The sequence below is a fragment of the Pedococcus sp. NPDC057267 genome (assembly GCF_042668795.1).
Classification (GTDB): Bacteria; Actinomycetota; Actinomycetes; order Actinomycetales; family Dermatophilaceae; genus Pedococcus.
This window is the reverse complement of the sequence record NZ_JBHUYG010000002.1, coordinates 57,187-113,222: the sequence shown is the minus strand read 5'-3', so window position 1 is coordinate 113,222 and position 56,036 is coordinate 57,187. Positions and strand designations below refer to the sequence as shown.

Below are 56,036 nucleotides of genomic sequence, written 5' to 3'. Positions count from 1 at the left end.
TCGCAACTTCGACGAGATCCTGCGCGCGCTCGACGCCCTGCAGGTCAACGACGCCGGCCCGTTCTCCACGCCGGTCGACTGGCGGCAGGGCGAGCGGGTCATCGTCGCGCCCACCGTGTCGACCGAGGACGCCCGGGCGCGGTTCGAGGACGTCGAGGAGGTCAAGCCCTACCTGCGCTACGCCGCGGCGCCCACCGCCTGAGGCGGTTCGCCCGGCGGACCGGCCCGGCGCGGCATACGTTGTCCGGCATGAGCCAGAACGACGCGACCACGCTGACCGTCCCCGTCACGGGCGGGGACCTGCCGGCCGACCTCCACCTCCCGCCGAGCGGCCAGGGCCCGGGAATCGTGCTCCTGCAGGAGATCTTCGGCGTCACCGAGTACATCAGCGGACGCGCCCGCGACCTCGCCTCGCAGGGGTACGTCGTCCTCGTGCCGCACATCTACTGGCGGCTGGGCGACCAGGTCGTCTCCGAGGCGCAGGACGGCCTGCCCGAGGCCATGGGGCTGCTGCAGCGGCTGGACTGGGACGCCGCCGTCGGCGACGCCGCGGCGGCCGTCGCCGCCCTGCGCGAGCGGGAGGAGGTGCAGGGCCCGGTCGGTGTGCTCGGCTTCTGCTTCGGGGGTGGGCTGGCCTTCGCAGTCGCGGCTGCCACCGCCGACGAGGGTGCGCAGGACGGCGCTCGGCCCGACGCGCTGGTCAGCTACTACGGCTCGGCGCTGCCCGACCTGCTCGGCCAGGCGTCCAGGGTCACCCTCCCGAGCCTGCACCACTTCGGCCTGGCCGACGACTACATCCCGCAGGCGAAGGTCCGCGAGATCGAGGACGCCGTCACCGGCGGTGGGCGGGACACGACGTTCCTGACGTATGCCGGCGCGGGGCACGCGTTCGACAACCCCTCGCCGCTGTTCCACCACGCGGAGGCGTCGAAGCAGGCCTGGGTCGCCACGGAGCAGTGGCTGGCCGAGCACCTGCCCGTCTGAGGCGTCAGGCGTCGTCCGCCGGCCGCTGGGTCTGCGGGTTGGTCGACTCGTCGCGCACGGTGCCCTCACCCGTGAGGGTGTCGTGCCGCCCCGGCGTGCGGTCGTCCTCCGACGGCGCGTCGTGGGTCGGGTCCTCGGTGCTGAGCAGCGCCTCGAGGAGCGCGCCGCCGATCCGCCGGAAGGTCCGGCGGGGACGCTCGCGGTCGAGCACGGCCACCTCGAGCTGGGCCGCCGTGAGGGTGCGGTCCGCGCCGCCGGACGGGTCCTTGCCGAGCTCGCCGACGGCCAGCGTGAGCGCCTCGCCCAGGCTCATGCCCGGGCGCCAGCGGTCCTTCAGGCCGGTCTCGATCGAGTCGGCAGCCCCGCCCATCGCGACGAACCCGTGCTCGTCGGCGACGGAGCCGTCGTAGGTCAGCCGGTAGATCTGGTCGTCCGCGTCGCTCTCGCCGACCTCGGCCACGACGATCTCCACCTCGTAGGGCTTGGACTCCTGGGTGAAGACCGTGCCGAGGGTCTGCGCGTAGGCGTTGGCCAGGCCGCGGGCGGTGACGTCGGTGCGGTCGTAGGAGTAGCCCCGCAGGTCGGCGTACCGGACTCCGGCCACGCGCAGGTTCTCGAACTCGTTGTACTTGCCGACCGCCGCGAACGCGATCCGGTCGTAGATCTCGGACACCTTGTGCAGCGCCCGGGACGGGTTCTCCGCGACGAACGCGATCCCCTTGTCGTAGCCGAGGACGACGACCGACCGGCCGCGGGCGATGCCCTTGCGCGCGTAGTCGGCCCGGTCCTTCATCAGCTGCTCGGGCGAGACGTAGAACGGCATGCTGCTCATCGCGCACCTCCCGGGTTGCCCTGGCGTCCGGCGATCACGGACTCGACCACCTCGCGCAGCGACTCGTCGGCGGCGAACCGCACGCCCTCGAGGTCGACCACGGCCACGGTGGGCCAGATGCGCCGCCCGACGTCCGGGCCACCGGTCGCGGAGTCGTCGTCGGCGGCGTCGTAGAGCGCCTCGACGACCACCCGCACCGCGTCGTCGGCCGACAGGCCCGGGCGCCACAGCTTCTTGAGCGACCCGCGGGCGAAGAGCGAGCCGGAGCCCACGCTGTGGTGGTCGTGCTCCTCGTAGCAGCCGCCGGTCACGTCGTAGGAGAAGATCCGGCCGAGGTTCCGGTCGAGGTCGTACCCGGCGAACATCGGGACCACCGCGAGGCCCTGCATGGCCATGGCGAGGTTGGCGCGGATCATGGAGGCCAGCCGGTTGGCCTTGCCCTCGAGCGAGAGCAGCGTGCCCTCGATCTTCTCGTAGTGCTCCAGCTCGACCTGGAAGAGCTTGACCAGCTCGATGGCGAGCCCCGCCGTGCCGGCGATGCCGACCGCGGAGTACTCGTCGGCGGCGAAGACCTTCTCCATGTCGCGGTTGGCGATGAGGTTGCCCATGGTGGCGCGGCGGTCGCCGGCCATGACGACCCCGCCGTCGAAGGTCGCGGTGACGATGGTCGTGCCGTGCGGCGCCTCGAGCGAGCTGCCCGGGGGCAGCGCCCGGCGCGACGGGAGCAGGTGGGGCGCGTGGGCCCCGACGAACTCGGTGAAGGAGGACGAGCCCGTGGACAGGTATGCCGCGGGCAGGCGCCCCGCGCCGGCGTCCGTGGTCACTGGCCACCCTTCTGGACGAACCCGCGGACGAACTCCTCGGCGTTGGACTCGAGCACGCCGTCGATCTCGTCGAGGACGCTGTCGATGTCGGAGTCGAGGTTCTCCTTGCGGGCGCTCGCCTCGGGCGAGGCCGGGGTGGGCTCCGGCGCCTCGTCGGGCGCGTCGTCCCGGCGCTGTGGTCGGCTCTGCTCCTGGCTCGGCATCTCCGTGACCTCCCGCTCGTGCTGCTCCGTCGACGCTGCTGCGCCGCGTGCGTCCAACCTAGTGCGACCCTAACCCGATGCCGAGGCCAACTCGCGCAGGAGGGTGGCGGCGTCCGGACTGCGGTCGAGCAGGGCGCCGACACCGGCCTTGGTGCCGCGCAGCGGCTCGAGCATCGGCACCCGCTGCAGCGAGCTCTGGCCGGGGATGTCGAAGATGACCGAGTCCCACGACGCGGCCGCGATCTGGTCGGCGTACTTCTCCAGGCACTTGCCGCGGAAGTAGGCGCGGGTGTCGGTCGGCGGCTCGTGCACGGCGTGCAGGACCTCCTCGTCCCCCACCAGCTCCTCGAACCGGCCCGCAGCCCGCAGCTTGTGGAAGATGCCCTTGTCCGGGCGCACGTCCGACCACTGGATGTCGACGGCGCGCAGCCGGGGGTCGGACCACTCGAGGCCGTCGCGGTCGATGTACCCCTGCAGCACCTGCAGCTTGCCGACCCAGTCGACCTCCCGAGCGGCCTCGCGCGGGTCGCGCTCGAGCTTGTCGAGCACGACCGCCCACCAGCGCATGACCTCCGCGGTGTCCTCGTCCAGCTCCCCGGCATACCGGCGCTCCAGCCAGCGCTCGGCGAGCTCGTGGTAGCGCCACAGGAGCTGCACCGCGGTCAGCTTCGTGCCGTCCCGCAGCTCGACGAGCTCACGGCAGCTGGGGTCGTGGCTGACCCGCTGGAGCGTCGAGACCGGCCGGGCGACGGTGAGGTCGACGTCGATCGCGCGGTCCTCGATCATCGCCAGCACCAGTGAGGTGGTGCCCAGCTTGAGCAGGTTGGCGACGTCGCAGTGGTTCGCGTCGCCGATGATCACGTGCAGCCGGCGGTACAGGTCGGCCACGGCGTGCGGCTCGTCGCGGGTGTTGATGATCGGCCGCTTGAGCGTCGTCTCCAGCCCCACCTCGACCTCGAAGAAGTCGCTGCGCTGGCTGAGCTGGAACCCGGGGTTGCGGGAGTCGACGCCGATCCCGACCCGCCCGGAGCCGGTGAAGACCTGGCGGGCGACGAAGAACGGGACGAGGTGGCGGACGATGTCGGTGAAGGGCGTCTCGCGCCGCATGAGGTAGTTCTCGTGCGTGCCGTAGGACTGGCCCTTGCCGTCGGTGTTGTTCTTGTAGAGGTTCACCCCGGGCGGGACCGCCGACAGCCGGCGGACCGCCTCGGCCATGATGAGCTCGCCCGCCCGGTCGAAGGCCACCGCGGCGCGGGGCGAGGTGACCTCGGGCGAGGAGTACTCGGGGTGGGCGTGGTCGACGTAGAGGCGGGCGCCGTTGGTGAGGACGACGTTCGCGATGGTCGGGTCCTCCTCGTCGGTCAGCTGGCTGGCGTCGGCCAGCGCCCGGGCCATGTCGAACCCGCGCGCGTCGCGCAGGGGCGCCTCGTCGGCGTAGTCCCAGGAGGCGTGGGCGGCGCGGATGCCCTGCATCGACGCGTACGCGTTGACCACCTGGCCGGAGAGGATCATCGGGTTGGCGGTGGGGTCGCCCGGCACGGAGATGCCGTACTCGGTCTCGATCCCCATCACGCGGCGCACGCTCACGGTCCCACCCTAGGTGAGAGACTTCCGCTCCATGCGCCACTCCCCTGCCGCGATGCCGGTGCGGCTCGCGGCACTGACGGCCCTGCTCGACCACGTGCTGATGCCACCGGTCGAGCGACTGACACGGGAGGGGATCGCCCGCCGGCGCGGGCGCACCTACCCGGCCCGGCCCCCGTTCACGTGGGTGACCGGCCCGGTGGACCGGTCCGTGGGCATCACCTACGGCACCGCGCCGTCCCGCGACGGCTACGACATCCCGCTGCGCATCTACCGTCCCCGCTCCGTGCGGGACACCGACACCGACGTCCCGGTCGTGGTCTTCTTCCACGGCGGCGGGTTCGTCGAGGGCAACGTGGTCTCCTACGACCCGCTGTGCACGCACCTCGCCGCGCAGGTGCGGGCCGTCGTCGTCAGCGTCGACTACCGGCTCGCCCCGGAGCACCGGGCGCCCACCGCCGCCCTCGACGCCTACGACGCCACGTCGTGGGTCTCCCTCCAGGGGGCGGTCCTGCGGGCCGACACCTCGCGGATGTCGGTCGTCGGGGACAGCGCCGGCGGGGCGCTGGCCGCGGTGACGGCGCAGCTGCTGCGCGACCTCGGCGGCTCGCCCCTGCGCCACCAGGCCCTCATCTACCCCTCGACCGACATGACCATGGGGTCGCCGTCGATCTCCGAGCACGCCCACGCCCCGATGCTGACCCGCGAGAGCATCCTGGCCTTCCGCGCGCACTACGCCCCGCGGGAGGCCGACTGGCGCGAGCCGCTGGTGTCGCCGCTCTTCGGACGGCTCGACGGGCTCCCACCGGCACTGGTGCAGACGGCCGACCTCGACCCCATCCGGGACGACGGCGTGCGGTATGCCGCGGCGCTGCGGGCCGCAGGCGTTCCCGTCCGGCACACCAACTACCTGCGGGTGCCGCACGGCTTCGCCTCGATGCCCGGTGCGACCCCGGCCGGGCGCCGCCACCGGGCCGAGCTCGTGGCGGAGCTGCGCGCCCACCTGTGCACCGGGACGGTCCCGGATCACGGCGGCGCGGGCTAGGCTCGACCCGATCCGCCACGGACCGATCCCCCACGGACCCACCGGGAGACGCATTGCGCGACATCGTGATCTTCAGCGGAAGCGCCCACCGCGCCCTGGCCCACCGCATCTGCGGGGCGCTCGGCGTCGACCTCTCCCCGGTGGAGATCAAGCGGTTCAGCAACGACTGCCTGCAGGCGCAGCTGCTGGCCAACTGCCGCCAGCGCGACGTCTACATCGTCCAGCCCCTGGTGCCCCCGACGCAGGAGCACCTCATGGAGCTGCTCCTCATGGTCGACGCCGCACGCGGTGCCTCCGCGGCGCAGATCACCGCCGTCATCCCGCACTACGCCTACGCCCGCTCGGACAAGAAGGACGCGTCGCGCATCTCCCTCGGCGGCCGCCTCGTCGCCGACATGCTCGTGGCCGCGGGCGTCCACCGGGTCCTGACCATGACGCTGCACGCGCCCCAGGTCCACGGCTTCTTCTCGGTGCCGGTCGACCACCTCACCGCGATCGGGGTGCTCGCGGACCACTTCCGCGGGACCGACCTCACCGACTCGGTCGTCGTCTCCCCCGACCTCGGCAACGCCAAGACCGCCACCCAGTTCGCCCGGCTGCTCGGCCTGCCCGTCGCGGCCGGGAGCAAGCAGCGGCTGGCCGACGACCGGGTCGTCATCGACTCGATCGTGGGCGACGTCTCGGGTCGCAGGGCGATCGTCCTCGACGACGAGATCGCGACCGGCGGCTCGATCGTGGAGCTGCTCGAGCGGCTCAAGGACCTCGGGTGCACCCGGGCGGACGTCGCGTGCACCCACGGCCTGTTCGCCGGGCGCGCGGTGGAGCGGCTGCGGGAGCACCCGATGGTGGGCGAGGTCGTCACCACCGACACCGTGCCCGCCCCCTCGGGCTGGCCGGAGCTGCGGGTGCGGACCGTGGCCCAGCTGTTCGCGGAGGCCATCAGCCGCATCCACGCCGGCGAGTCCGTCAGCATCCTGTTCGACGGCGTCGACCCGACGCACGCGCCCCCGCAGGCCACCCTGTTCGACCGGGTGCACGCATGACGACGGCCTGCTCGTGTCCGCAGCGGCGTCTGGGGTGGTCCGCCTGAGGGCCAGGGTCGCGGCGTTCCTCGTGGACGCCGCCTTCGTGCTGCTGTTCGCCACCGTCGGCCGGGCCAGCCACCGCGAGGGCCTCTCCGTCGCGGGGGTGCTCGAGGTGGCCTGGCCGTTCCTCGTCGCGCTGGTCGTCGGCTGGGCCGCAGCCACGCGGCTGCGAGGCTGGCCGGTCGGCGTGCCCGGCGCCGAGGTGGTGTGGCTGGTCACGGTCGTGCTCGGCCTCGGGCTGCGGGTGCTGTCCGGGGGCGGCTTCGCGTGGTCGTTCGGCGTCGTCACCCTGCTGGTGCTCGGCCTGTTCCTCGTGGGCTGGCGCTGCGCCGTGGCTGTCCTGCGGTTCGGCGGCGAGGGCGTCGCCCGGTGGTCGGCCAGGGTGACCGACCGCCGCTGACCCGCCTCCCGGCGTCGGCCAGCACGCCGGCGGGCGCTCCGCAGGCCGCGGCCGGGACCCGCCACACCCCGGTTTGAGTTTGGTAAGGCTTACCTAATAACGTGCGCTGCGTGAGCCCGCTCCCCACGCCAACGCACGAGGCCACCCGGCCCTGGCCCGCGACCCGGCCGACGACCCGGTTCGCCACCTCGCTCGCCGGGCACGGGGACCGCTGCGCCGTGTGGACGCCCGAGGGCCCGGTGACGTATGCCGACCTGGCCGCGCGCGTCGAGGACGCCGGGTCCGCGCTCGGGACCAGCCGACGCCTGGTCCTGCTGGCGGCGGAGAACTCGCTCGACTTCCTCGTCACCTACCTCGGCGCCCTGGCAGCCGGGCACGTCCCGCTGGTCGTGCCGGGTGACCGTCCCCAGCACCACAAGTCCCTCGTCGAGCGGTACTCCCCCGACGTCGTGGCCTCGCGCGACGGCGACCGCTGGCGGGTGTCCTCCCTCACCGCCGAGCCGGGCCACGCGCTGCACCCCGACCTCGCGCTGCTCCTGCCGACCTCCGGCTCCACCGGCTCCCCCAAGCTGGTCCGGCTGTCCCACGAGAACCTCGACAGCAACGCCCTGGCCATCGCCGAGGCCCTGCGCACCCGCCCCGACGACCGGGCGGCCACCACCCTGCCGCTGCACTACTGCTACGGCCTGTCCGTCGCGCACAGCCACCTCGCGGTCGGCGCCTCGCTCGTCCTGACCGACCTCTCCGTCGTCGCCCCGTGCTTCTGGCAGCTCGTCGACGAGGCCGGCGTCACGACCATCGCCGGGGTGCCGCACACCTTCGACCTGCTCGACCGCAGCGGATTCGCCGAGCGCGACCACCCCAGCCTGCGCGTCGTGACCCAGGCCGGCGGCCGGCTCGCGCCCGAGGCCGTGCGCCGGTATGCCGCGCTCGGCCGATCGCGCGGTTGGGACCTGTTCGTCATGTACGGCCAGACCGAGGCGACCGCGCGGATGGCAGTCCTGCCGCCGGAGCTGGTCGACTCCCACGCCGGCACCGTCGGGCACCCGGTCCCGGGTGGCCGGTTCCGGCTCGACCCGCTGTCCGAGCTCGAGTGCGGCCTCGGCGAGCTCGTCTACTCCGGCCCCAACGTCATGCTCGGGTACGCGGAGCACCCCGAAGACCTCGCGCGCGGCCGCGACCTCGCCGAGCTCCGCACGGGCGACCTCGGGCACCTTCGCCCCGACGGGACGGTCGAGGTGGTCGGGCGGCGCAGCCGCTTCGCCAAGGTCGTCGGCCTGCGGATCGACCTCGACCGCGCCGAGCGCGACCTGGCCGACGCCGGGGTCCGCGCGCACTGCGTCGACCTCGGCGACGCGGTCGGGGTCCTGGCCGCCGAGCCGGGCTCCGGCGAGGCGGTGACGGCCACGCTCACCGGCCGGCACGGCATACCCGCCAGCGGCGTGGTCGTGCTCGAGGGAACGGACGTGCTCGTGCTGCCCACCGGCAAGCCCGACTACCCCGGCATGGCCGCCCTCGTCGAGGCGCACCGCGCCCGCTCCCGCGCGCGGGAGGAGAAGGCGGCCGGGGACGAGGCCGCGGACGGGCCCTCGCCGCAGGCGGTGGCGGAGCTCTACCGCGACCTGCTCGACGCGCCCACCGCCGACGAGCACACGAGCTTCGTCGACCTCGGCGGCGACTCGCTCTCCTACGTCGAGGTGTCGCTGCGGCTGGAACGGCTCCTCGGCGCGCTCCCGGCGGGGTGGCACCTGCTCCCACCCGCCGAGCTGGCCGCAGCGGCCCAGCGGTCCCGCCCCGGTGCGGCCACGGCGGCCCGGGGTGGCCGCACGGTCCCCCGGTGGCGACGCGGTTGGCACGCGGTGGAGACGAGCGTCGTCGTGCGGGCGGTGGCGGTCCTGCTCATCCTGGCCAACCACACCCACCTGTCGTTCGTGCCCGGCGGCGCGCACACCCTGCTGGCGCTGGCGGGCTTCAACCTCGCCCGGTTCCAGCTCACCGCGCGACCTCGGGCCGAGCGCGCGAAGGGGATCGTGCGGAGTGCCCTGCGGATCTGGGCACCCAGCGCCGTGTGGATCGCGGCCGTCGCGCTGACCGTCGGGACCTACGACTGGCGCAACGTCCTGCTCCTCAACCAGGTCCTCGGGGACTGGGCCCGCTGGTCGCCGCACTGGCACTACTGGTTCGTCGAGGCGCTGGTCGCCCTGCTGCTGGGCGCCGCCGCGCTGCTGTCGCTGCCCGCCGTGGACCGGTGGGAGCGGCGGTTCCCGTTCGCCTTCCCCATGACGCTCGTCGGCCTCGGCCTGCTGACCCGGTACGACGTGGTGGTGCCCGACGCCGGGCCCTACCGCGGCGCCAACGCCTACGTGCTCATCTGGCTGTTCGCCACCGGCTGGGCGGCGGCCAGGGCCCGCACCGTGCCCCAGCGGCTGCTGGTGTCGGCGGTGCCGCTGCTCACGCTGCCCGGTTTCTGGCCGACCATGCCGATGCGCGGCCCGACCATCATGCTCGGGGTGCTCGCGCTGGTCTGGCTGCCGTCCGTGCGCCTGCCGGGGTGGCTGGCCCGTGGCGCCTCGACCGTCGCCGCAGCCTCGCTGTTCGTCTACCTGACGCACTTCGTCGTCTACCCGCACCTCATGGCCTACAGCTCGGTGCTGGCCATGGCCGCCTCGATCGCCGTCGGCATCGCCTACCACCGCGGCTGGACCCGGCTCGAGGCCGGCGGCCGAGCCGTCCTGCCCCGGGTGCGGACGCGGGTCGCCCGGGCCCGCGGAGTGCGGACCCGGGCGGGCGCCAGCGGCTAGAGGTACTGGCCGGTGTTGGCGACGTTGTCGATGGACCGACCCGGCTCCGTGCCGCTCTTGCCGGTGACGAGGGTGCGGATGTAGACGATCCGCTCGCCCTTCTTGCCGGAGATGCGGGCCCAGTCGTCGGGGTTGGTCGTGTTGGGCAGGTCCTCGTTCTCCTTGAACTCGTCGACGCAGCTGGCGAGCAGGTGGTCGACCCGGATGCCCTTGGCCCCGACGGTGAGGAAGTCCTTGATGGCCATCTTCTTCGCCCGGTCGACGATGTTCTGGATCATCGCGCCGCTGTTGAAGTCCTTGAAGTACAGGACCTCCTTGTCGCCGTTGGCGTAGGTCACCTCGAGGAACCGGTTGTCCTCGATCTCGGAGTACATGCGCTCGACGGTGGCGGTGATCATGGCGTCGACCGTCGCCTGCGGGGAGCCGCCGTGCTCGGCCAGGTCGTGCTCGTGCAGCGGCAGGTCCGCGGTGAGGTACTTGGTGAAGATGTCGCGGGCGCTCTCGGCGTCGGGCCGCTCGATCTTGATCTTCACGTCGAGCCGTCCCGGCCGCAGGATCGCCGGGTCGATCATGTCCTCGCGGTTGGAGGCGCCGATGACGATGACGTTCTCGAGCCGCTCGACACCGTCGATCTCCGACAGCAGCTGCGGGACGATCGTCGTCTCCACGTCCGAGGAGACGCCCGAGCCGCGGGTGCGGAACAGGCTGTCCATCTCGTCGAAGAACACCACGACCGGCGTGCCGCCGGAGGCCTTCTCCCGGGCCCGCTGGAAGATCAGCCGGATGTGCCGCTCGGTCTCGCCGACGTACTTGTTGAGCAGCTCGGGGCCCTTGATGTTGAGGAAGAAGGACTTCCCGACCGGCTTGCCCTCGCGCTCGGCGACCTTCTTGGCCAGGCTGGACGCGACCGCCTTGGCGATCAGCGTCTTGCCGCAGCCGGGCGGGCCGTAGAGCAGGACGCCCTTCGGGGGCTTGAGCTGGTGCTCGGTGAACAGGTCGGGGTGCAGGTAGGGCAGCTCGACGGCGTCGCGGATGGCCTCGATCTGGCCGGCCAGGCCCCCGATGTCCTCGTAGTCGATGTCGGGCACCTCCTCGAGCACCAGCTCGGCGACCTCGGCCTTGGGGATGCGCTCGTAGACGAACCCGGACCGCGGTTCGAGCATGAGGGCGTCGCCGACACGGATCGGCTCCCCCTCGAGGGAGTCGGCGATCCGGCAGACGCGCTCCTCGTCGGCGTGCGCGACGACCAGGACCCGGCCGTCGCCGAGCATCTCCTTGATCATCACGACCTCGCCGGTGCGCTCGTACCCGCACGTGGCGACGACGTTCATCGCCTCGTTGAGGCGCACCTCGCGCCCGGCGGACAGCTCCGCCGGGTCGACGGCCGGGCTGACGGCCACGTGCATCTTGCGGCCGCCGGTGAGGATGTCCACCGTCGCGTCGTCGTAGGACTCCAGGACGACGCCGTATGCCGCGGGCGGCTGCGCGAGCCGGTCCACCTCGGACTTGAGGGTCACGATCTGCTCGCGCGCCTCCTTGAGCGTGCGGACGAGCCGCTCGTTCTGAGAGGAGATGGTCGCGAGGTTCGACTGCAGCTGCAGGACCTTGGTCTCGAGCTCGCGGGACCGGGCCGGCGCGTCGGCGAGGCGCTGGCGCAGGGCAGCGACCTCCTCGGCGAGGAGCTCGGCCTGACGGCGCTCGTCGGACGGGTCGTGGCGGTGCTGGTCGGTCATGTCGGCTCCCTCGGTGGCGATCGACGTACCCACCGGCCGCAACAGTGCGACCGATGACCCAACCTAACGCGCTACTGCTCGGTCGTCGTGGAGGTTTGCGTCACAGAACGGCGAAGCCGCCGGATCTTCTTGTCTGATGGGACGCGTTCGCCCAGCTGTTCGGCCGAGAACTCCGCCTCCTGGCCGAAGGCCGTGGTGTCGCCCGGCGTGGCGCCGGCGTCGCCGTCCTCGCCGTAGGCGCCCTTGGCTGGCCGCCGCTTGCGCATCGGCGGCGTGACGCCGGGGGCGAGCCGGCGGGTCGTGATGAGGAATCCGGTGTGGCCGTGCATGCGGTGCTGCGGCCGCACGGCGAGCCCCTCGAGGTGCCAGCCGCGGACGAGGGACTCCCAGGCCTCGGGCTCGGTGTACCCACCGTGGTCGCGGATCGCCTCGGCGACCCGGGACAGCTGGGTGGCGGTCGCGACGTAGCAGATGAGGACCCCGCCGGGCAGCAGCGCCTGCGAGACGACCTCCAGGCACTCCCACGGCGCGAGCATGTCCAGGACGACGCGGTCCACGGTCCCCGGTGCGACGGTGCGGGGCAGCTCCTCTACCAGGTCGCCCACGGTGACGGTCCAGGCGGGGTGGTCCACCCCGAAGAACGCCCGGGCGTTGCCCTTCGCGATGTCCGCGAAGTCCTCGCGCCGCTCGAAGGAGTGCAGGGTGCCGTGCTCGCCGACGGCGCGCAGCAGGGACATCGACAGCGCGCCGGAGCCGACGCCCGCCTCGACGACGTGGGCACCCGGGAAGACGTCGGCCATCGTCACGATCTGGCCCGCGTCCTTGGGGTAGACGACGGCGGCCCCGCGCGGCATCGACATCACGTAGTCGGACAGCAGCGGGCGCAGCGCGAGGTACTCGACACCCGCGGTGTTGCGCACCACGGAGCCGTCAGGGGCCCCGATGAGGTCGTCGTGGGCCAGCCGCCCACGGTGGGTGTGGAACTCGCGGCCGGGCTCGAGGGTGATCGTGTGCAGCCGGCCCTTGGGGTCGGTCAGCTGGACCCGCTCCCCCACGCCGAACGGCCCGCGGCGCAGGTCGGCACCGACGGCCGCTGAGGTGGAGGTGGTGGTGTCCTGCGGCCCAGTGGTCATGGGCCGGGAGTCTAGTTGCGCTCCGCGGCCGCGTTGATCCGGTCGACGCTCGTGACGCCCCACGCCCGCCCGCCGCTGGTGAGGACGACCGTGCCCGACCCCGTCTGCTGCATCGCGGCGACCACCACGTCGACGCCGTCCTGCGGGCCGGCATCCACGACGTTGGCGTCCGGCACCCGGAAGACGGCGGCGCTGACCGGCGCCTGCCGGTCGACGTCGTGGTGCAGGGCGAGGTCCATGGCGCCGAAGACCAGGCAGGGCACGCCTCGCTCGTCCGTCGTGAGGACGATGTCGGGGTGGTCCAGGGCCATGCCGACGGTGCTGTCGGGGGCGACGACGACGGCGCGCTCGGCGACGTCCTGCACCCGCAGCCGGCCGAGCTTGCCCAACGCGGTGCCGCGCCGGACCGACTCGCTCGCCCCGGCCCACAGCACCGAGGCGATGACCAGCACCCAGATCGAGCCGAACCCGATGCCCTGCCCCAGCGCGACCGGCCGGACGAAGAACCACAGGACGACGAGGACGGTGACGACCCGGCCGCACCAGCCCGCGACCACGGCCCCCTTGTTGCGGTCCCCCGTCGCCTTCCAGACGAGGCACTCCACGACCTGGCCGCCGTCCAGCGGCATGCCCGGGAGCAGGTTGAGCACCGCGAGGCTGCCGTTGATGATGACCATGCCCTCGACGAGCCGGTGGCTGAGGTCGCCCGTCACGAGGGGTGCCACGGCATACGCCAGGACCGCCAGGGCGGCGTTGGCCAGCGGGCCCGCCGCGGCCACGGCCGCCATCCGGCCGGGGGTCGAGCGCACCGCCTCCATGGAGGTGTGGCCGCCCCACACGTTGGCCACGATCCGCAGCACGGGCATGCCGAACGCGCGCGCGGTCACGGCGTGGGCGGCCTCGTGGGCGAGGACGCAGACGAGCAGCAGCAGGGCCTGCAGGATCCCCACCCCGATGCCGAACAGGGGGCGCGTCTGCAGCACCGGGCCGGCCACCACGGCGATGATGACCACCGCGATGAGGAACCAGCTCGGGGCGAGGTAGACGGGGATCCCGGCGACGCGGGCGATCCGCACGCCGTGCCCGGACTCCTCGGCCTCACGGGCGGCGGGGGCGCTCATGCCGGAACCCTACGTGAACACGCCCGACGCCCCGGGCAGGGCATGGGCGATACTTGGCGGGTGCCTGGAACCGTGACACATCGCCCGGACGTGACCGACGAGCTGGGGGCTGCCCTGCGCGAGCGGATCCTCGTGATGGACGGCGCCATGGGCACCATGATCCAGCGGGAGGGGCTCGCCGAGGAGGACTACCGCGGCGAGCGGTTCGCCGACTGGGCCGAGGACCTCAAGGGCAACAACGACCTGCTCTCCCTCACGCAGCCGGGCGTGATCCGCGGCATCCACGACGCCTACCTCGAGGCCGGTGCCGACCTCATCGAGACGAACACGTTCAACGCCCAGCGCATCTCCCTGGCCGACTACGGCATGTCCGACCTCGCCTACGAGCTGAACGTCGCTGCCGCGCGCCTGGCCCGCGAGGCGTGCGACGCCATGACAGCGCGCACCCCGGACCGCCCGCGCTGGGTGCTCGGCGCCCTCGGCCCCACGAACCGCACCGCGTCGATCTCCCCGGACGTCAACGATCCGGGCAAGCGCAACGTCTCCTACGACGAGCTCGTCGAGGCCTACCTTGAGCAGGCCCGCGGGCTGGTCGACGGCGGCTCCGACGTGCTCATCGTCGAGACGATCTTCGACACCCTCAACGCCAAGGCGGCGATCTTCGCCCTCGAGACACTCTTCGAGGAGCACGGCCGCCGCTGGCCGGTCGTCATCTCCGGCACCATCACCGACGCTTCCGGCCGCACCCTCTCGGGTCAGGTGACCGAGGCGTTCTGGCACAGCGTGCGGCACGCGCGGCCCCTCGCGGTCGGGCTCAACTGCGCCCTGGGTGCCGCCGAGATGCGCCCGTATGCCGCGGAGCTGGCCCGCGTCGCCGACACCTTCGTCTCCTGCTACCCCAATGCCGGGCTGCCGAACCACTTCGGCGAGTACGACGAGACGCCGGACGCCATGGCTGCGGTCGTCGGCGAGTTCGCGCAGGCGGGCCTCGTCAACCTCCTCGGTGGCTGCTGCGGCACGACGCCCGACCACATCAAGGCCATCGCCGAGGCCGCCTCCGGCGAGCAGCCGCGGGTGCCCGGGGAGGCGTCGCCCGCCCTGCGGCTGTCGGGGCTGGAGCCGCTGACCGTCACGGACGAGTCGCTGTTCGTCAACGTCGGCGAGCGGACGAACATCACCGGCTCCGCGCGGTTCCGCAAGCTCATCCAGGCCGAGGACTACCCGACCGCGCTCAACGTCGCCCGCCAGCAGGTCGAGGCCGGCGCCCAGGTCATCGACGTCAACATGGACGAGGGGATGATCGACGGCGTCGCCGCGATGGACCGGTTCCTCAAGCTCGTCGCCTCCGAGCCCGACATCTCCCGCGTCCCGCTGATGATCGACTCCTCCAAGTGGGAGGTCATCGAGGCCGGCCTCAAGTGCGTGCAGGGCAAGCCGATCGTCAACTCCATCTCGATGAAGGAGGGCGTCGAGAAGTTCGTCGAGCAGGCCCGCCTCTGCCGCAAGTACGGCGCGGCCGTCGTCGTGATGGCGTTCGACGAGGAGGGCCAGGCCGACAACCTCGAGCGGCGCAAGGTCATCTGCCAGCGGGCCTACGACATCCTCACGCAGGAGGTCGGCCTGCCCGCCGAGGACATCATCTTCGACCCCAACATCTTCGCGGTGGCCACGGGCATCGAGGAGCACGCGGCCTACGGCACCGACTTCATCGAGGCCACGCGGTGGATCAAGGAGAACCTCCCCGGCGCGCTCGTCTCCGGCGGCGTCTCCAACGTCTCGTTCTCGTTCCGCGGCAACAACCCCGTGCGCGAGGCGATCCACGCCGTCTTCCTCTTCCACGCGATCCGCGCGGGCATGGACATGGGCATCGTCAACGCCGGTGCGCTGGTCGTCTACGACGAGATCGACCCCGAGCTGCGCGAGCGGATCGAGGACGTCGTCCTCAACCGGCGGCCGGACTCCACCGAGCGCCTGCTCGAGATCGCCGACCGGTTCAACAGCAGCGGCGAGGCGGCCGAGGAGACCGCCGAGGAGTGGCGCTCGCTGCCGGTCGAGGAGCGGATCACCCACGCCCTCGTCAAGGGCATCGACGACCACGTCGAGACCGACACCGAGGAGCTGCGCGCCCTCATCGAGGAGCGCGGCGGCCGCCCGATCGAGGTGATCGAGGGCCCGCTCATGGACGGCATGAACGTCGTCGGCGACCTGTTCGGCAGCGGCAAGATGTTCCTGCCGCAGGTCGTGAAGTCGGCTCGGGTCATGAAGAAAGCCGTGGCCTACCTCATCCCGTACATCGAGGCCGAGAAGACCGACGCCCCCAAGCGCGCCAAGGGCAAGGTCGTCATGGCCACCGTCAAGGGCGACGTCCACGACATCGGCAAGAACATCGTCGGCGTCGTCCTCCAGTGCAACAACTACGACGTCGTCGACCTCGGCGTCATGGTGCCCGCGCAGAAGATCCTCGACGCCGCCAAGGCCGAGAACGCCGACGTCATCGGCCTCTCCGGCCTCATCACGCCCAGCCTGGACGAGATGGTGAACTTCGCCGCGGAGATGGAGCGCCAGGGGTTCGACCTGCCGCTGCTCATCGGCGGGGCGACCACCTCGCGGGCGCACACGGCCGTCAAGGTCGACCAGAGGTACCACGGGCCCGTGGTGTGGGTGAAGGACGCGTCACGGTCCGTCCCGGTGGTGTCGCAGCTGCTGTCGGACGAGCAGCGCCCGAAGCTCATGGCGCAGGTGGAGGCCGACTACGACTCGCTGCGCGCCCGGCACGCCGCCAAGGCCACCGAACGCCCGCTGGTCTCCATCGAGAAGGCGCGGGCGCACGCCACCCCGATCGACTGGACGGCATACCACCCGCCCGTGCCGCACCTCGTCGCCGCGCAGGAGAAGGAGCTGCTCCGGCGCCAGTCCGGCGCGCGCGGCAAGGTCCCGACCCAGTTCGTGAAGACCTTCCACGACTACCCGCTCGACGAGCTGCGCGAGTACATCGACTGGGGACCGTTCTTCCTCGCCTGGGAGATGAAGGGGCGGTTCCCCGACATCCTCAACAACCCCGCCACCGGGGAGGCGGCGACCCGGCTCTGGCGCGATGCGCAGGAGATGCTGGACCGCATCATCGAGGAGCGCTGGCTGCGCGCCGAGGGCGTCATCGGGCTGTTCCCGGCCAACGCGGTCGGCGACGACATCGAGGTCTACACCGACGAGAGCCGCGAGCACGTCGCGACGACGCTGCACACCCTGCGCCAGCAGGGGAGCCACCGCGAGGGCGTGCCCAACCGGGCCATGTCCGACTTCGTCGCGCCGCGGGAGTCGGGCCTGTCCGACCACGTCGGGGCGTTCGCCGTGACGGCCGGGCTCGGGTCGCAGGAGCGGGTCATGCAGCTCAAGGCCGAGGGCGACGACTACAGCGCGATCATGCTCGAGGCCCTCGCCGACCGGCTGGCCGAGGCGTTCGCCGAGCGCATGCACGAGCGCGTCCGCCACGACTTCTGGGGCTACGCGCCGGACGAGCACCTGACGGGCGACGACCTCATCGCCGAGAGGTACACCGGGATCCGCCCGGCGCCGGGCTACCCCGCCTGCCCCGACCACACCGAGAAGGAGGTCCTCTGGGACCTGCTGGGGGTCAAGGAGCAGACCGGGATGGAGCTCACCGAGTCGATGGCCATGTGGCCGGGGGCCTCGGTGTCCGGCTGGTACTTCTCCCACCCGCAGTCGCAGTACTTCGTCGTGGGACGGCTCGGGCGGGACCAGGTCGAGGACTACGCGGAGCGCAAGGGCTGGAGCCTGGCCGAGGCCGAGCGCTGGCTGTCCCCCAACCTCGGCTACATCCCGGAGGACTGACGCCGACGCGCGCGTTTCCCCCACTTGTTGCCACCTCGTGGTCACCGAGGGACCGTTTCGGGGCTGTCGTGACCACGTGCTGGCAACAAGTGGGAGGGTTTGGAGCTGGTATGGCGCGGGGTGCCGGGTGGTGTCGGGACCGGCACCTAGAGTGCGTGGCATGGTTCCCGCCCTGTCCCCGAGCCGAGCGTCGGACTTCAAGCAGTGCCCGCTGCTCTACCGCTTCCGAGCCGTCGACAAGCTCCCCGCCCCGCCCTCGCCGGCGGCGGCGCGCGGCACGCTCGTCCACGCGGTCCTGGAGCGGCTGTTCGACCTGCCGCCCGAACAGCGCACCCCCTCGGCCGCGGCCGAGCTCGTGGGACCGCAGTGGCAGCAGCTGGTCGAGCAGGAGCCCGAGCTCGCCGAGATGATCGCGGGGGACGAGCAGCGCACCCTCGACTCGTGGTTCGGTGAGGCCAACGCGCTGATCGAGACCTGGTTCACCCTCGAGGACCCGACCCGGCTCGAGCCCGCCGAGCGGGAGCTCTACGTCGAGACCGACGTCGACGGCCTGGTCCTGCGCGGGTACGTCGACCGCCTCGACGTGGCCCCCGACGGCGCCATGCGGGTCGTCGACTACAAGACCGGTCGCTCCCCCAGCGAGCTGTTCGAGGGCAAGGCGCTGTTCCAGATGAAGTTCTACGCGCTCGTGCTCTGGCGGCTGCGCGGTGAGATCCCGCGGCTGCTCCAGCTGGTCTACCTCGGCAACGGCGAGGTGGTGCGGTACTCCCCCGACGAGCACGACCTGCTCGGGCTCGAGCGCAACCTCAAGGCGGTGTGGGGCGCCATCGAGCGCGCAGCCACCACCGGGGACTGGCGGCCCAAGACCTCACGGCTGTGCGACTGGTGCGACTTCCGCCAGTTCTGCCCCGCCTGGGGCGGCACGCCGCCGCCGCTCCCCGAGGATGCGGCGCGGATCGCCCTCGACCCGGGCATCTCGGGCCAGGTCGTCCCGGCAGACGACTAGCCCCGACGCACCCCGTCGAAGAGGGTCCGCAGGTCGCGCGGGCCGAGCCCGCGCAGGCTGGGCGCCTGCACGGCACCGGCGATGACGGGCACCGGCACGACGTGCGGGACCGCGAGCGTCGGCACGCCTGCGCCCACGGCCGACCGGACCCCGGTCGGCGAGTCCTCGATGGCCACGCACTCGCTCGCCTCGACGCCCAGGGCGCGGGCGGCGGCGAGGTACGGCTCCGGGTGGGGCTTGCCGTGCTCGACCTCGTCGCCGGTGATGACGGCGGCGAACGTGCCCTCGGGCAGGGCGCCGACGACCGCGTCGGCGAGCGACCGCCACGACATCGTCACCAACGCGCTCGGCACGGACTCGGCGGCGAGGGCCTCGAGCAGCTCCAGCGCACCGGGGCGCCACGGCACGTGCTCGCGGACCTGGGCGATGACCCGCTCGAGCAGCCGGTCGATGATCTCGAGCGGGTCGAGGTCGACGGGGCTGTTGTCGCGGATGAACTGCGCCGACACCATGAGGTCGTTGCCGACCAGCTCGTGGGCGTACGCGTCGCTCCAGACCCCGCCGGCCTCCTCGACGATCGCGTGCTCGGCCGCGATCCAGTACGGCTCGGTGTCGACGAGGGTGCCGTCCATGTCCCAGAAGACGGCGGCGGGCAGGTCGGTCACGTCGGCCGAGTCTACGTGGGCCTGCGCACCCTCCCGACCACGGGACCGTAGGCTGGGAAGACCGGCACCCCGCCGGTGCGCGAAGGAGGAACGGTGATCGAACTCGAGGACGTGCCGGAGCTGGACAACCCGGTCGTGATCGCCGCCTTCGAGGGGTGGAACGACGCGGGCGAGGCAGCCACCGCGGCCATCGACCACCTCGTCGACGTCTGGGACGCCGAGCCGATCGCCGCCCTGGACCCCGAGGAGTACTACGACTTCCAGGTCAACCGTCCCCGGGTCGTCCTGGACGACGGGCGGCGGCGCATCCACTGGCGCACGACGCGGATCCTCGTGGCCTCGAGCTCGGGGCTGGACCGCGACGTGGTGCTCGTCCAGGGCATCGAGCCGTCGTTCCGGTGGCGCGCCTTCACGATCGAGCTGATGGAGTTCGCCCAGGAGGTCGGAGCCAGCACCGTCATCACGCTCGGCGCGCTCATGGCCGACGTGGCGCACACCCGGCCGATCCCGGTGACGGCGACCTCCGAGGACGAGGACGTCATCCACCGCTTCGACCTCGAGCCGAGCCGGTACGAGGGCCCGACCGGCATCGTGGGCGTGCTCGCCGACGCGGCCACCCAGAGCGGGTTGCAGTCGATCTCGTGCTGGGCCGCCGTGCCGCACTACGCGGGCCACACGCCGTCGCCCAAGGCCACGCTCGCCCTCATCTCGCGGCTCGAGGAGCTGCTCGACGCGCCCATCCCCCACGGCGACCTCCCCGAGGGCGCCCGCGCGTGGGAGCGCGGCGTCAACGAGCTCGCCGAGACCGACGACGAGGTCGCCGAGTACGTCCAGTCGCTCGAGCAGGCCCAGGACACGGCTGACCTGCCCGAGGCCAGCGGTGACGCGATCGCGCGCGAGTTCGAGCGGTACCTGCGCCGGCGCGGCCAGGACGGCGGGCCGCAGCCCGGCCCGGCGGGTCCCGCCTAGACCCGGACGCCGAGGATGGCGTCGACGGCCCGGGCCAGCACGCCGGGTGCCGCCTCGTCGTCACCGCCGACGGTGAGCGTCCGGTGGGCCCAGCGGTCCACCACGGCGAGGGCGCCGGGGGTGTCGAGGTCGTCCGCGACACGGGCCCGCAGCTCCTGCACCGCACCGTCGGACGAGGGCGCGGCGGCCACCGAGAACGCCGCCCGCCACCGGTCGAGCCGCTGCTGGGCCTCGGCCAGGCCGGCGTCGGTCCACGACCACTCGGTGCCGTAGTGGTGGGCGAGCAGCGCCAGGCGGATGGCCATGGGGTCCATGCCGTCGGCGCGCAGCTTCGAGACCAGCACGAGGTTGCCGCGGGACTTGCTCATCTTCTCGCCGTCGAACCCCACCATCGCCTGGTGTGCGTACGTCCGGGCGAAGGGCCGCTCGCCGGTCAGGACGGTGGCCTGCGTCGCGCTCATCTCGTGGTGCGGGAAGACGAGGTCGGTGCCGCCACCCTGGACGTCGAACGCCATGCCGAGGTGGTCCAGCGCGATCGAGGTGCACTCGATGTGCCAGCCCGGTCGCCCGTCGGGCAGCCCCTTGGCCGCCCACGACGGCTCCCCCTGCCGGGCGGCGCGCCACAGGAGCGGGTCCAGCCGGTCGCGCTTGCCGGCGCGGTCGGGGTCGCCGCCCCGCTCGGCGAAGACGGCCAGCATCTGCTCGCGGGACCAGTTGGAGACCGAGCCGAAGCCGGGGTCACGGGTGAGGTCGAGGTAGATGTCGTCCCCGGCCGACGAGTCCGGCGTGTCCACGGCATACCCCGCTCCGGACTCCAGCAGCGCCTGCACTGCCGCGGCGACCGGCACGATGCTCTCCACGACGCCGACGTACTGGTCCGGGGGGATCACCGCCAGCGCCGTCATGTCCTCGCGGAACAGCGCGATCTCGTCGGCCGCGAGCTGCTCCCAGCTGATGCCGTCGCGCTCGGCCCGCTCGAGCAGCGGGTCGTCGACATCGGTGATGTTCTGGACGTACTGGACGCGGTGCCCGGCGTCGCGCAGCGCCCGGCCGAGCACGTCGAAGGTGACGTAGGTGGCGGCGTGACCCATGTGCGTCGCGTCGTAGGGCGTGATCCCGCAGACGTACAGGCGCGCGGTGGGTCCGGGCGTGAGGGCCCGGACGGCCCCGGTCGAGGTGTCGAAGAGCTGGACGGGGCGACCGGTGCCCGGCACGGAGGGGATGGAGGGCGTGGGCCAGGAGATCACGGGCGAAGCCTACGTGGGCTGCTCAGAGCGGCGGCCAGGGGATGGCAGGCCACTGCCCCGACGGCGTGGGGTATGCCGCGGCCGCGAGCAGGGCGCGGCAGCGCGCCTCCAGCGCGGCCACCTCGGCGGGCGTGAGGAGGACGTCGAGCGCACCGCGCAGGTCCGAGGTGCCGTCCGAGACGGCCGACAGCACGCGCTCCACCCGGGCCAGCTCCTCCTCGGCCACGGGCTGGCCGGCGAAGCCCCACAGCACGGTCCGCAGCTTGCGCTCCTCGTGCAGGCTGACCCCGTGGTCGAAGCCGCGCAGCCCGCCCTCGACCCGGACGAGGTGCGAGCCCTTGCGGTCCGCGTTGTTGATCACCGCGTCGAACACCGCGACCGACCGGGCGGCCGGCGTGTCCTCGTGCACGACGACGACCGCCCGCCCGCGCTCGTCCTCGCCCCGCAGGACCGGGAGCCACCCCTGCGGCACGCGACCTGCCGGCACGACGTCGACCGGGTGCTCGGGCACCTCCTCGGGGTCGCCGACCCAGCGCTGCACCGACCCGGGGCCGTGGGGACCCTCCCGGAGCACCGTCGCCGGGACGACGTCCCAGCCGCCCAGGTCGCTGATGAGCCGGGCTGCCACCTCGCGGGCCGCGAGCGAACCGTCCGGGAAGTCCCACAGCGGCCGTTCACCGGAGATCGGCTTGTAGACGGCGAGCGGCCCCTCCTCGGAGCCGAGGCGCACGAGCAGCGCCAGGTTGGACGCGTCGGCGAGGGCGCCCAGCACGACGAGGTCCGCCGTGGTGAGCAGGTCCTCGACGGCGTGAGGGTCGCGCGGCCACCCGCTCAGCGCTTGTAGCCGTTCGCGCGCGGACAGATGTGGCCTTCTGGCTCCAGGGGGCCGCCGCAGAACGGGCACGACGGGCGGCCGGCGGAGACGACGGACTGGGCCCGGCGGGCGAAGGCCCGTGCCGTCGCGGGCGGGAGGACCACGCGGATCTGGCGGGGCTCCTCGGTCAGGACCGACGGGTCGAGGCTGGCCTCCGGGTCGTCGGGGTCGCGGTCGAGGGCCTCGATGACGACGACGCCGCGGGCCTCGTCCCAGGCGAGGCTGAGCGTGTTGACCCGGAACTCGTCCTCGATGGGGGTGTCCAGCGGCGCGTTGTCGACGAGGGCTGCAGCGGCGTGGTCGCCACCCGCTCCCCCGGCGTAGCTGTCCAGCAGGTCGTTGATCCGGTCGGCCAGGACCGACACCTGCTCCTTCTCCAGCGAGACGCTCGTGAGCCGCCGGCCCGAGCTGGCCTGGAGGAAGAAGGTGCGCTGGCCCGGGGGGCCGACGGTGCCGGCCACGAACCGGTCCGGGGGGTCGAACTCGACGAGCGCCATGGAGCGAGCCTAACCGGCGCCCCCGCCCACGGCGGCGTCGGCAGGGGGCGGCTCCTCGGTGTGGAAGCGGGAGAGGTCGGGGGCGACGTCGTTGGCGGCGAGCAGGAAGGTGTGCCGGCCGCCGTAGCGCACCACCGACACCGACGCAGGGTCGGCGGTGTACCGCTGGAACCGGCCGAGGCCGGCCCCGGTCGCGTCGGCGAGCACCGCCTTGACGAGGTCGCCGTGCGTCACCGCAGCCCACACCGCGTTCTCGCCATGGGCCTCGCGCACCTCGGCGTCGTGCCGCTGCACCGCGCGCACGACCCGGTCGGACATCTCGGCGAGGCTCTCCGCGGCATACCGCTCGTCGTCGGGGAAGCGCGCCGAGGCGGGGTCGTCCTGCACGGTGGACCACAGCGGCTCCTTGGCGAGCTCGCTGAGCTTGCGGCCGGTCCACGCGCCGTAGGCGCACTCCTGCAGCTCGTCGTCGACCGCGACGTCGGCACCCACGGCCGCCGCGATGACCTCGGCGGTCTCGCGGCACCGCTCCAGCGGGCTGCTCACGACCCGCGCGAGCTCGGCACCGGAGAACCGCTCGGCCAGCCGCGCCACCTGCTCGCGCCCCCGGTCGCTGAGGTGGATGCCGGGCAGGCGCCCGGCGAGGATGCCGTCACCGTTCGACGTGGAGTGGCCGTGGCGGACGAGGATGACGGTGGGCACGCACGAACCATACGTGTGGGTGCGTGCCCGGACGCCCCCGGCGTGGTGGAGTGTCCCCGTGATCGTGGACCAGGCCATCTACCGGCGAGGGCGTCGTGAGCCGTGCGGCGACCTCAGCGAAGCCCTCGACGCCCTGCGCGCCGACGACGAGAGCACCGACTTCCTCTGGATCGGGCTCAAGGACCCGACGTCAGCGGAGTTCGACCTCGTCAACGAGGAGCTGCAGCTGCACCCGCTCGCCGTCGAGGACGCCGTCAACGGCCACCAGCGGGCCAAGGTCGAGCTGTACGACAACACGATGTTCGTGGTCCTCAAGCCACTGCGCTACATCGAGGAGACGTCGGACATCGAGACCGGCGAGGTCATGATGTTCGTCGGTGACCGGTTCGTCGTCACGGTCCGGTACGGCGAGGCCGGCCCCCTGAGGGCGGTGCGCGCCAAGCTCGAGTCCAACCCCGAGATGCTGTCGCACGGGGCCATCGCGGTGCTGCACGCCGTCACCGACGCGGTCGTCGACAACTACCTGGCCATCGACGCCGAGCTGCAGGACGACCTCGAGGAGATCGAGCAGTCCGTCTTCGCCGGGTCGCAGACCGTGACGTCGGAGACCATCTACCGCCTCAAGCGCGAGGTGCTCGAGTTCCGCAGGGCGGCGACTCCCCTCGCGGCTCCCCTGCGGATGCTGCACGACGGGTCACGCTCACCACTGCCCGACAAGGAGGTCCGGCTCCTGCTGCGTGACGTCGCCGACCACCTGCTGCGGGTCACCGACCACATGGAGTCCTACGACCGCCTGCTGACCGACATCCTCAGCGCGCACCTGGCGCAGATCTCGGTGCAGCAGAACAACGACATGCGCAAGATCTCTGCGTGGGTGGCCATGGCCGCGGTGCCGACGATGATCGCCGGCATCTACGGCATGAACTTCGACCACATCCCCGAGCTGCACCTCTACTACGGCTACTACGGCGCGCTGGGCCTCATGGCGGCGGCCTGCCTCGTGCTGTACCGCATGTTCAAGAGGTCGGGCTGGCTGTAGCGCGGCGGCCTCCCCCGGAACGGCCCTCCCCCGGAACGGTCCTTCCCCGGACCGCCGGGTCCGGGGAAGGCGGGCACCGGTCAGGTGGCCGACATCGCTCCCGTGGCGAGGACCACGGCGAGAACGAGGCCCAGGGCCACGCGGTACCAGACGAAGGCCGTGATCTTGTTGCTCGAGACGAACCGCAGCAGCCAGGCGATCGAGGCGTAGGCGACGACGAAGGCCACCACGATGCCGACGGCCATCTGGGCGCCGCCGAGCAGCTTCAGGTGGTCCTTCTCCTGCACGGCCTCGAACAGGCCGGCCGCGGTGAGGGCCGGGATCGCCATGAAGAAGGACAGGCGCGTCGCCGACACGCGGTCGATGCCGCGGAAGAGCCCGGCCGAGATCGTGGCGCCGGAGCGCGACACCCCGGGGATGAGCGCGAAGCACTGCACCAGGCCGATGACGAGTCCGTCCCTGAGGGTGACGCCACCCTCCGTGCGCTCCACGCCCTCGCGCTCGAGCTTGCCGTGCCGCGACTCGGCGAGCCACATGACCACGCTCCACAGGATGAGCGCGGCCGCGACGACCCACAGGCTGCGCAGCGGCCCGCTGATGAGGTCCTTGGCGAGGAAGCCGACGATCCCCACGGGGATCGAGCCGACGATGACGGCCCAGGCGAGCTGGTAGTCGTGGTGGGTGCGCGCCTCGGCGCTGCCGAGGCCGCGGAACCACGCGACGAGGAGCCGCACGATGTCGCGCCAGAAGAACAGCAGCGTCGCCAGGATCGCGCCGACCTGGATGATCGCCGTGTATGCCGTGATGGCGGGGGCGTCGACCTGCAGCCCCAGCAGCTTCTCGGTGATGGTGAGGTGCCCGGTGGAGGACACCGGCAGGAACTCGGTGAGGCCCTCGACGATGCCGAGGATGATGGCCTGGAGGAAGCTCAGGGTCACTGGTCTGCTTTCGTGGGGGCGGGAACGGCGGAGCCAGTGTCCCGCATGAGCTCGGCCATGGTGCGCACGACCCGCAGGCGGTCCTCGAGGGCACCGGCGAACGGCGCCACGGACAACGTGCCCACGCCGGCATCGGCATACCGCTGGAGCCGGTCGCGGATGCGTTCCGGCGGCCCGATGAGGGTGGTCGCGTCGATGAACTCGAACGGGACGGCGGCCGCCGCGTCGCGGTGCTGCTTGGCCAGGTAGAGGTCCTGCACCTTGGCTGCGGCCTCCTCGAACCCCATGCGGCAGGCGAGCCGGTTGTAGAAGTTCTGCTCGCGCGAGCCCATGCCGCCCACGTACAGCGCGGCGTACGGGCGGATGGCGTCGGCCGCGGCCTCGACGTCGTCGGCGACCACGACCGGTACGGACGGGGCGATGTCGAAGCCGGCCAGCGGGTCGGTGCCGTCGGCGCCGTGGCCGGCGCGACGGCGCCCGGTGCGCACGGACTCGACGAGGTCGCCGGAGTGCTCGGGGCTGAAGAAGATCGCGTGCCAGCCGTCGGCGACCTCCCCCGCCAGCTCGAGGTTCTTCGGCCCGACCGCTGCGAGGTAGAGCGGGATGTGCGGGCGCGGCGGGTGGACCGTGAGCTTGAGCGCCTTGCCTGGTCCGTCGGGCAGCGGCAGCGTGAAGTGCTTCCCCTGGTAGGACACGGTCTCCCGGCGCAGGGCCATCCGCACGATGTCGACGTACTCGCGGGTGCGGCCCAGCGGCGCGTCGAAACGCACGCCGTGCCAGCCCTCGCTCACCTGTGGCCCGCTGACGCCGAGGCCGAGTCGGAAGCGTCCGCCGGAGAGGGTGTCGAGGGTTGCGGCCGTCATCGCCGTCATCGCGGGGGTCCGGCCCGGGATCTGCATCACCGCGGCACCGAGCCCGATCCGCTCGGTCTGCGCGCCGATCCACGCCAGGACGGTGGGGACGTCGGACCCGTACGCCTCGGCCGCCCACGCGACGGCGTAGCCGAGCCGGTCCGCCTCCTTGGCGACCGCGACGTTGTCGCTGTCCACCCCCATGCCGAAGTAGCCGAGGTTCACGCCGAGTTCCATGGGGCGAGGTTAGCGGCGGGCCGTCCCGGCTCCGCAGCCGCGGCCAAGTACGGTACCGAGACATGCGCCACAGACGAATGGGCAGCTCCGGGCTGTCGGTCTCCCGCCTCGCCCTCGGGACGATGACGTGGGGACGGACCACCGACGAGGAGGGCGCGCGCGAGCAGCTGCGCACCTTCCTCGACGCCGGCGGCGACCTCGTCGACACCGCCCACGGGTATGCCGACGGGGCGTCGGAGGAGATCATCGGCCGCCTGATCGAGGACGAGGTGTCCCGCGACGACCTGCTCATCTGCACCAAGTCGGGCATCTCGCGGCGCTCCGGCCAGCGGGTCGTGGACACCTCCCGCCACAGCCTGCTCAGCCAGCTCGACACCTCGCTGGAGCGGCTCGGCACCGACCACGTCGACCTCTGGCTCGTGCACACCTGGTCGGACGAGGTGCCCCTCACCGAGACGCTGTCGGCCCTGGAGTGGGCCGTCGGCACCGGGCGGGCCCGCTACGTGGGGGTGTCCAACTACAGCGGCTGGCAGACCGCGCGGGCACTGTCGCTGCTCGAGCAGGCACGGGTGCCGTTGGTGGCCAACGAGGTCGAGTACTCGCTGGTCAACCGGGCCGCGGAGCCGGACCTGCTGGCCGCCGCGCAGGCGCTGGGCTTCGGGCTCCTGCCCTGGTCACCGCTGGGTCGGGGCGTCCTGACCGGCAAGTACCGCAACGGCATACCCGCGGACTCCCGTGCGGCCTCGCGGGACTTCCCGCGCTTCACGGCGCGGTACCTCGACGACCACAGCGTCCAAGTGGTCGAGGCGCTGGCGATCGCGGCGAAGGGACTCGACGTCTCACTCGCGGAGGTGGCGCTGGCCTGGGTGCGCGACCGCCCGGGAGTCGTCGCGCCGGTCGTCGGCGCGCGGACCACGGCCCAGCTCCGGACGTCCTTGGCCGCCGAGGACCTCGTGCTCCCCGAGGAGCTGGTGGCGGCCCTGGACGAGGTGTCCGCCTGACCGGCCGCGTTCAGCGGCGGCGCTCGTCCTCGTCCTCGTCGACGTCCTCGTAGTCCTCGTCGTCGAGGCCGGAGTAGACGCCGTCACCGTCCTCGTCCGAGTGGTCGTCGAGCTCCTCGTCGTCCTCGTCGTCCTCGTCACCGTCGTAGATGTCGAGCGGCGTCATCTCGCCGTAGGCCTGGAGCAGCGCGTCGTCGTAGGCCGCGAACGCGTCCGCGAGGTCGTCGTAGGCCGCGACCACGGTGGGGTCGTCCTCACCCCGCTTGGCCGCGGAGGCCTCCAGGTGCCGCTCGAACGCGGTGACGAGTGCGGACAGCGCGCCACGCGGGTCAGCGGTCATGTGTCGACCGTATCGGGTTCTGGGTCAGAATGGAGGGCGATGGTCGAGTACGAGTACCGCGTGCTGAGCTTCACGCGCAAGGATTCCCGGTCCGAGATCCGTCGCACCCTCGCGGAGCACGCGGAGTACGGCCACTGGGAGCTGCACCGCACCCGGATCTACCTCGGCGGCACCCAGCGGACATGGCTGCGGCGCAAGATCATCCGGGTCCCGCGACCGCTCTGACGCGCGGCGGGCTGCCGCGGGGTCAGCGCCGGGCCTGCACCGGGACGAGCCTGCGGGTCCGGACGAGCAGGGCGCCCAGCAGGATCAGCCCCACGCCGGTGGCCAGCGTGGGCAGCACGTTGCCGCCGGTGAAGGCGAGCCGCCCCAGTGCCGAGAGGGCCGACACCTGGTCCGCCTCCGTGAGCGAGGAGGTCCCGTGCGGTCCGCTGGCCTGGGACACCGGCGCGTGCGCGGCCGACCCTCCCGGGCACGGCACCACGAGCTGCTGGAGCGGCAGGCCGGACGCGGTGAGCTCGCGGATGACGTCCTGGTCGAGCACGACGAGGGTGGTCTGCACCGGGACGACCTGGCGGGTCACGCGCACGCAGGCACCCAGGAGGCCACGCACCGTCGCGTCCACGGCGGCGACGTGGTCCCCGGCGGGCACCGCGCCCGCCGGGCACGGCGCGAACGCCTGCGGGAAGCGCTCCACGAGGGGTGAGGAGAGGTCCGCGCCGAGGGCCTTGGCCGTCACCTCGAAGGCGGGCGCGGATCCGCTGGAGGCGAAGATGCACAGGGAGGCGGCGGGGGTGTCCGCTGCGGCGGAGGCCGCCGGCTGGGTCGACCCGGAGGCCCGGGCCGGACGCGACTTGTTCGCGGCGGTGCCCGAGCGGGCGCTGCTGGTTCCGCCGCCCGAGGACGTGGCGCTCCCGGAGGATCCTGTGCCCGTGCCCGTCGCAGCCGGGGTGCTGCCCCCGGACCCGGTGGTGCTCGTCCCGGTCGGGAGCGGCAGCGCCGGCAGGGAGGTCGCGGACGGCAGGGGGACCGGGAGCGGCGTGAGGACGCCGGTCAGCGGCTGCGTCACGGGCGCGAGCGGGTCGGTCCGCGTGGCGGCGTGGCTCGGAGCAGCCACCGCGGCGAGGCCGCCGCCGGCGACGAGGAGCGCAGCGCAGGTACGCAGGAAGGTGGCGCGGTGGAGTCGCATCGTCGGGGGTCGCTTTCGGCGCAGGTGGTGACGCCGTGACAACGAGGCCACCCCGCGTTTGGCTACGCGCCGGTAACCGCGACTTTCGCCGGGTGCCGCGCACCCGGCATCCCCGCCCTCAGCAGCTGGCGAGGAAGCGCTGGAGCACCCGGGTCCCGAACTCCAGTGCCGACACCGGGACCCGCTCGTCGACGCCGTGGAACATCGGCGCGAAGTCGAGGTCCGCGGGCAGCTGCAGCGGGGCGAATCCGTAGCCGGTGATGCCCAGCGTGCTCAACGCCTTGTTGTCGGTGCCGCCCGAGAGGCAGTACGGCAGGACCTCGGCGCCCGGGTCCTCAGCCAGCAGGGCGGCCTTCATGGCGTCGACCAGAGGTCCCTCGAACGGGGAGTCCAGGGCGATGTCGCGGTGGACGACCTGCACCTCGACGTGCTCGCCCGCGAGCTGGCGCACCGTCTCGAGCAGGTCGTCGTCGTGACCGGGGAGGAACCGGCAGTCGAGCGAGGCGCTGGCGCTCTGCGGGATGACGTTGTGCTTGTACCCGGCCTCGGTCATCGTGAAGTTGGCGGTGTCCTGCAACGTCCCCCGCACGAAGCCCTGAGCCCCGCCGAGGTGCTCGAGCAGCTCGTCGAGGTCCTCGTCCGACCACGCCGTCCCCGTGATGGAGCTGAGGCCGTCGAGCAGCTCACGCACGGACGCGACGTACTCGCGAGGCCACTTGTGGGCGGCGATCCTGGCGATGGCCTCGGCGAGGCGCACCACGGCGTTCTCGGGGTTGGGCACGGAGCCGTGCCCGGCCCGGCCGGTGGCCACGAGCCGCAGCCAGAGAATGCCCTTCTCGGCGGTCTGGACGAGGTAGGCGCGGGTGTCGCCGCCCTCCTTCGCGGGGACGGTGACGCTGTAGCCGCCGACCTCGCTGACGGCCTCGGACACGCCCTCGAAGAGGTCGGGGCGGGTGTCGACGACGTGGTGGCTGCCCTTGACCCCGCCGGCCTCCTCGTCGGCGAAGAAGGCGACGACGAGGTCGCGCGGCGGCTTGGCGCCGCGACGGGCGAGGTCGCGGACGACGGCCAGGATCATGGCGTCCATGTCCTTCATGTCGACGGCGCCACGCCCCCACACGCAGCCGTCGCGCAGCTCGCCTGAGAAGGGGTCGACCTGCCAGTCGGCGGCGTTCGCCGGCACCACATCGAGGTGGCCGTGGATGCACAGGCCCGGGCGCTCGCGGTCCTCGCCCTCGAGGCGGACCACGACACTGGTGCGGCCGGGGTCGGACTCGACGACCTCGGGCTCGAGGCCGACCTCGCGGAGCAGGCCCACGACGTAGTCGGCCGCCTCCCGCTCCCCCGGCCCGCTGCCGTCCCCGGAGTTGGTCGAGTCGATCCGGATCAGCTCCTGGCAGATCCGGACGACCTCGTCCTCCGGGCGGACGTCCTGGGGGGTCGAGTCGCTCATGTCCCCACCCTAGGGGCGGATTGGGTGACGGATGGGGCTGGGTGCTATCGTTCCGGACCGCGGCAGGCGCTCCCCCAGAGGGCCTGTTCACACCCTGTCCGGGTGGCGGAATGGCAGACGCGCTAGCTTGAGGTGCTAGTGCCCTTTATCGGGCGTGGGGGTTCAAGTCCCCCTCCGGACACCAATGACGAAGGACCCCGGCACGCTTGTCGCCGGGGTCCTTCGTCGGTTCCAGGGGGCGGCAGGCGTGGTGCGGACCGCACCTCGACAAAGAACGAGGCGGCACACGACACCGCCGCCCGGCCAGCTGTCCGAGACTCCCGTGGCGACCAGGTGCACCACCGCCGGCCGGGCCGACCGCTGGACCATCCGCCGCGTGCACGATTCCCCGGTGGGATGACCACCCTTCGTGCCAGCACGCCGACTACGCTGCCGTCACGACGGCGGAGCAGTCCGTACGAGGACGGCACGGAGAGTCCTGGTGCACCAGCAGCCAGGGCAGGCGATACAGGCACGCGGAAGGGGACTCTCGTGCGAACGAGGTGGTCGTGGGGACTGATCTTGGCCGGTCTCGCGGTCGTCATCACGGGACAGTCCGGCGCGGCGGCCCCCGCGCCGGACCGTGGCCCCGCACACCACCCCCGGCACCGGGCCTGTGGGACGCCGCTCCCGCACCATGCGGCGTGCCACGCCGAGATCCGTGACGACGTCGCGGTGCCGACCCTGAGTCCCTCGGCGACTCCCCCGGGCTACGGGCCGGCCGACCTGCAAGCGGCGTACCAGCTCCCTTCACGGACCGCAGGGGTCGCACTGACGGTCGCCGTCGTGGGGGCCTTCAACGCGCCGACCATCGAGGACGACCTCACGGTCTACCGCTCCCAGTTCGGTCTGCCGCCGTGCACCACCGGCAACGGCTGCTTCCACAAGGTGAACCAGGACGGCGCCGACCACCCGTTGCCCGCGGACGACTCCGGGTGGGCCCAGGAGATGTCCCTGGACGTCGAGATGGTCTCCGCGGCCTGCCCCAACTGCCACATCCTGCTGGTCGAGGCGAACAGCGACCGGCTCACCGACCTCGGCACGTCGGTCAACACGGCGGTGAGCATGGGCGCCTCGTTCGTCTCCAACTCCTACGGCGGCCCGACCACGTCCTCCGACGCCTCGGCCACCGCGGACTTCTACGCCCACCCCGGCGTGGTCCTGACCGCATCCAGCGGTGACAGCGGCTACGGCACCGAGTACCCGGCCGCCTCCCCGGCGGTGGTCGCAGTGGGCGGGACGAGCCTGTCCAGGTCACCGACCGCACGCGGGTGGACGGAGACGGCCTGGAGCGGCGCCGGCAGCGGGTGCGCCGGCGACGACGCCAAGCCGGCCTGGCAGAAGGACTCCGGATGCCGCGGGCGCACGATTGCCGACGTCGCCGCGGTCGCCGACCCCGATACCGGCGTGGCCGTCTACGACTCGACCCCGGACAGCTCGGGGCAGTACGGGTGGATGGTCTTCGGGGGGACCAGCGCGGCGGCTCCCCTGATCGCCGCCACGTACGCCCTGGCCGGGACCCCGGCGCCGGGTAGCGCGCCGCAGGCACTGCCGTACCAGAACCCAAACCTCCTGTTCGACGTCTTCTCCGGCAGCACCGGCGCGTGCGGTTCGTACCTGTGCACCGCCACGGCCGGCTACGACGGTCCGACCGGCCTCGGGACCCCTCATGGAGTCTCCGCGTTCAGCGCGCTCTCGGCGCGCGCGCCGATCTCGGCCCACGACTGGAACGGCGACAACCACAACGACGTCCTGGCGCGTGACGCCTCGGGGAACCTGTGGCTGTACCCCGGTGACGGCACCGGGGCTTGGCGCGCGCGGCGGCAGGTCGGCACCGGCTGGAACGGCCTGACCATGGTCGCGCCGGGCGACTTCGACGGCGACGGCCACCCCGACCTCCTGGCCCGCGACAGCAGCGGCGCCCTGTGGCTGTACCCCGGTGACGGCACCGGGGCTTGGCGCGCACGACGGCAGGTCGGCACCGGCTGGAACGGGATGACCATGGTCGCGCCGGGCGACTTCGACGGCGATGCCCACCCCGACCTCCTGGCCCGCGACAGCAGCGGCGCCCTGTGGCTCTACCCCGGTGACGGGGCGGGCGGATGGCGGGACCGCCGGCAGGTCGGCACCGGCTGGAACGGCCTGACCATGGTCGCGCCGGGCGACTTCGACGGCGATGCCCACCCCGACCTCCTGGCCCGCGACACCAGCGGCGCACTCTGGCTCTACCCCGGTGACGGGGCGGGCGGATGGCGCGGCCGCCGGCAGGTCGGCACCGGCTGGAACGGCCTGACCATGGTCGCGCCGGGCGACTTCGACGGCGATGCCCACCCCGACGTCCTGGCCCGTGACGCCTCGGGGAACCTGTGGCTGTACCCGGGCAACGGCGCGGGTGGCTGGCGGGCGCGGCGGCTGGTCGGCACCGGCTGGAACGGCCTGACGGCACTGACCTGAACGCACGGGTCGGCTGGAGACACGACACCCAGCCTTCTTTGGGCGTTCTCTCAAGGTCGCACGGATAGCCTCCGCCCGTGAATCGTCGTGGCCTCCTGGCCGTTCTCGCTGCCGGCGTGACGGCGGGACTCACTGCATGCTCGGAGCCCGGAGCGCAGTCCCGGGCGCTTCCGTCGAGGGCCCTCCCCAGTCCCCAGCAGTCCGTCACCGAGGTGGCCACCCCGTCCACCACCACCGGGGTGGCCGCCCCGCCGTTCACTGCCCCGGTCGCGATCACCAAGGTTCCCGTCCCCTTCGGGACGCTGTACCGGCTTCCCGGTACCACCGACCACGTCGCCCTGACCATCGACGACGGGACGGACGAGGCGGTGCTGGCCGCCTACGCCCGCCTGGCGCGGGACACCGGCCTGCGCCTGACCTTCTTCTGCAACGGGATCAACCCGAGCTGGACGGAGCACGCCGACCTGCTGCGTCCACTCGTCGACGACAACCAGGTGTTCATCGCCAACCACACCTGGTCCCATCCCAACCTGACGACCCTCTCCCAGCACCGGATCGCGGAGGAGGTCCAGCGCAACGAACGCTTCCTGCGCCACACCTACGGGATCTCCGGTCGCCCCTTCCTCCGGCCGCCTTTCGGGTTCCACAACCCGCGTGTCGACGCGCAGCTGGCCGCTCTGGGGTACCCGGCCGTGACCCTGTGGTGGGGCAGCCTGGGCGACGCAACCGTGGAGACGCCCGCCGCGATCATCGCCAACGCCACCGCGTGGCTCCTCCCCGGCCGCATCGTCATCGGGCACGCCAACCACCCCCCGGTGATGAAGGTGTACGGCCAGCTCGTGGAGATCATCCGCTCCCGCCGGCTTCAACCAGTCCACCTCGGGGACGTCTTCGAGGTGTAGCGCGACGCTGCACGGCCTCGGCAGGTGCCGGTGACCGTTCCTGCGGGCTCGCAGGTCTCCCCGGGCAGAGGTTGCGGTTGTGCCCCGTGTTGCTATTGAGGCGTGGCATGCTGTGTGGGGTTTGCCGGCGTCCGCCGTCAGACGAACGCATCACGAGGTCTCGCATGGCTACCTGGAACCGCGCCGTCCACTTCTCCGTCTGCCTCGCTGCGCTTGTCGCACTGGCGCACCCCGGCGTCGCCGCCCCGGGCCAACCCGGTGAGCTCACCGCGCCGGCACCCAGCGTGTCGCCCGTGCTCACGGTGGGCACGGGCGCCGCTGCCGCCCCCTCGGTGCCGAGCACCACCAGCAGGCGCGAGATCGAGTATGCCGGCGTGTCGGTCGAGGTCCCCGCCGGCTGGCCCGTCGTGGACCTGCGGACCGACCCGCACGCGTGCGTCCGACTCGACCACCCCGCGGTCTTCCTGGGCGAGCTGCCCGCACAGCAGGACTGCCCGGCCCACCTCGTGGGGCGCGCCGACACCATCTGGCTCCACGGCCCCACCCGGTTCGACCGGCCTGCGCCCGCGGTGCGGAAGGGCACGATCGGCACACTCCCTGCCGAGGTGGCCAGCGACCCCGTCGGCCACGGCCGGCAGGTTCACTTCACCGGTCGGCCGGTCCAGGCCGATGTCTCATGGGGGACGGACTCGCGCACCGTGGACGCCGTCCTTGCCACGGCTGCCGTCGCGACCGGCCAGTCCGTACCCCGAGCCAGCGGCCCTCCCCCGGCCACGCCGCCGGTCAGCCCCTCCGCGTCGGCGGGGTCCGGAAGACCCGCTGTGGACCTGTCGTCCGCGGTGTCGACGGCCGCCACCACCACGCCCTCGTCGACCTTCACCGGGATGGCCTTCGACACGTGCGCCGCACCGACAGGCGCGACCATGAAGTCCTGGCTCGCCTCGCCGTACCGGACCGTCGGCATCTACATCGGCGGCTCGATGCGGGCCTGTGCTGACGGCAACCTCTCGTCGTCCTGGGTCAGTGCGGTGTCGTCGATGGGCTGGGGGCTCGCCCCGATCTACGTCGGGGCCCAGGCCCCCTGCGTCAACCAGAGCGGCCTGAGCACCTTCAGCTCGAGCACCGCCGCGGCGGAGGGCAAGAGCAGCGCCGACGACGCAGTCAGCAGAGCCGCCTACTTCGGGCTCGCCGCGGGCGCCCCGATCTACTACGACATGGAGGCGTACAACACCACGGTCGCGGGTTGCAGCTCGGCAGTGATGGCCTTCATCTCGGCCTGGAGCAAGGAGCTGCACGCCCTCGGCTACACCGCCGGTGCATACGGCAGCACCGACTCCCTCATGACCGACATGTCCAGGTACGTCGGGACCAGCGGCTTCGTGCCGCCGAAGGACATCTGGTTTGCCGACTGGAACGGGCTGCAGACGACGTCCGACACCAGCTTCTCCAGCGCCTACTGGACCAACCACGAGCGGCTGCACCAGTACAGCGGCGGCGTCAGCCAGACCTGGGGTGGTGTGACGATCAACATCGACGCGGACTGGTCCGACGCCGACGTGGCCGGGGTCGGGGTCCCGGTGGACTACGGGACCGACGTCCTCGGGCCGGGCAGCGCCGGCTTCGTGTTCACCGGCAACATGAGCTACTGGCGCCCGAACCCGCCCCAGGGACTGAAGGGCATGGCCTACTGGACCTACTCCAACGGCGCCACCGAGTACAACGGCGCCACCTGGTCGCCACGGCTCGCACCGGGGCTCTACAAGGTGCAGGCCTACATCCCCGCCACGGCGGCAACCGCCACGGCCCCCTACACCGTGACGTACGCAGGTGGGTCCAGCGTGCAGGTCGTCAACCAACAGGCGATCAGCGGGTACACCACCCTGGGCACCTACCTGGCCAGTTCCACGCGCCCGATCTCCGTCCACGTCGGTGACAACGACGGCACGAGCACCACCTCGCAGCTCGGGATCGATGCGATGGCCTTCCAGCTGGTGGCCACCGCCCCGGGCGCCTCCGTCGGGGTGACGGCGACCGCAGGCGATGCCACCGCCACGGTCTCCTGGGGCGCCGCGCCGTCCAACGGCAGCCCGATCACGTCCTACACGGTCCAGGCCGTGCCCGGTGGCGCCTCCGTGACCGTGCCCGGCACCGCCACCTCGGCCGCCTTCTCGGGTCTCACGAACGGAACCGCGTACACCTTCACCGTGACCGCGACGAACGCAGTCGGGCCTGGGCCTGGTGCGACGTCGAACACCGTGACCCCGCACTCGCCGGTCACCCTGCCCCACGACTGGAACAGCGACACGCACAACGACGTCCTGGCGCGCGACACGTCGGGAAACCTGTGGCTGTACCCCGGTGACGGCTCCGGGGGGTGGCTGGCCCCTCGGCAGGTCGGCACCGGCTGGAGCGGGATGACCATGGTCGCGCCGGGCGACTTCAACGGCGACGGCCACCTCGACCTCCTGGCCCGTGACGGCAGCGGGGTCCTGTGGCTGTACCCGGGCGACGGCTCCGGTGGCTGGTTGGGCCCCCGGCAGGTCGGCACCGGCTGGAGCGGGATGACGATGGTCGCGCCGGGCGACTTCGACGGCGACGGCCACCCCGACGTCCTGGCCCGTGACGCCTCGGGGAACCTGTGGCTGTACCCCGGCGACGGCTCCGGTGGCTGGCTGGCCCGGCGGCAGGTCGGCACCGGCTGGAGCGGGATGACCATGGTCGCGCCGGGCGACTTCGACGGCGACGGCCACCCCGACGTCCTGGCCCGTGACGCCTCGGGGAACCTGTGGCTCTACCCCGGCGACGGCTCCGGGAGCTGGTTGGGCCCCCGGCAGGTCGGCACCGGCTGGAGCGGGATGACGGCTCTGGTCTGACGCACACCGGGCCGCTCCGGGCGCCGACCGGTCACCGTGCCGCGAGGTGCTGGTGCATCGAGGGTCCCATGACGGCCCAGGTGCCGCCGAGGGCCGGCGTCCTCAGTGGCATTGGCGTCTTCAGCGGCGATGTCGTCCACAGGGGCGAAGGTGACCCGTCAGCGGCCCCTGCGTTGTGCGGAGAGCGCAGCCCACTCACGTGCCCAGGCACGCGCTCGTTGGCGGTCGAGGCCGTGGTGGAGCGCCACGCACCCCAGGCCGAGGACCGCGAGTGCTCCCAGCCACCCACCCAGACCCACGAGGGTCCCGGTCGCCGCGGCCCGCAGGGGCGACAGCGGCAGCGGGGCCGGCCAGCCGCTCGCGTCGAGCCAGATCCGCACCCGGGCACCGGCCCGCAGCCCTTGGTCCGCCGGCACCAGGCCGTCGCGCGTCCCCCCACCGGTCAGGTGCCAGCGCGCCGGGGTGCGCGCCGACGCAGCCACGAGCTCCCCGGAGGCGTCGACGGCGACCGGTGGTGAGTCCTGCAGGAGGACGGCGCTCACCGAGTGGCCCGTGGCACGCTGGCGGGCGGCGTCGGCGGCGAGGTTGCGCCCCACGGCGAGCCCGAGCCCCGCCAGGAGCGGGACCAGCAGGACCGCGAGCAGCAGCGACCCGAGCACGGCTCCGGCCTCGAACCGGTCACTGCGGCGCACGAGGCCCGCGGAGGGCGCCCAGAGCGTGCGCCACTGAGTCGCCAGGTGCCGCCAGGGACGCCGGCCGATCTCCCCCGGTCGGGGCGTGCGCTGCCGGTGGGGCGCCGTCGGCGGCTCTGCCGGGGATGCCGGCCGTCCGCCCGATCCGTCGTCGAACGCCACCCGACCCACCTCCGCTCAGGACGGGCTGACGGTCTGGGCCGCCGGCGTGATGAGGCCGTAGTGGCCGTCGTAGCGGTGGTAGAGGACGCACCCGCGCCGCCCCGTGGTCGCGTCGCGGAAGAAGCAGAACGGCATACCCGTCAGGTTGAGCCGCTCCACCGCCTGGGCGACGGGCAGGCGCGGAGCCGTGTGCGGGCTGACCGTCACCCCGAGGTGGGCCGCGACGGCGGTGCCGTGCGGCGGCCGTCGGGCGTAGGCGAGGCGCAGCCCTGTCGGCCCACCCCGGTAGACCACGCAGTCGATGCCGGTGCAGGCCTCCTCGAAGAGGTGGAAGTCGTAGTCGAGCAGCTCCAGCTCGGCCACCGCCTCGTCCACGGTCCGCCGGGCGATGCTGAACGTCTTGTGCCGCACCACATCTCGCTCTGCCTCCGGGCGCGGGTACCAGGTGTGCCGTCGTGCCGGCTCGGCGTCGTGCTGCCACTCGTGCGCCGCGTAGGACGGCTCGTGACCCCGGCGCGCCTCCCAGTGCGTGGCCGCGCGCTGGACCAGGCCGCGGAGCCGCGCGTCGAGCAGGTCGACGGCCTCGTGCGCGGTCTCGGCCTCGACCTGTGCCCGCACCAGGCGGCCGTCGAGGTCGAGGTTGGCCTGCGCGACCACCGGGCGGCTCACGGCCGGGTCGCCGTGCCGGGACAGCCGCACCCAGGCAGACGTGACCGGGACGTGGGTGTGCCTGCCGATGCGCGCGACCTTCGTGCGCAGCAGCTCGGCGAGGTCCGGCTCGTCGACGCCGCTGATCGTCACGCGCACGTCCTGCGGGGTCAGGGTCTGGGTCACCTGCACGGTGTCACCTCCGTGGTCGTGGATCGACTCAACCCCGTTCGTACGCTCCGCCGTCCGCCGCGCGCAGGGTCGAACGTCCCTGCCGCGCGCAGACGGGGCGACGGAGCCTGACGGCATGAGCACGTTCCGCCCGTCCGTCGACCTCTTCCGGGACCGGGCCGACGCCGGCCGGCGGCTCGCTGCGCTGGTCACGGACCTGCGCGGCGCGGACCCGGTGGTGCTCGGCCTGCCGCGCGGCGGCGTCCCGGTTGCCGCCGAGGTCGCGAAGGCGCTCGGGGCCACGCTCGACGTGGTGGTCGCCCACAAGCTCGGGGCGCCCTTCCAGCCCGAGCTCGCCATGGGCGCCGTCGGCGAGGGTGGGGTCCTCGTCGTCGACGACCTGACGGTTCGCGCCTGCCGGGTGACGCAGGACGAGCTGGCGGCTGCCGAGACGCACGAGGAGCGGGAGGTGGCGCGCCGCGCCAGCCGCTTCCGGGCGGGCCACGAGCCCGTCCCCCTCGACGGGCGGACCGCCGTGGTCGTCGACGACGGGGTCGCCACGGGCGCCACGGCGCGCGCTGCCTGCCTGGCCGCCCGGGCGCGGGGGGCTGCCCGGGTGGTCCTGGCCGTGCCGGTCTGCGCCGCCGACACCGCGGTCGCCCTGCGGCAGGCCTGCGACTCGGTGCGCTGCGTGCTGCGACCCGGGCACCTGCGCTCGGTGGGCGAGTGGTACGAGCAGTTCCCGCAGGTCAGCGAGGACGAGGTGCTGGCCGTCCTGCGCGCAGCCGGGGACCCAGCCGCAGCCGACCACGGCAGCCCGGAAGCGCCGGGCCCGGGCGCGCCCCGCCGGCAGGGACCGGGTCAGGACGCCCGGCGCACCGGCAGGAGCGGGTAGTCGGGCCCGCCGGGCAGCGCCGGTGGTCGTGGCCGGGTCGTCGGTGCCGCCGGTGGCTGGGGCGGGTGAGCCGGCTCCGCGGACCCGTGGCGCGTGGCCAGCTGCCCCGGTCCGGTGGGGGTCGGGGCGCCAGCGGCCTGCAGCTCCCCGGCGGGGGGCGACGCCACGGCGGGTGTCTCGCCCCGGTGGGGACGGCGGAGCTGCTGGGCCAGGGCCTCCACCTCACGCAGGACGTCGGCGAGGCGGCGAGCCGGCTCGTCCTGGAGCAGGAGCGCCAGGGCCGCCAGTCGCGCGCGGATCTCCTCGAGGCGCACCACCGGGTCCGCCACGGCGCCGGTCGCACCGGTCGCCGAGTCGGGGCCGGGGCGAGGGTCGCGGCCCGGGAGTGGCGCGGGCACGGGGTACCCCGGGCGGCGGGACCTGCTCGTGGTGACGGCCGACGGGTGGCCCTGGGGCGTCGTGCGCGTGCGGTTCATGCCCGGTCCTCCAGCAGGTGCAGGGCCATGGTGACCGTGGCGAACGCCCGGACGTGGGACGGCACGATGCGCTCGCGCGTGGCGATCCGCAACAGGGCCCGCGCCCGCCGCAGCAACCGGTCGTCGTCGACGTCCCGCAGCAGCACCGCCGCAGCGGGGCCGGGTGCCCACGACGGGTCCATGACGTGGCGCAGCAGGTGGACCACGACACCCTGCGGTGACCTGAGGTCGAGACCCGTGCTTCGCGCGGCGGCAGGCACGGGAAGGGGCGGAAGGGGTTGCCGGGTGGGGAGCACTACGCCTCCAGGGGACCGGTGACACGAGAACCGGGCGGGGGTTTCCGCACGGTGAGCCCTGCAAGCCCGTGGTGGGCGGGACCCCGGCCGGCTGGCTGGCCGACCGGGACCCCGTCTGCCGGGAGTCGCGACCCCCGACACCGACGGCACCCCCGGCACCTCGCCCCGGCCAGGGCGCTGACCGCGGCTCCCCGCGGTCCGGCACCGGATCCTCCGTCGGTAACGCCCCCGTGACCGGGAGCGCACGACCATTGCGCCGGACCACACCGGGTGCCCCGTAGGGACCTTGGTCCCGTGTGTTTCCGACCCGTCACCTCCGGTTCACCGCACACGAGTTCCTTCCCGTGCGGCGGGGCCGCACGACGCCCGGGTGTGCTGGTGCCACGGCCACGCGCGCCGGTGCGGCCGCCGCCGGGACCTTGGCCCCTGCGGGTCCCGGCCCCGGGGCGGCCACGCTGGTCCCGACGAAGGAGGACGTCATGTCGAGCACCCCCTCGGTGCCACCGGGAAGCGTCGTGGCCGCAGTCGACGCCGACCGGCCGGCCGCAGAGGTCCTGGACGCCGCCGTGGAGCTGGCCACGCGGACCGGCCGGCGGCTCCACCTGGTGAACGCGACCGGGCTCGGGGTCGTGCCCTGGACCCCGGACCTGCTCGAGCCGCAGGCACGGCGCCTGGAGGAGGTGCGGGCGGGCCTGCAGCAGCGGCTCACGAGGGAGGTCACCGCCGAGACGGTCGTCGCCGGCGCGGCCTCCGCCCTCGTCGAGGCAAGCCGCGACGCGTACCGGGTGGTGCTGGGTGCCGGCCGCCTGCGGCCGCTCCCGGCGGCCGTGCTGGGCGCGACGACCCAGCAGGTGGCCGCCCACGCGCGGTGTCCCGTGCTCGTCGTCCCGCGGGACACGGAACTGCCGGCCCGCGGCCTCGTCGTCGTCGGTGTCGACCCCGACCCGCACGCGGAACCGGCCCTGGAGGCAGCGTTCGCCGAGGCTTCCGAGCGCGGTGTCCCCCTCGTCGCGGTCCACGCCTGGTGGTGGGAGCCCCCGGACCCGCTGGCGGCGGAGCCGGAGTGGGCCGGGGACTGGGGCGAGCTGGCCGACGCCCAGCACGTGGTCCTCGCTGAGATGCTCGGGGGTTGGCAGGAGCGCTACCCCGACGTCGAGGTGCGGCCACGGCTCGTGCGGGGCCAGGCCGTCCCCGTCCTGTGCGACGAGGCCCGCGACGCCCAGCTTCTCGTCGTCGGCAGCCGCGGCCGGGGCGGCTTTGCGGGCCTGCTCCTGGGATCGGTCGGCACCCGCCTGCTGCACCTGGCGCCCTGCCCCCTGCTCGTGGTCCCGTCCACGCCGAGGGCCGAGGACGGGCAGCACGAGGGCTGACCGCCGATGGCTCCACGAGGGCTGACCGCCGATGGCTCCACGAGGGCTCAGGGGCGCGCGATGGCTCAGGCCTGAACGCCCACCACTGGCGCGTCCGGAGGCACGACCACCACCGGACAGCCCGCGTGCTCCAGCACCGATCGGGTCACCTGGCCCAGCGGCATCCCGGGGAACGGGCCGGTACCACCCCTGCCGACCACGAGGAGGCTGGCGCCCCACGACAGCCCCTCGAGGGTGCGCTCGGCCCTGGTGTCGAGCACCTCGGTCCGCACCGACAGGCCTGGAGCCAGCCGGTGCACCAGCTCGGCTGCGCGCCCGACCGACCGCTCGGCGTGCCCCTGGACGTCGCGGACGACCGTGGCCAGCGGACCCGCCCGGTCCGGGACCGGGCGCGGCACCCGGCTCGGGCTGCCCGCGTCGGCCGACCACCCGCAGGCCAGCACCAGCGGCGAACCGGCACGGCGCGCCACCTCCACGGCACAGGACAGTGTCGACAGGACGGGGTCTCCGAGGCCTACTCCCACCACGACGGGGTCCGGGCGCGGCGCGTCGACCCGTCCGCGCACCACGACGACCGGGCACGCGGCCCGCGACGCCGTGATCAGGGACGTCGAGGACTCCGAGGCGGGCAGCGCCGTGCGCCCGCGGGACCCGACCACCACGAGCCGGGCCGTGTGCGACTGGTCCACGAGCACGCCACCGGGCTGGCCACGGCGGACCACGCCGCCGCGCGTCACGCCGGGCTGGCACGACTCGGCGAGCGCCACCGCCTCGGACATCGCCTCGTGGCCGTCCCCGAGCCGGAGGGGCGCGAGGCGGGTGGCGGTCCGTCGGGCGCCGGGCACCCCGGGGTCGTCCGCAGCGACGACGATCCGCAGGCCGGTCCCCCGCGCCGCGGCCTCGTGCGCGGCCCACCGCACGGCCCGCCGGCTGCCGGCCGAGCCGTCGTAGCCCACGACGACCGGCGCCCGACCCGACTCGCCGACGCTGCTCCCGCTGTGCATGCCCCCACGATCGCGGCAGGGCGCTCCGCGCGCCCGGGCCGTTGGTCCCTCCCGGCAAGGGCGTCCCGGGGGACCTTGGGCCCTCGGCCCGGGGCGCCGCGCCGCCGAGTATGAGCAGGGCAGGCACAGCTCTCTGGAGGCAGTGATGGTCACGGTGTGGGTCGTGTACGAGTCGATGTTCGGCAACACCAGGGCGGTGGCCGGCGCGGTGGCCGAGGGGCTGCGGGACTGGGCGTGGGTCGAGCAGTACCCCGTGGACACCGTCCCGCCCGACCTCATCGGGGTGGACCTGCTCGTGGTGGGCGGCCCGACGCACGCGTTCGGCCTGAGCCGCCCCTCGACCCGCGCCGACGCCCAGCGCCAGCTCGGCGACGGGCGCGTGGTGACCGACCGCGGCATACGGGAGTGGCTCGAGTCGCTCGCGGACGAGCGGCACACCCCTCCCTTCGCGTTCTTCGACACACGGGTCAACCGTCCACGGGTCCCGGGCTCGGCGGCCCGGCGGGCCGCGGCCCTGGTGCGGCGCCAGCACGGCAGCGTGGCGACGCGCCCGGTGTCGTTCTGGGTGACGGGCACCCAGGGCCCGCTGGTCGACAGCGAGCTCGACCGGGCCCGGTCCTGGGGCCGCTCGCTGAGCACCGTCGTCGGCCCCGGCCTGGGCAGGCCCGTGGGCTGACCCGGCCGACTCCGCCCGACTTCGCCCCATGGTCACCCGTTCGGACCATTTCCGACCCGAGGTCGGCCGACCTGCGGCGCGTCCGCGGACGGTGGGTCCCGAACCGTCCTAGCGTCGACGTCCGTGAGCACACGCACCTTGCACCGCGGCCAGGGCCACCACCCCCGGGTCCTGCGCGGCGCGCGGGGATGGATCTGGGTCTGCGACTGCGGCAGCGCGTCGTGCCGGACCCCGGACCGTCCGCCGCTGCCGTGGCGGACCGCCCTCGTGGGCGCCCTCCTGCACTCGGGCACGATCGCCTCCTGACGGCGGGGCCACCTCCCGACCGGGCCGACCTGCGGCAGCGGTCGTCCTCCGTCCTCCCGTCCTCCCTTCGGTGGTTGGCAGATCGCCCCGCGTCCTGCATTGTTCGAGGTCCACGGCGATCCAGGAGGCAGCTCGATGAAGGTCGGCATTCCCCGCGAGGTCAAGAACAACGAGTTCCGCGTGGCGATCACGCCCTCGGGGGTCCATGAGCTCGTGCGGCACGGGCACGCGGTGTACGTCGAGCGGGAGGCCGGGGTCGGCTCCTCGATCCTCGACGAGGACTACGTCGCGGCCGGCGCCACGATCCTCGACACGGCGGACAAGGTCTGGGAGACCGGCGAGCTCATCCTCAAGGTGAAGGAGCCGATCGAGCAGGAGTACGCCCGGATGCGCGAGGGGCAGACGCTCTTCACCTACCTCCACCTCGCCGCCGACAAGCCCCTCACCGAGGAGCTGCTGCGCCGCAAGGTCACCGGCATCGCCTACGAGACCGTCGAGCTGCCCGACCGCACGCTCCCCCTGCTGGCGCCGATGTCCGAGGTCGCGGGCCGCCTGGCACCGCAGGTCGGCGCGCACACGCTGATGCGGGCCCAGGGAGGCCGCGGCATCCTCATGGGCGGCGTCAGCGGCGTGTACGCCGCCAAGGTCGTCGTCATCGGCGCTGGCGTCTCCGGCATGAACGCCGCCGCGATCGCGCTCGGCATGCAGGCCGAGGTGCTGCTGCTCGACCGCGACATCGCCAAGCTGCGGCACGCCGACTTCGTCTACCAGGGCCACTGCCAGACGGTCGCGTCGAACACCTACGAGATCGAGCGGGCCATCAGCGACGCCGACCTCGTCATCGGCGCGGTGCTCGTCCCGGGTGCCAAGGCCCCCAAGCTCGTCACCAACGAGCAGGTGTCCCGCATGAAGCCCGGCTCGGTCCTCGTCGACATCTCCATCGACCAGGGCGGCTGCTTCGAGGACTCGCGGCCCACGACGCACGACGACCCGACCTACGAGGTGCACAACTCGGTCTTCTACTGCGTCGCCAACATGCCCGGCGCCGTGCCGCACACGAGCACCTACGCCCTCACCAACGTGACCCTCCCGTATGCCGTGGAGCTGGCGAACCGGGGCTGGCGCGACGCCCTGCGCGACAACCACCCGCTGGCGCTCGGCCTCAACACCCATGACGGCGCGGTCACGAACGGCCCGGTCGGCGACGCGCACGGCCTCGAGTCGGTCGAGCTGGAGACGATCCTCGGCAAGGCCTGACCCGGCTTCCCGGCGGGGGCGCCCGCGACCGGCGCTGCACGGCGGGTGTCGGTGACCGCGGTTAGCCTCGGCTCGTGCTGCTCGCCGACGTCGTCGCCGCCTCCGCCGCTGCTGCCGCCACCCGGTCGCGCCTGGCCAAGACCGCGGCGGTGGCCGACGCGCTGCGCGCGGCCGGTCCCGAGGAGGCCGGCACCGTCGCCGCGTACCTCTCCGGTGTCCTGCCGCAGCGGCGGGTGGGCGTCAGCTGGCGTGGCCTGACCGACCTGCCGGAGCCCGCTGCCGAGGCCACGGCGACCGTCGGCGACGTCGACGCCGCCCTCAGCCACCTGGCGTCGGTGTCCGGCAGCGGCTCCGCGGCCCAGCGCCGAGCTGCCGTGGCGGAGCTGTTCGGCCGCCTCACGGCCGCCGAGCAGGAGTACCTCCGCGCGCTCATCACAGGCCAGGTGCGCCAGGGCGCCCTCGACGGCGTCATGCTCCAGGCCATCGCGGCGGCCGCCGAGGTGCCCGAGGCCGCAGTGCGCCGCGCCACCATGCTCGCCGGGTATGCCGCGCCGGTCGCCGTCGCGGCCCTGTCCGGTGGCGTGCCGGCGCTCGAGGCCATCGGCCTGGAGGTGGGGCGGCCCGTGCGGCCGATGCTGGCGGCGTCGGCCCCCGACGTCGACGCCGGGTGGGAGCAGGTCGCCGGAGCAGACGGCCACGCGTTCGTGGACGGCAAGCTCGACGGCATACGGCTGCAGGCGCACAAGGACGGCGACGAGGTGCGGCTGTTCACCCGCTCGCTCGACGACATCACCGACCGGCTGCCCGAGGTCGTCGAGGTCGTGCGGGACCTGCCGGCGGGTCGCGTCGTCGTCGACGGCGAGGCCATCGCGCTGGACGAGCGGGGCAGGCCTCGGCCCTTCCAGGAGACGGCCTCGCGGACGATGAGCAGCACCAGCGTGGACACGCTGCGGGCGCAGGTCCCGGTGTCGTCGTACTTCTTCGACCTGCTCCACGTCGACGGGGAGGACCTGCTCGACCTGCCAGCCACGCAGCGGCTCGAGCGGCTGGCCGGCCTCGTCCCGGCCGAGACGCTGGTGCCGCGGGTGCTGGCAGGGTCGGAGGTGGAGGCGCGGGAGTTCTTCACCCGCCTCGTCTCCGAGGGCCACGAGGGCGTCGTGCTCAAGTCGACCGACGCCCCCTACGCCGCCGGCCGGCGGGGCGCAGGCTGGGTCAAGGTCAAGCCCCGCCACACGCTCGACCTCGTCGTGCTCGCGGTCGAGTGGGGCAGCGGGCGGCGCAAGGGCTGGCTCTCCAACATCCACCTCGGCGCCCGCGACCCGGAGACCGGCGGCTTCGTCATGCTCGGCAAGACGTTCAAGGGCATGACCGACGAGATGCTGCAGTGGCAGACGGAGCGCTTCACCGAGCTCGCCACCGACGGCACCGACGGGTGGGTCGTGCCGGTGCGGCCCGAGCAGGTCGTCGAGATCGCGTTCGACGGCATCCAGACCTCCTCCCGCTACCCCGGCGGCATGGCGCTGCGGTTCGCCCGGGTCCTGCGGTACCGCGACGACAAGCCGGCCGAGGAGGCCGACACCGTCGACACGGTGCGCGCCCTGCGCGGCTGAGCCCCTGCAACCCGTCGCCGTCTGTCGATTCGACATTGCATAGGTTGCCTATGTAAAGTGGTTGTCGTGAGCAACCATGACGATCCCGGCAACGACGTGCTGCGCGCCGCAGCGCGCCTGACCCGGTGGGCGTCGCGGTACGCCTCGTTCGACATCCCGGTGGCCCAGGCCCGGCTGCTGTCCCTGCTCGACGAGTGGGGTCCGTGCCGGGTCAGCGAGCTGGCCGAGATCGACCACAGCAGCCAGCCCACGACGACCGCCGGGGTGCACCGCCTCGAGGCACAGGGCTGGGCGCGGCGCGACCCGGACCGGTCCGACGCCCGCGCCACGCTGGTCTCCATCACGCCGGCCGGCCACGAAGCGCTCGCCGAGGTGCGCCGGGCCCGGGCCGCGGTCCTCGCCCCGGCCCTCGGCGCCCTCGAGGAGAGCGAGCTCGCCCGGCTGCGCGACGCCGTCGTCGTGCTCGAGGACCTGCTGGCCCGCGCGGCCACCCCGCACCACTCCCCCGCCCCCACCCGAGAGGAAGCCTGACCCCGTCATGTGGCGTCAACCCAAGACAGTCTGGTCCGTGGCCTTCGCCTGCGTCATCGCGTTCATGGGCATCGGTCTCGTCGACCCCATCCTCAAGCCCATCGCCGACGACCTCGGAGCCAGCGCGTCCCAGGTCTCGCTGCTCTTCACGAGCTACATGGCCGTCATGGGCGTCGCCATGCTCGGCACCGGCTGGGTCTCCAGTCGGGTCGGGGCCAAGCGAACCCTGCTGATCGGCCTGCTCATCATCATCGTGGGCGCCGGGCTCGCCGGGGCCCAGGACAGCGTCAACGGCATCGTCGCCTTCCGCGCCGTCTGGGGCCTGGGCAACGCGCTGTTCATCGCGACGGCCCTCGCCACCATCGTCAACGCAGCCCGCGGCTCGGTCGGCCAGGCGATCATCCTCTACGAGGCCGCGCTCGGGGTCGGCATCGCGACCGGCCCCCTCCTCGGCGGCTGGCTCGGCGGCCACTCGTGGCGCTGGCCCTTCTGGGGCGTCTCCGGCCTCATGCTCATCGCGCTCGTCGCCATCCTCGCGACCCTCCCGCCGACCCCCGCCCCGGCCAAGCGCAGCAGCATCAGCGCGCCCCTGCGCGCCCTCGGCCACCGCGGCCTGCTGACCGTCGGGATCACCGCCCTGCTCTACAACTTCGGCTTCTTCACCCTCCTGGCGTGGACGCCGTTCCCGCTGGCGATGGGCGCCCACCAGGTCGGCCTCATCTTCTTCGGTTGGGGCGTGCTGCTCGCCTTCACCTCGGTCTTCGTCGCCCCGCGGCTGCAGCGCCGCTTCGGGACCGTGCCCGGCGTGGTCGGCGCGCTCCTCGGCTTCGCCCTCGTGCTGGCGGGCATGGCCCTCGGCACCGAGCACAAGCCCGTGCTGGTGGTCGGCGTCATCCTGGCCGGTGCGTTCCTCGGCGTGAACAACACGCTCATCACCGAGACGGTCATGAAGGTGTCGCCGGTCGAGCGGGGCGTCGCGTCCGCGGCGTACAGCTTCGTGCGGTTCGGCGGCGGCGCCGTCGCCCCCTGGCTCGCCGGCAAGATCGGCGAGCGGGCGGCCAACGTCCCGTTCTGGATCGGCGCCGGGGCCGTGGTCCTCGCGGTCCTCGTGCTGCTGACCGCCCTGCCCTACCTCAGGGCCGTCGACGCCCAGCCCGGCCACGGCGCCGAGCCGGTCGACAGCCCGCTCGAGGCGGAGGCCGTCACCGTCGGCGACAGCTGAGCCGACCTCCCACCTCGAGCACGGCGCCACGCACCCTAGGCTGGCGCCGTGCTCGAGCTCATCACCGCGACGCGGTACGTCACCCCCCTGCGGGAGGGTGGCTCGCTGCCCGGGATCGTCGAGGCCGACGACCTCGGCACCTACGTCCTGAAGTTCCGCGGCGCGGGCCAGGGGCTCAAGGTCCTCGTGGCCGAGGTCCTCGTCGGTGAGCTGGCGCGGTCGCTCGGTATGCGGGTGCCGCGCCTGGCCGTCGTGGACCTGCAGGCCCCCATCGCCAAGTACGAGGCCGACGAGGAGGTCCAGGACCTGCTCACGGCCAGCCTCGGGCACAACCTCGGCGTCGACTTCCTCCCCGGTTCCTTCGGCTACGACGGGTCGCGCCCGCCCGCGCCGGACACGGCCGCGGACATCCTGTGGCTCGACGCCCTCACGGCGAACGTCGACCGCACCTGGAGCAACCCCAACCTGCTGGTGTGGCACCGCGAGCCGTGGCTGATCGACCACGGTGCCGCCCTGTACTTCCACCACGGCTGGCCCAGCCGTGGCGCCGACCCTGCCCGGTTCGCCGCCCAGGCCTACGACGCCGACCAGCACGTGCTGCGGGACGTCGCGTCCGACGTGCGCGCCGCCCACGAGCGGCTCGCGCCGCAGGTCACCGACGCGCTCCTGAGCGAGGTGACGTCGGCCGTGCCCGGCGAGTGGCTCGAACCCGCGCCCGGGCTGGACGACGCCGACGCCGTCCGCGCGGCATACCGCGAGCACCTGCTCGCACGGGTAGCGAACCCCGCGGCCTGGCTCCCGGGAGGTGCGGCATGACCCCGGTCGGCTACCAGTACGTCGTCCTTCGCTGCGTCCCCGAGGTCCAGCGCGAGGAGTTCGCCAACGTCGGCGTCGTCGTCTACAGCCAGGCCGCCGACTACCTCGAGGCCGCCTGGCGCCTCGACGAGGACCGCCTCCGGGCCTTCGCGCCCGGCCTGGACCTCGGCGCCGTCGGCGCCTCCCTCGACACGGTGTGCCGGGTCTGCCGCGGCGAGACCGGCGGCGGGCTGCCGTCCCTCGGCGGCCTCGGGCGCAGGTTCGGCTGGCTGAGCGCACCGCGGAGCACCGTGGTGCAGCCCGGCCCCGTGCACGGCGGCCTCACGACCGACCCGGCCGGGACGCTGCAGTCGCTGCTGGACCGCCTCGTGGTCTGAACCGCCGGACGCGGCTGCGGACGCTCCGTCAGGAACCGCCCGGTTGTGCCGGGCGCAGGGCCCAGGCAGCCACGGCGCCCGCCGCAGCCACGTTCAGGGAGTCCACTCCCCCGGCCATCGGGATCGTCACGGTGAGGTCGGCCGCGGCGAGCGTGTGGTGCGACAGGCCGTCACCCTCGGTGCCCAGCACCAGGGCGAGCCGGTCGGGCGGGTCCGCCGCCAGCTCGTCCAGCGGGACCGCGTCGTCGGCGAGGGCGAGCGTCGCGACGGTGAACCCCTGCTCCTGCAGGTCCGCGATGGCGCCGGGCCACGGCTCGATCCGCGTCCACGGCACCTGGAAGACCGTGCCCATCGAGACCCGGATCGACCTGCGGTACAACGGGTCAGCGCACCGTGGCGTGACGAGGACGGCGTCGACGCCGAGGGCCGCCGCCGAGCGGAAGACCGCACCCACGTTGGTGTGGTCGACGACGTCCTCGAGGACGAGGACACGTCGCGCACCCTCCAGCAAGGCCGCGGCCGAGGGGAGCTCCGGCCGCTGCATGGCCGCGAGGGCGCCACGGTGCAGGTGGAAGCCGGTGAGCTGCTCGATGACGTCGTGCTCCCCGACGAAGACCGGCACCCCGTCGGCCTCGGCCTGCTCGACGACGTCGGCGAGGTCCGTGAGCCACCGCCGCGCCATGAGGAGGCTGCGCGGTCGGTGGCCGGCGGCCAGCGCGCGGCGGATGACCTTCTCGGACTCCGCGATGTAGAGGCCCCGCTCCGGCTCGGTGCGTCGCCGCAGGGCCACGTCGGTCAGGGCGACGTAGTCGGCGAGCCGCTCGTCGTCGGCTCGGAGGATCTCGGTCGGCACGCACGCAGGCTAGGACACCAGTGCGCGGACGATGACACTGGCGCCGGCCACGAGGCAGAACACGAGGACGATCCGGCGCAGCCGGTCGCGGTCCAGGCGGGCGCGGGCCGGTGCGGCCGCGGCATACCCGAGGCCGAGGAAGGGCAGCCAGACCAGCCCCGACACGAGCTGGTGCCGCGTGAACTCGCCCGCGACGAGCAGGCCACCGATGGCCATCCCGGTCCCCACGAGGAAGAACGCCGCGAGGGTGGAGCGCAGCCGCTCGGGTCGCTCGTGCTGCAGGACCAGCGCGAGGAACGGGCCGCCGATCGAGGCCGCCGTCCCCGACACCCCTGCCACCGCCCCCGCCGCTGCTGCGTTGGGGCGGGTGGCACGCACGTCGAGCCGGGACACCGACGCCGCGACGGTGACGAGGATCAGGACCCCCACGACCACCGAGATCGCCCGCACGGACAGCGTGGCCACGAGCAGCACGCCGAGCGGGGTCAACAGCAACCGCGCGCCGAGCGCCCAGCCCAGGGGTCGCCAGGCGATGTCGCGCACGCCGTGCGACAGCTGCACCACGGGCAGGGCGAAGCTCGTCACGAGCAGGCTGCCGGGCATCAGCTCGGGGGCGACCAGGACGACGAAGGGGGCGGCCACCACGGCCATCCCGAAGCCGATGGAGGACTGGACGAACGCGCCCGCGAAGAGGGCGAGGCCGAGCAGCAGCACGGGGAGCCAGTCCATCAGGCGACCCGCCCGCCCGTCGGCCTCACCGCGGGCCCATCAGCTGAACCAGACGATCTTGACGATCCCCACGACGCCGACGAGGACGATGAACGAACGCAGGACGAGCGGCGGCAGCCGGCGACCGACACGGGCACCGATGATGCCGCCGATGAAGGCACCGACGCCGACGAGCAGCGCCGCCAGCCAGCTGATCCGGTCCCACGCCACGAGCATGAAGGTGATCGCCGCGACGGCGTTGACGATCGTCGCGAGGACGTTCTTGTACCCGTTGAGCCGCTGGATGGGGTCGGTCGACAGTGCACTCATGATGCCCATGAGGATCACGCCCTGCGCGGCGCCGAAGTAGCCGCCGTAGACACCCGCGACGAACGTGCCCCCCACGAGGGCCGCGCCGTGCCACGACGCCGGCGGCACGCCGGCCTCGTGCCGGGCGAGCGCGCGGGCCTGCAGCCGGGGGCCGAGGACGACGAGCACGAGCCCGAGCAGGATGAGCACCGGCACGATGGCCTGGAAGGCCTTGGCCGGCAGGACGAGCAGGAGCACCGCGCCGACCACGCCACCGATGAACGAGGCCGGAGCGAGGCGGCGCAGGGTCCCGCCGGCACCGCGCAGCTCGTGGCGGTAGCCGTGGACCCCGGTGACGCCACCCGCGACGAGACCGACCGTGTTGGAGACGTTGGCGACCACCGGCGGGTAGCCGAAGAACAGCAGCGTCGGGAAGGTGACGAGCGTGCCGGACCCGACCACCGTGTTGATGGTGCCGGCGGCCATGCCCGCGAGGAGGATGCCGAGGGCTTCGAAGGCGGACACCGCGCCACCCTAGCCACCACCGGGACGAACCGGACACGGTGTCTGCCCTGTGACCACGGTGTCTCCCCTGTCACCACGGCGTCTGCCGTGACCGGCCCGGACAGTGGTGTGCCGCCCGCCCGACGCGAGGTCGAGGGGGCGGCACACGGCATACGGACCGGCGATGGCGCGTCAGGGGCGCGGCGGCTCCGTGCCCTCCACCGGCGGCGTCGGGGGCACCGGCGGTGCCACCGGCAGGTCCGTGGCGGGGGCCGGGTCGAGCGCGGAGTCCGGTGCGGCGCCGGGCTCACGCTCGGGAACGGCGTCCGCCGGACGGCCGATCGGGGGCTGGACCCGCTGGACCGGTGCCGCGTGCTCCGTCGCCTCCTGCGAGGCGCGGCCGGCCTGGCCACGCGCCTCGGCGAGGGCCTGCGCCGGGTCCTCCAGCGCGGTCTCCTGGAACACGTCCGGCTCGTCGCCGGGATCCACCCACTGCTCGTCGTCGGAGCCGTCCGGGCTGGGGCCGCGGTCGGTGGCGCCGAGCGCGCCACCGATACCGCGCAGGGCATCGGTGAGCTCGCTGGGGATGATCCACATCTTGTTGGAGTCGCCGCGGGCTATCTGCGGCAGGACCTGGAGGTACTGGTAGGCCAGCAGCTTCTGGGTCGGCTTGCCGCGGTGGATGGCGTCGAACACCTGCTGGATCGCGCGGGCCTGGCCCTGCGCCTCGAGGATCCGGGCCTGGGCCGAGCCCTCGGCGCGCAGGATCTGGCTCTGCTTCTCGCCCTCGGCGGTGAGGATGTTCGACTGCTTCACGCCCTCCGCGTTCAGGATCGCCGCACGGCGGTCGCGCTCGGCCTTCATCTGCTTCTCCATCGACTCCTGCACCGAGATGGGCGGGTCGATGGCCTTGAGCTCGACGCGGTTGACGCGGATGCCCCACTTGCCGGTCGCCTCGTCGAGCACGCCGCGCAGCTGGGCGTTGATCTGGTCGCGGCTGGTCAGGGTCTGCTCGAGGTCGAGCGAGCCGATGACGTTGCGCAGCGTGGTGACGGTGAGCTGCTCGATGCCCTGGATGAAGTTCGCGATCTCGTAGACGGCGGACTTGGCGTCGATGACCGAGTAGTAGATGACCGTGTCGATGTTGACGACGAGGTTGTCACTGGTGATCACGGGCTGCGGCGGGAACGAGACCACCTGCTCGCGCAGGTCGATGTTCGCGCGCACCTTGTCGACGAACGGCACGAGAAAGTGGATGCCACCCTCGAGGGTGCGCGAGTAGCGCCCCAGCCGCTCGATGATCAGGGCCGTCTGCTGCGGCACGATCCGGACCGTCCTGATGATGACGATCGCCGCAAAGACGATCAGCAGCACCAGGACGATGAAGCCTGCACTGAAGTCCATCCGTCACTCCCCTGTCTTGTCCGACACGTGCTGGTCGGACACCCGGTCCACGAAGGCGGTCGCCCCCTGGATCGACACCACGCGCACCTGCTCACCCGGTGCGATGCGGTCGGCCGCGTCGGCGACCCTGGCGGACCACGTCTCGCCGCCGAGCTTCACGCGCCCCTCGGTGTCCGTCACCGTCTGGAGCACGTATGCCGTGCGGCCGACGAGGCCGCGCGCCCCGATCGTGTCGGCCTCGTAGTTCTCGTTGAACTTCCGCTTGAGGAAGGGCCGCACGACGAGCAGGAGCACGACGGCCACGACCACGCCGACGACGATCTGCAGGGCGAAGCCCGCCCCCATCGCGGCAGCGACCGCCGAGGCGAGTGCCCCGGCGGCCAGCATCACGAAGACGAAGTCCACGGTCGCGGCCTCGATGGCCCCGAGCACCAGCGCCACGCCCAGCCACGCGAGCCACGGGCTGTCACCGATCCAGTTCATCCGTCCCCTCCTGACGACCCTGTGCGCTCAGCGTGGGCGCACACGGGAACCGGCACCGTCACCGGTTCCCAAACCCTAGGACGCTCCGGCCCCGCCGGTCGTTCCCTCGCCGGTGCGCAGGCGCGCGGCATACCGGTCGCCCCGCCTCTCGAGCTCCAGCGGCATGCCGAACGTCGCCGACAGGTTCTCGGCGGTCAGGGTGATCTCGACCGGTCCCTGCGCGACGATCTTGCCCTCGCGCAGCAGCAGGACGTCGGTGAAGTTGGGCGGGATCTCCTCGACGTGGTGCGTCACCAGGACCAGTGCCGGCGCCTCGAGGTCGGCGGCGAGCTCGCCCAGGCGCCGGACGAGGTCCTCGCGGCCACCGAGGTCGAGTCCTGCGGCCGGCTCGTCGAGGAGCATGAGCTCGGGGTCGGTCATGAGCGCTCGGGCGATCTGCACGCGCTTGCGCTCGCCCTCGGACAACGTCCCGAACGTCCGGTCGGCGAGGTGCTCGGCACCGAGCGCGCCCAGCAGCTCGGAGGCCCGGACGTGGTCGAGGGTGTCGTAGTCCTCGCGCCAGCGGCCGACGACGCCGTACGAGGCGGTGACGACGACGTTGTGGACCGCCTCGTGCGCCGGGATCCGCTCGGCCAGCGCGGCCGACGCGAGGCCGATCCGGGGCCGGAGCTCGAACACGTCGACCGCACCGAGGACCTCGCCCAGGATTCCTGCGACGCCGCTGGTCGGGTGCATCCGCCCGGCCGCCAGCTGCAGGAGCGTGGTCTTGCCCGCCCCGTTGGGGCCGAGCACGACCCAGCGCTGCCCCTCCTCGACCTCCCAGGTGATGTCGTCGAGCAGGACGGTCGAACCACGGACGACGCTGACGCCGGCGAACTCCAGGACGTCACTCATGGCTCGCGACCCTATCGGCTTAGCATGGCTGGATGCCCGAGCTACCCGCTTCCGTGCGCCTCGCGTTGTGGACGACACACGTGTCGTCGACCGGCGGGCGGCTCGAGGACGCGATGCGACTCGCCACTCCCGATGTCGACCACGTCGCGGGAGACCTCGACCGGCTCTCGCTCTGGCGCGACCTGGGGGAGCAGGCACTGCTCGTGGCGCTGCCCGCCGCCGGCGACCTGACGGGCGTGCCCAAGGCGCCGGCCGAGGCGCAGGGGGCGGCCGCGGCTGCCGGCGAGTGCGTCTTCGTGCCGGGCATCGGCGGGATGCTGGTGCCGACGGTGTCCACCTACGGCGCGGACGCGACGGCCGCTCCGGCCGCGGCCGGTGGCATCGGTTCCCGCGCCCGCGACGGGCTCGACACGGGCACCCGGGTCGACTGGGCGGCATACGACAGCGCACCGGTGCCACGGCACCGGGTCGAGGCGCTCGACACCTCCCAGCTCGAGCGGCACCTGCGCGAGGAGCTGCTCACGGCGACCGAGGCGTTCGACGCAGTGGGCGGCCAGCCGTTCGCCGGGTCCGCCGCCCGTGACCTCGCCGACGCCGCGCTCGGTGGGGCGTGGGGTCTGCCGTCGGGTATGCCGGGACGCGCGGCTCGCGTCATCGCGCTCGCGGGGACGGTGGGCCAGATCGTCGACGTGGCACTCGCTGCGGGTGACGGCGCGCTGACGGCCACGGACGCCGGGCGGAGGCACGCGCTGCTGCTGCGGCTCCAGCGCAGCGCCGACCGGACGCTCGCCGACGCCACCAACGCCGCCTGTGCCGTGATCGCCGGGTGGCGCCCCGCCTGACGGGGGTGATGGGCACGAGCCGTGTGGCTTGGCCCGAATCTCGCTGGGCAGCAACGGAATTCGCGATGGACAACCATGGTCATCACGTTCGAACAGGTGTACGATTCAGGTATGTCGTCCACCCCTCTCGCGCTCGCCCGGGACACCCGGCAGCGGGAGCTGTGGGCGCGCACGGCGCAGGTGGCGGGCCGGCTGAACCGGGCGCAGGCGGAGCTGGTCGAGGTCGCTCGCGAGCTCATCGAGGACCGGCACTGGGGTGATGGTGGGTTCCGGTCGCCGGAGCACTACCTCGTGGTGCGGGCCGGCCTCTCGCCGGAGCACGCGGCCGACGTCGTACGAATCGCGCGTCGCACCGCGGAGCTACCCGCGGCGGTTCAGGCGCTCGACGCGGGTGAGCTGTCGCTGGACCAGGTCGCCGTCGTGGCCCGGCGGGTCCCGTCCACGCACCAGGAGCAGATGACCCGCCTGGCGCGGCACGCGACGGTGCCGCAGCTGCGCCGGATGTGCGCACGCCACGTGTTCGACCAGGGCGGCGGGATGCCGGCGGGGGCGCCGGGCCAGCCGGTCGAGGCGCCGGGCCAGCCGGTCGACGGTCGGCCCACGGTGGTCCGTGACTCGCTGGCCGGGCAGTCGGCGCCGGAGCGCCGAGCCTGCGCCAAG

At 73.2% G+C, this 56,036-nt stretch carries 55 protein-coding genes and 1 tRNA gene (2 of these 56 only partly in view); 28 read left to right on the top strand and 28 right to left on the bottom strand.

The genetic code is table 11. The features are described from left to right. Window positions 1-202, top strand: the 3' portion of a protein-coding gene (locus tag ACFUC1_RS01235; RefSeq protein WP_379116063.1) for a peroxiredoxin. The gene continues 434 nt to the left of window position 1, outside the view; the window shows 202 of its 636 coding nt (coding positions 435-636); its start codon lies beyond the left edge, outside the window; the stop codon is at window positions 200-202. A 47-nt stretch (window positions 203-249) separates the two neighbouring features. After that, on the top strand, window positions 250-984 hold the full coding sequence (locus ACFUC1_RS01230) for a dienelactone hydrolase family protein (protein WP_379116062.1): 735 nt from the start codon (window positions 250-252) through the stop codon (window positions 982-984). Window positions 985-988: 4 nt separating this feature from the next. Here ACFUC1_RS01230 and prcA read toward each other — a convergent pair whose 3' ends face one another. From prcA to dop, 4 genes are all read right to left on the bottom strand, one after another. Continuing rightward, window positions 989-1,816, bottom strand: coding sequence for a proteasome subunit alpha (gene prcA, locus ACFUC1_RS01225; RefSeq protein ID WP_379116061.1), 828 nt, complete (start codon window positions 1,814-1,816; stop codon window positions 989-991). Then, window positions 1,813-2,640, bottom strand: a complete 828-nt coding sequence (gene prcB, locus ACFUC1_RS01220) for a proteasome subunit beta (protein ID WP_379116060.1) — start codon at window positions 2,638-2,640, stop codon at window positions 1,813-1,815. The genes prcA and prcB overlap by 4 nt, the downstream gene beginning before the upstream one ends. Beyond that, the gene (locus ACFUC1_RS01215; protein WP_091760181.1) at window positions 2,637-2,843 is read right to left on the bottom strand and encodes a ubiquitin-like protein Pup; all 207 of its coding nucleotides are present in this window, start codon (window positions 2,841-2,843) and stop codon (window positions 2,637-2,639) included. Before ACFUC1_RS01215 ends, prcB begins: the two co-directional genes overlap by 4 nt. 69 nt (window positions 2,844-2,912) lie before the next feature. Then, a complete protein-coding gene (gene dop / locus ACFUC1_RS01210) occupies window positions 2,913-4,424 on the bottom strand; it encodes a depupylase/deamidase Dop (protein WP_379116075.1) in 1,512 nt (503 codons plus the stop codon). Between the two features lie 37 nt (window positions 4,425-4,461). Here dop and ACFUC1_RS01205 point away from each other — a divergent pair, with 37 nt between their 5' ends. From ACFUC1_RS01205 to ACFUC1_RS01190, 4 genes are all read left to right on the top strand, one after another. After that, window positions 4,462-5,472 (top strand): alpha/beta hydrolase, encoded by a 1,011-nt coding sequence (locus tag ACFUC1_RS01205; protein WP_379116059.1) that lies wholly within the window; start codon window positions 4,462-4,464, stop codon window positions 5,470-5,472. A 53-nt stretch (window positions 5,473-5,525) separates the two neighbouring features. Then, complete coding sequence (locus ACFUC1_RS01200) at window positions 5,526-6,515, top strand: ribose-phosphate diphosphokinase (RefSeq protein WP_379116058.1); 990 nt, start codon at window positions 5,526-5,528, stop codon at window positions 6,513-6,515. A 13-nt stretch (window positions 6,516-6,528) separates the two neighbouring features. Beyond that, window positions 6,529-6,957: a DUF3054 domain-containing protein gene (locus ACFUC1_RS01195; RefSeq protein WP_379116057.1), complete on the top strand. Its 429-nt coding sequence runs from the start codon at window positions 6,529-6,531 to the stop codon at window positions 6,955-6,957. A gap of 110 nt (window positions 6,958-7,067) precedes the next feature. Further along, window positions 7,068-9,758, top strand: coding sequence for a non-ribosomal peptide synthetase (locus ACFUC1_RS01190; RefSeq protein WP_379116055.1), 2,691 nt, complete (start codon window positions 7,068-7,070; stop codon window positions 9,756-9,758). Here the strand turns inward: ACFUC1_RS01190 and arc are convergent. The 3 genes from arc to ACFUC1_RS01175 form a co-directional block, all read right to left on the bottom strand. Further along, window positions 9,755-11,491 (bottom strand): proteasome ATPase, encoded by a 1,737-nt coding sequence (gene arc / locus ACFUC1_RS01185; protein WP_379116054.1) that lies wholly within the window; start codon window positions 11,489-11,491, stop codon window positions 9,755-9,757. The two genes, ACFUC1_RS01190 and arc, sit on opposite strands and share 4 nt — an antisense overlap. Before the next feature lie 71 nt (window positions 11,492-11,562). Further along, on the bottom strand, window positions 11,563-12,624 hold the full coding sequence (locus ACFUC1_RS01180; RefSeq protein ID WP_379116053.1) for a tRNA (adenine-N1)-methyltransferase: 1,062 nt from the start codon (window positions 12,622-12,624) through the stop codon (window positions 11,563-11,565). Window positions 12,625-12,635: 11 nt separating this feature from the next. Then, entirely contained in the window at window positions 12,636-13,745 is a 1,110-nt protein-coding gene (locus tag ACFUC1_RS01175; protein ID WP_379116052.1) for a site-2 protease family protein, read from the bottom strand. Window positions 13,746-13,880: 135 nt separating this feature from the next. On the opposite strand from ACFUC1_RS01175, the gene metH reads away from it, so the two are divergent. Then, entirely contained in the window at window positions 13,881-17,594 is a 3,714-nt protein-coding gene (gene metH / locus ACFUC1_RS01170) for a methionine synthase (protein ID WP_379116074.1), read from the top strand. Window positions 17,595-17,754: 160 nt separating this feature from the next. Beyond that, the gene (locus ACFUC1_RS01165; protein ID WP_379116051.1) at window positions 17,755-18,600 is read left to right on the top strand and encodes a RecB family exonuclease; all 846 of its coding nucleotides are present in this window, start codon (window positions 17,755-17,757) and stop codon (window positions 18,598-18,600) included. Here ACFUC1_RS01165 and ACFUC1_RS01160 read toward each other — a convergent pair. Beyond that, window positions 18,597-19,265 (bottom strand): HAD family hydrolase, encoded by a 669-nt coding sequence (locus tag ACFUC1_RS01160; protein WP_379116050.1) that lies wholly within the window; start codon window positions 19,263-19,265, stop codon window positions 18,597-18,599. The genes ACFUC1_RS01165 and ACFUC1_RS01160 overlap by 4 nt on opposite strands. Before the next feature lie 93 nt (window positions 19,266-19,358). Between ACFUC1_RS01160 and ACFUC1_RS01155 the strand changes: the two genes are divergently transcribed. Then, complete coding sequence (locus ACFUC1_RS01155) at window positions 19,359-20,234, top strand: PAC2 family protein (RefSeq protein WP_379116049.1); 876 nt, start codon at window positions 19,359-19,361, stop codon at window positions 20,232-20,234. Here ACFUC1_RS01155 and mshC read toward each other — a convergent pair. From mshC to ACFUC1_RS01135, 4 genes are read right to left on the bottom strand one after another with little or no spacing between them, the layout of a single operon-like run. Continuing rightward, entirely contained in the window at window positions 20,231-21,481 is a 1,251-nt protein-coding gene (gene mshC, locus ACFUC1_RS01150) for a cysteine--1-D-myo-inosityl 2-amino-2-deoxy-alpha-D-glucopyranoside ligase (RefSeq protein WP_379116048.1), read from the bottom strand. The two genes, ACFUC1_RS01155 and mshC, sit on opposite strands and share 4 nt — an antisense overlap. Window positions 21,482-21,503: 22 nt before the next feature. Then, window positions 21,504-22,277, bottom strand: coding sequence for an SCO1664 family protein (locus ACFUC1_RS01145; RefSeq protein ID WP_379116073.1), 774 nt, complete (start codon window positions 22,275-22,277; stop codon window positions 21,504-21,506). A gap of 35 nt (window positions 22,278-22,312) precedes the next feature. After that, window positions 22,313-22,852: a DUF3090 domain-containing protein gene (locus tag ACFUC1_RS01140; protein ID WP_379116047.1), complete on the bottom strand. Its 540-nt coding sequence runs from the start codon at window positions 22,850-22,852 to the stop codon at window positions 22,313-22,315. Between the two features lie 9 nt (window positions 22,853-22,861). Then, window positions 22,862-23,554 (bottom strand): MSMEG_4193 family putative phosphomutase, encoded by a 693-nt coding sequence (locus ACFUC1_RS01135; RefSeq protein WP_379116046.1) that lies wholly within the window; start codon window positions 23,552-23,554, stop codon window positions 22,862-22,864. Between the two features lie 58 nt (window positions 23,555-23,612). Here ACFUC1_RS01135 and corA point away from each other — a divergent pair, with 58 nt between their 5' ends. Further along, a complete protein-coding gene (corA, locus tag ACFUC1_RS01130; RefSeq protein WP_379116045.1) occupies window positions 23,613-24,593 on the top strand; it encodes a magnesium/cobalt transporter CorA in 981 nt (326 codons plus the stop codon). 80 nt (window positions 24,594-24,673) lie between these two features. Here corA and ACFUC1_RS01125 read toward each other — a convergent pair whose 3' ends face one another. Together ACFUC1_RS01125 and ACFUC1_RS01120 are read right to left on the bottom strand one after the other, a co-directional pair. Next, a complete protein-coding gene (locus tag ACFUC1_RS01125) occupies window positions 24,674-25,531 on the bottom strand; it encodes an undecaprenyl-diphosphate phosphatase (protein WP_379116044.1) in 858 nt (285 codons plus the stop codon). After that, window positions 25,528-26,619, bottom strand: a complete 1,092-nt coding sequence (locus ACFUC1_RS01120; protein WP_379116042.1) for an LLM class F420-dependent oxidoreductase — start codon at window positions 26,617-26,619, stop codon at window positions 25,528-25,530. Before ACFUC1_RS01120 ends, ACFUC1_RS01125 begins: the two co-directional genes overlap by 4 nt. Before the next feature lie 62 nt (window positions 26,620-26,681). Here ACFUC1_RS01120 and ACFUC1_RS01115 point away from each other — a divergent pair, with 62 nt between their 5' ends. Continuing rightward, the gene (locus ACFUC1_RS01115) at window positions 26,682-27,620 is read left to right on the top strand and encodes an aldo/keto reductase (protein WP_379116041.1); all 939 of its coding nucleotides are present in this window, start codon (window positions 26,682-26,684) and stop codon (window positions 27,618-27,620) included. A 10-nt stretch (window positions 27,621-27,630) separates the two neighbouring features. On the opposite strand, the gene ACFUC1_RS01110 is transcribed toward ACFUC1_RS01115, so the two are convergent. Then, a complete protein-coding gene (locus tag ACFUC1_RS01110) occupies window positions 27,631-27,960 on the bottom strand; it encodes a primosomal protein (RefSeq protein ID WP_379116040.1) in 330 nt (109 codons plus the stop codon). 39 nt (window positions 27,961-27,999) lie between these two features. On the opposite strand from ACFUC1_RS01110, the gene ACFUC1_RS01105 reads away from it, so the two are divergent. Beyond that, window positions 28,000-28,185 carry a DUF5703 family protein gene (locus tag ACFUC1_RS01105; RefSeq protein WP_310157027.1) on the top strand — a complete coding sequence of 62 codons (186 nt, stop codon included), beginning with the start codon at window positions 28,000-28,002 and terminating at the stop codon, window positions 28,183-28,185. Window positions 28,186-28,207: 22 nt separating this feature from the next. Here the strand turns inward: ACFUC1_RS01105 and ACFUC1_RS01100 are convergent, their stop codons facing one another. Together ACFUC1_RS01100 and ACFUC1_RS01095 are read right to left on the bottom strand one after the other, a co-directional pair. Beyond that, the gene (locus tag ACFUC1_RS01100) at window positions 28,208-29,149 is read right to left on the bottom strand and encodes a hypothetical protein (protein WP_379116039.1); all 942 of its coding nucleotides are present in this window, start codon (window positions 29,147-29,149) and stop codon (window positions 28,208-28,210) included. A 118-nt stretch (window positions 29,150-29,267) separates the two neighbouring features. After that, window positions 29,268-30,602: a M20/M25/M40 family metallo-hydrolase gene (locus ACFUC1_RS01095; protein WP_379116038.1), complete on the bottom strand. Its 1,335-nt coding sequence runs from the start codon at window positions 30,600-30,602 to the stop codon at window positions 29,268-29,270. 96 nt (window positions 30,603-30,698) lie between these two features. Between ACFUC1_RS01095 and ACFUC1_RS01090 the strand changes: the two genes are divergently transcribed. The 4 genes from ACFUC1_RS01090 to ACFUC1_RS01075 all read left to right on the top strand — a co-directional run bounded on the left by ACFUC1_RS01090 (window position 30,699) and on the right by ACFUC1_RS01075 (window position 36,870). Further along, window positions 30,699-30,786: transfer RNA gene (locus ACFUC1_RS01090), tRNA-Leu, on the top strand. Window positions 30,787-31,316: 530 nt separating this feature from the next. Further along, window positions 31,317-33,095 carry an FG-GAP-like repeat-containing protein gene (locus tag ACFUC1_RS01085; protein WP_379116037.1) on the top strand — a complete coding sequence of 593 codons (1,779 nt, stop codon included), beginning with the start codon at window positions 31,317-31,319 and terminating at the stop codon, window positions 33,093-33,095. A gap of 77 nt (window positions 33,096-33,172) precedes the next feature. Then, window positions 33,173-33,997, top strand: coding sequence for a polysaccharide deacetylase family protein (locus tag ACFUC1_RS01080; RefSeq protein WP_379116036.1), 825 nt, complete (start codon window positions 33,173-33,175; stop codon window positions 33,995-33,997). A 164-nt stretch (window positions 33,998-34,161) separates the two neighbouring features. Continuing rightward, the gene (locus tag ACFUC1_RS01075) at window positions 34,162-36,870 is read left to right on the top strand and encodes a glycoside hydrolase domain-containing protein (RefSeq protein ID WP_379116035.1); all 2,709 of its coding nucleotides are present in this window, start codon (window positions 34,162-34,164) and stop codon (window positions 36,868-36,870) included. A gap of 158 nt (window positions 36,871-37,028) precedes the next feature. On the opposite strand, the gene ACFUC1_RS01070 is transcribed toward ACFUC1_RS01075, so the two are convergent. Together ACFUC1_RS01070 and ACFUC1_RS01065 are read right to left on the bottom strand one after the other, a co-directional pair. Then, on the bottom strand, window positions 37,029-37,724 hold the full coding sequence (locus ACFUC1_RS01070) for a hypothetical protein (RefSeq protein ID WP_379116034.1): 696 nt from the start codon (window positions 37,722-37,724) through the stop codon (window positions 37,029-37,031). A gap of 15 nt (window positions 37,725-37,739) precedes the next feature. After that, window positions 37,740-38,558, bottom strand: coding sequence for an HPF/RaiA family ribosome-associated protein (locus ACFUC1_RS01065; RefSeq protein ID WP_379116033.1), 819 nt, complete (start codon window positions 38,556-38,558; stop codon window positions 37,740-37,742). Between the two features lie 121 nt (window positions 38,559-38,679). On the opposite strand from ACFUC1_RS01065, the gene ACFUC1_RS01060 reads away from it, so the two are divergent. Beyond that, window positions 38,680-39,438 (top strand): phosphoribosyltransferase, encoded by a 759-nt coding sequence (locus ACFUC1_RS01060; protein WP_379116032.1) that lies wholly within the window; start codon window positions 38,680-38,682, stop codon window positions 39,436-39,438. Here ACFUC1_RS01060 and ACFUC1_RS01055 read toward each other — a convergent pair. Then, on the bottom strand, window positions 39,405-39,914 hold the full coding sequence (locus ACFUC1_RS01055; RefSeq protein ID WP_379116031.1) for a hypothetical protein: 510 nt from the start codon (window positions 39,912-39,914) through the stop codon (window positions 39,405-39,407). The two genes, ACFUC1_RS01060 and ACFUC1_RS01055, sit on opposite strands and share 34 nt — an antisense overlap. After that, on the bottom strand, window positions 39,911-40,174 hold the full coding sequence (locus ACFUC1_RS01050; RefSeq protein ID WP_379116030.1) for a hypothetical protein: 264 nt from the start codon (window positions 40,172-40,174) through the stop codon (window positions 39,911-39,913). The genes ACFUC1_RS01055 and ACFUC1_RS01050 overlap by 4 nt, the downstream gene beginning before the upstream one ends. A gap of 515 nt (window positions 40,175-40,689) precedes the next feature. Between ACFUC1_RS01050 and ACFUC1_RS01045 the strand changes: the two genes are divergently transcribed. Further along, entirely contained in the window at window positions 40,690-41,580 is an 891-nt protein-coding gene (locus tag ACFUC1_RS01045) for a universal stress protein (RefSeq protein ID WP_379116029.1), read from the top strand. A gap of 65 nt (window positions 41,581-41,645) precedes the next feature. On the opposite strand, the gene ACFUC1_RS01040 is transcribed toward ACFUC1_RS01045, so the two are convergent. Further along, window positions 41,646-42,584: a universal stress protein gene (locus ACFUC1_RS01040; RefSeq protein ID WP_379116028.1), complete on the bottom strand. Its 939-nt coding sequence runs from the start codon at window positions 42,582-42,584 to the stop codon at window positions 41,646-41,648. 145 nt (window positions 42,585-42,729) lie between these two features. On the opposite strand from ACFUC1_RS01040, the gene ACFUC1_RS01035 reads away from it, so the two are divergent. From ACFUC1_RS01035 to ACFUC1_RS01000, 8 genes are all read left to right on the top strand, one after another. Then, a complete protein-coding gene (locus ACFUC1_RS01035; RefSeq protein ID WP_379116027.1) occupies window positions 42,730-43,260 on the top strand; it encodes a flavodoxin family protein in 531 nt (176 codons plus the stop codon). A gap of 123 nt (window positions 43,261-43,383) precedes the next feature. Next, window positions 43,384-43,566 carry a hypothetical protein gene (locus tag ACFUC1_RS01030; RefSeq protein ID WP_316008882.1) on the top strand — a complete coding sequence of 61 codons (183 nt, stop codon included), beginning with the start codon at window positions 43,384-43,386 and terminating at the stop codon, window positions 43,564-43,566. Between the two features lie 135 nt (window positions 43,567-43,701). After that, a complete protein-coding gene (ald, locus tag ACFUC1_RS01025) occupies window positions 43,702-44,823 on the top strand; it encodes an alanine dehydrogenase (protein ID WP_379116026.1) in 1,122 nt (373 codons plus the stop codon). 74 nt (window positions 44,824-44,897) lie between these two features. Beyond that, window positions 44,898-46,433, top strand: a complete 1,536-nt coding sequence (locus ACFUC1_RS01020; RefSeq protein ID WP_379116025.1) for an ATP-dependent DNA ligase — start codon at window positions 44,898-44,900, stop codon at window positions 46,431-46,433. A 66-nt stretch (window positions 46,434-46,499) separates the two neighbouring features. Beyond that, window positions 46,500-46,964 carry a MarR family winged helix-turn-helix transcriptional regulator gene (locus ACFUC1_RS01015; protein WP_379116024.1) on the top strand — a complete coding sequence of 155 codons (465 nt, stop codon included), beginning with the start codon at window positions 46,500-46,502 and terminating at the stop codon, window positions 46,962-46,964. Between the two features lie 7 nt (window positions 46,965-46,971). Further along, window positions 46,972-48,186, top strand: a complete 1,215-nt coding sequence (locus tag ACFUC1_RS01010) for an MFS transporter (RefSeq protein WP_379116023.1) — start codon at window positions 46,972-46,974, stop codon at window positions 48,184-48,186. A gap of 48 nt (window positions 48,187-48,234) precedes the next feature. Further along, window positions 48,235-49,002: a HipA family kinase gene (locus tag ACFUC1_RS01005; protein ID WP_379116022.1), complete on the top strand. Its 768-nt coding sequence runs from the start codon at window positions 48,235-48,237 to the stop codon at window positions 49,000-49,002. Further along, entirely contained in the window at window positions 48,999-49,379 is a 381-nt protein-coding gene (locus tag ACFUC1_RS01000) for a DUF3037 domain-containing protein (RefSeq protein WP_379116021.1), read from the top strand. Before ACFUC1_RS01005 ends, ACFUC1_RS01000 begins: the two co-directional genes overlap by 4 nt. Window positions 49,380-49,407: 28 nt before the next feature. On the opposite strand, the gene ACFUC1_RS00995 is transcribed toward ACFUC1_RS01000, so the two are convergent. The 6 genes from ACFUC1_RS00995 to ACFUC1_RS00970 form a co-directional block, all read right to left on the bottom strand. Further along, window positions 49,408-50,232 (bottom strand): TrmH family RNA methyltransferase, encoded by an 825-nt coding sequence (locus tag ACFUC1_RS00995; RefSeq protein WP_379116020.1) that lies wholly within the window; start codon window positions 50,230-50,232, stop codon window positions 49,408-49,410. 9 nt (window positions 50,233-50,241) lie between these two features. Continuing rightward, window positions 50,242-50,961 (bottom strand): TSUP family transporter, encoded by a 720-nt coding sequence (locus ACFUC1_RS00990; RefSeq protein ID WP_379116019.1) that lies wholly within the window; start codon window positions 50,959-50,961, stop codon window positions 50,242-50,244. A 39-nt stretch (window positions 50,962-51,000) separates the two neighbouring features. Then, window positions 51,001-51,774, bottom strand: coding sequence for a sulfite exporter TauE/SafE family protein (locus tag ACFUC1_RS00985; protein WP_379116018.1), 774 nt, complete (start codon window positions 51,772-51,774; stop codon window positions 51,001-51,003). A 171-nt stretch (window positions 51,775-51,945) separates the two neighbouring features. Continuing rightward, window positions 51,946-53,157: an SPFH domain-containing protein gene (locus ACFUC1_RS00980; RefSeq protein WP_379116017.1), complete on the bottom strand. Its 1,212-nt coding sequence runs from the start codon at window positions 53,155-53,157 to the stop codon at window positions 51,946-51,948. A gap of 3 nt (window positions 53,158-53,160) precedes the next feature. Next, window positions 53,161-53,640, bottom strand: coding sequence for an NfeD family protein (locus tag ACFUC1_RS00975; RefSeq protein WP_379116016.1), 480 nt, complete (start codon window positions 53,638-53,640; stop codon window positions 53,161-53,163). Window positions 53,641-53,715: 75 nt separating this feature from the next. Continuing rightward, on the bottom strand, window positions 53,716-54,534 hold the full coding sequence (locus tag ACFUC1_RS00970; RefSeq protein ID WP_379116015.1) for an ABC transporter ATP-binding protein: 819 nt from the start codon (window positions 54,532-54,534) through the stop codon (window positions 53,716-53,718). A gap of 32 nt (window positions 54,535-54,566) precedes the next feature. On the opposite strand from ACFUC1_RS00970, the gene ACFUC1_RS00965 reads away from it, so the two are divergent. After that, complete coding sequence (locus ACFUC1_RS00965; protein ID WP_379116013.1) at window positions 54,567-55,376, top strand: hypothetical protein; 810 nt, start codon at window positions 54,567-54,569, stop codon at window positions 55,374-55,376. Between the two features lie 111 nt (window positions 55,377-55,487). Next, a protein-coding gene (locus tag ACFUC1_RS00960; protein WP_379116012.1) for an HNH endonuclease crosses the window boundary here: on the top strand, window positions 55,488-56,036 show its 5' portion. 879 nt of this gene lie beyond the right edge of the window; 549 of the gene's 1,428 nt are visible here — the first part of the coding sequence; its start codon is at window positions 55,488-55,490; its stop codon lies off the right edge, out of view.

What these genes read in the sequence shown, in the direction of transcription:
- ACFUC1_RS00980 (WP_379116017.1), bottom strand. Translation starts at nt 53,157, where the DNA reads ATGGACTTCAGTGCAGGCTTCATCGTCCTGGTGCTGCTGATCGTCTTT.
- ACFUC1_RS01000 (WP_379116021.1), top strand. Translation starts at nt 48,999, where the DNA reads ATGACCCCGGTCGGCTACCAGTACGTCGTCCTTCGCTGCGTCCCCGAG.
- prcA (WP_379116061.1), bottom strand. Translation starts at nt 1,816, where the DNA reads ATGAGCAGCATGCCGTTCTACGTCTCGCCCGAGCAGCTGATGAAGGAC.
- ACFUC1_RS01060 (WP_379116032.1), top strand. Translation starts at nt 38,680, where the DNA reads ATGAGCACGTTCCGCCCGTCCGTCGACCTCTTCCGGGACCGGGCCGAC.
- ACFUC1_RS01040 (WP_379116028.1), bottom strand. Translation starts at nt 42,584, where the DNA reads ATGCACAGCGGGAGCAGCGTCGGCGAGTCGGGTCGGGCGCCGGTCGTC.
- ACFUC1_RS00975 (WP_379116016.1), bottom strand. Translation starts at nt 53,640, where the DNA reads ATGAACTGGATCGGTGACAGCCCGTGGCTCGCGTGGCTGGGCGTGGCG.
- ACFUC1_RS01215 (WP_091760181.1), bottom strand. Translation starts at nt 2,843, where the DNA reads ATGCCGAGCCAGGAGCAGAGCCGACCACAGCGCCGGGACGACGCGCCC.
- ACFUC1_RS01055 (WP_379116031.1), bottom strand. Translation starts at nt 39,914, where the DNA reads ATGAACCGCACGCGCACGACGCCCCAGGGCCACCCGTCGGCCGTCACC.
- ACFUC1_RS00965 (WP_379116013.1), top strand. Translation starts at nt 54,567, where the DNA reads ATGCCCGAGCTACCCGCTTCCGTGCGCCTCGCGTTGTGGACGACACAC.
- ACFUC1_RS01075 (WP_379116035.1), top strand. Translation starts at nt 34,162, where the DNA reads ATGGCTACCTGGAACCGCGCCGTCCACTTCTCCGTCTGCCTCGCTGCG.
- ACFUC1_RS00990 (WP_379116019.1), bottom strand. Translation starts at nt 50,961, where the DNA reads ATGGACTGGCTCCCCGTGCTGCTGCTCGGCCTCGCCCTCTTCGCGGGC.
- ACFUC1_RS01140 (WP_379116047.1), bottom strand. Translation starts at nt 22,852, where the DNA reads ATGGCGCTCGTCGAGTTCGACCCCCCGGACCGGTTCGTGGCCGGCACC.
- metH (WP_379116074.1), top strand. Translation starts at nt 13,881, where the DNA reads ATGGACGGCGCCATGGGCACCATGATCCAGCGGGAGGGGCTCGCCGAG.
- ACFUC1_RS01115 (WP_379116041.1), top strand. Translation starts at nt 26,682, where the DNA reads ATGCGCCACAGACGAATGGGCAGCTCCGGGCTGTCGGTCTCCCGCCTC.
- ACFUC1_RS01230 (WP_379116062.1), top strand. Translation starts at nt 250, where the DNA reads ATGAGCCAGAACGACGCGACCACGCTGACCGTCCCCGTCACGGGCGGG.
- ald (WP_379116026.1), top strand. Translation starts at nt 43,702, where the DNA reads ATGAAGGTCGGCATTCCCCGCGAGGTCAAGAACAACGAGTTCCGCGTG.
- ACFUC1_RS01180 (WP_379116053.1), bottom strand. Translation starts at nt 12,624, where the DNA reads ATGACCACTGGGCCGCAGGACACCACCACCTCCACCTCAGCGGCCGTC.
- ACFUC1_RS01205 (WP_379116059.1), top strand. Translation starts at nt 4,462, where the DNA reads ATGCGCCACTCCCCTGCCGCGATGCCGGTGCGGCTCGCGGCACTGACG.
- ACFUC1_RS01035 (WP_379116027.1), top strand. Translation starts at nt 42,730, where the DNA reads ATGGTCACGGTGTGGGTCGTGTACGAGTCGATGTTCGGCAACACCAGG.
- ACFUC1_RS01095 (WP_379116038.1), bottom strand. Translation starts at nt 30,602, where the DNA reads ATGAGCGACTCGACCCCCCAGGACGTCCGCCCGGAGGACGAGGTCGTC.
- ACFUC1_RS01165 (WP_379116051.1), top strand. Translation starts at nt 17,755, where the DNA reads ATGGTTCCCGCCCTGTCCCCGAGCCGAGCGTCGGACTTCAAGCAGTGC.
- ACFUC1_RS01110 (WP_379116040.1), bottom strand. Translation starts at nt 27,960, where the DNA reads ATGACCGCTGACCCGCGTGGCGCGCTGTCCGCACTCGTCACCGCGTTC.
- ACFUC1_RS01100 (WP_379116039.1), bottom strand. Translation starts at nt 29,149, where the DNA reads ATGCGACTCCACCGCGCCACCTTCCTGCGTACCTGCGCTGCGCTCCTC.
- ACFUC1_RS01120 (WP_379116042.1), bottom strand. Translation starts at nt 26,619, where the DNA reads ATGGAACTCGGCGTGAACCTCGGCTACTTCGGCATGGGGGTGGACAGC.
- ACFUC1_RS01175 (WP_379116052.1), bottom strand. Translation starts at nt 13,745, where the DNA reads ATGAGCGCCCCCGCCGCCCGTGAGGCCGAGGAGTCCGGGCACGGCGTG.
- ACFUC1_RS01105 (WP_310157027.1), top strand. Translation starts at nt 28,000, where the DNA reads ATGGTCGAGTACGAGTACCGCGTGCTGAGCTTCACGCGCAAGGATTCC.
- ACFUC1_RS01045 (WP_379116029.1), top strand. Translation starts at nt 40,690, where the DNA reads ATGTCGAGCACCCCCTCGGTGCCACCGGGAAGCGTCGTGGCCGCAGTC.
- ACFUC1_RS01010 (WP_379116023.1), top strand. Translation starts at nt 46,972, where the DNA reads ATGTGGCGTCAACCCAAGACAGTCTGGTCCGTGGCCTTCGCCTGCGTC.
- arc (WP_379116054.1), bottom strand. Translation starts at nt 11,491, where the DNA reads ATGACCGACCAGCACCGCCACGACCCGTCCGACGAGCGCCGTCAGGCC.
- ACFUC1_RS00970 (WP_379116015.1), bottom strand. Translation starts at nt 54,534, where the DNA reads ATGAGTGACGTCCTGGAGTTCGCCGGCGTCAGCGTCGTCCGTGGTTCG.